Source organism: Methylosinus sp. KRF6 (assembly GCF_018887255.1).
GTDB classification, from domain to species: Bacteria; Pseudomonadota; Alphaproteobacteria; order Rhizobiales; family Beijerinckiaceae; genus Methylosinus; species Methylosinus sporium.
The window spans coordinates 882,741-938,545 of sequence record NZ_JAHLJF010000001.1 but is presented as its reverse complement, the minus strand read 5'-3'; the positions used below and the strand labels follow the sequence as shown (position 1 = coordinate 938,545).

Here is a 55,805-nt window from a genome sequence, read left to right as displayed (position 1 = left end):
TCGGTCCAGGTAGAGGGCATGATCTGCATGAGCCCCATGGCGCCCTTGGGCGAGACGGCGTCTCGTCGGGCGCTGCTTTCGATCTTCATGACGGCGCGAATCCATGCCGCCGGAATGCCGAAGCGCCGCGCCGCCTCTGTGACGTGGCCGGCATAAGGCTCGCCATCGGTCGGACGATCGAACGGCGCTGCCTTCGCGGGCATGACTCCACCCAGTGTGCAGGCTGGGGCGAGGCCGATAAGGAGAAGGAGCGTGAATTGCGCGCGCGTGCAGGCACGGTTTGGGCGGTCCGATATGCTCATGAGCGGGAGTGCGGAGCGCATGTGGTCAGTCCCGCTCGTTGCGCTTCTGAAGTCGGGTCCAGTGCAGAATCCAGCTGGACTTGTCTTCGCTCGACTGGAACAGATTGGCGCGGATCGGCTGCGCCAGGGCCGGATCGTCGAGGAGCAGCGAGACATAGTCGCCGGCCTTTTCGCCGACGCGTTTCCATGCCACCCCGATCTCTGGTCCCTCGTCATCGCCGAGCAGGATGCGATAATCTGGTGCGTTCTCCGCGCCGCCGTGGTCGTAGGGAACGAGAACGATCTGGGCGTCGAGCGACAGCGTGCGGATGGCGCCCGAATACCCCGACTTGGTGCGAGTGAATCGACCGATCTGCGTCATTGGAATGCTCCGTAGCAGGATATGCGGTGGTCAATCGACGGCGGCGCGCCAGACGAAGCGGCCGTCGCCTTCTTCATCAGTCCAGATTGGAACCGCGCGAGCGGCGATCGACGCGGCGGGGAATGGACCGAAGTAACGCCCGTCGAGGCTGTCCTGAATGGTCGGATTCATGAGGAAGACTTCGTCGGGCCGAAGCGTCCGGCAGCCGCTCCAGCGTGGCAGCGAACGACCGAGACGATCGCGATCTCGCGCTTCGCCGACGTCGACACCATCGATCGTGATGACGGCGCCGGCGCGGCACACCGTCTGTCCGGGGAGCGCCAAGACATGCTTCAAGAGCAGCACGCCTTTCGGCAGGAAGCCGCCGTCAGCGAGGAAGCTCACGATGGGTTCCGGCGGGCGAACTGCCACCAGCTGCATAGCCCGGAGTCGGCCCGTGGCCTGAAGCGCATAGAGCCCTGTCGGCGTGCTCGCCGTGGCGTTCCAGACGAGCCATGGCGTGACAGGAACCAGGGACTGGCCGCCGATCAGCAGCACAGATGAGAGCGTCGCTGTGAAATAACCGAGGCGGATCATGGCGCGACGCCCCGGCGCATCAGCCAGGCGTCATGCTGCGCACGCGTGTATCCCCGCGCGAGCGCGACCGCTTCGCCCATCGTGCCGATGGCGCTGGCGATCATGAAATTCGCGGCGAGCTTGACGGCGTTGGCCTGCTCGGGCCGCTCGCCGAAGCGCCACGTCTTTTGGCCGATCAGGTCGAACAGCGGCTGAACGCGATCGAGCGCCTGCGCCTCGCCCGCGGTGATGATGTTGAGCCGTGCGGCCTCCGCGACATTCGGGCGCCCGAGAACCGGCGCGGCGACATAGCCGACGCCTCTCTCGCGATGCGATTTTTCGAAGCGGGCGGCGAGCGTGACGGAGACCGTCGCCATATTGACGTGGATCGCGCCCGGCTTCAGCGCTTCGAGCGCTCCATGGATGGCGCAGGCGAGCGGCGCGGGAGCGCGTCTCGATGCGCCTCTGAAATCGCAGTCCAAGCCAGTGCGCGTGCCGGCCGAAACGCCGGCGGCGCCGAGACGTCGAGCATCAACGACGCATCACGCATGGGCAGACCACCAGCGTTCTCCCTTGGGAGGGAGAACGCGAAGGCGCCAACTACCCCTTCTGTCACCGTCGACACCGTATCGGAGCCGCCGGCGACCAACGTAGTTTCCGTCATTGCGCTTCTAGGGCAAGGGCGATGCCTTGCCCGCCGCCGATGCAGAGCGTGACGACGCCACGCCTGATTCCGTCTCGCCGCATTGAATAGAGAAGTCGCGTGACGAGGATTGCGCCGGTCGCCCCGATCGGATGGCCGTGCGCGATCGCGCCCCCCTCCACGTTTACGAGGTCCAGCGGTATCGCGAGTTCGGCGGCGACAGCGAGAGGCACGGCGGCGAATGCTTCGTTGATCTCGAAACGCTCTACGTCCGCCAGCTTCCAACCCGCACGGTCCAGCGCCTTTCGGACGGCGGGCACAGGACCGATGCCGAACAGGCCTGGCTCGACCGCAGCCACAGCCGAGGCCACCAGCCTGCCCATGGGTGCGATACCGTTCGCCTCGGCGAATCCGCGTTCAGCGACGACCATGGCCGCGGCGCCGCTGTTCAAACCCGGCGCGTTTCCGGCCGTGATGGTCCCACCATCTCTGAACGCTGGCCGAAGCTTCGCGAGTATCTCGATCGTGGTGTCTGGACGTGGGGCTTCGTCGATAGCGAACCGCACGCTTCCCTTCCGACCGGGCGCCTCGACCGGCACGATCTCGTCCTCGAGGAGACCGGCTTCGCGCGTGCGGGAGAACGCCTGCTGCGAGCGGACGGCGAATGCGTCCTGCTGGTCCCGCGTCAGTCCCGCGCGGGCAACGAGGTCTTCGGTGTGCCAACCGGAATGTTTGCCGGAGAATGCATCCTCGAGGCCGTCTGTCACCGCGCTGTCGAAGATCTCGGCCGCCCCCATCCGGTAGCCCCAACGGCCGCTGCCGAGAAGGTACGGCGCGCGGTCCATGCTCTCCAGTCCGCCCGCGATCGCAACGTCGATCTCACCTGCGACGATTTCCGTGGCGGCGGTGGCGATAGCTTGGGCGCCAGACCCACAGACACGATTTACGGTCATTGCGGGAACGCTCACCGGCAGCCCGCCGCCGATCGCGGCCTGCCGGGCCGGGTTCATGCGGTTCCCGGCTTGGATGACATTGCCCATCACGACGCCGCCGACTCGGGTCGGGTCGAGACCCGACCGACGCAGCGTCTCCGCGACGACCGTCGAGCCGAGTGTTGTCGCCGAGACGTCCTTGAGAACACCTCCGAAGGCTCCGATTGCCGTCCGGACAGGGCTACAAATGACGATCTCACGCGTTTTCATAGTGTGTCTCCGTGTCGACGTAGGTGATTCTATGCAACTTCACAGATCTCGCAGTGTGCGAGCATCGCGTGGCGCCATGTCGCGTGAGCGCAGTCGCGCTTTTTCGCGCGTGGTCAGTGGTTGGGGCGCATAGCGGCCTATCGATCGTGATGCTGACGCAGGCGTTCCTGGCGGCGCTTCAGGAAAACAGCGCCCGCAATAGAAAGATCGCCCGGAAGATCGCCGGTGAAACCAAACGTCGCTTCCGTCGCTCGATCGCCTTGATGATCGCAGCTGCGGCCTGATCCGTCGTCAGCGGCCGAATGGCTTTCGAAGCATGTTCTCTGCTTCCGGGGTTATGCTCCCAATAGCTGCTCTCCACGACGCCGAGCACGACGAGGCTGACGAACACGCCTTTCGCTTCGACTTCCGTGCGCAGGGCATCCGAAAAGCCCTTCAATGCTTGGCGTGCGGCAATGTAAGCGGCTGCATTCGGCCACACCATATAAGACGCCGGAGATGTCACATTGACGATATGGCCGCTACGCGCCGCCAACAATCGCGGAAGGAAGAATCTCGTGACGTCGAACGCGGCGAGATACGGCAGCTCGATCATCTGTCGAGCTTCCTGTGGTGTTGTCTCGACAGTCGGGAGCCAGCGGCCGGAGCCGGCGTTATTGATGATGATATCGGGCGTTCCGACCTTTTCGAGCACTTGTTCTCCCATGCGAGATATTTCATCGGAGCTCGAGAGATCACACTCGACGGCGAGCGCGCTGCCTCCCGCCGCTTCGATGTCTTGCGCCAATTGCGCCAATTTGTCGCCTGAACGTGCGACCAGGATGACGCGCGCTCCTTTACCGGCAAGAGCGCGCGCGGTGGCGGCGCCGATTCCACTCGATGCGCCAGTCACGAGCGCAAGCTTTCCAGCGATTTCCATTGTCATGCCTCCTTGTCGATCGGTTGGCTGAGCGGGTTCCTTCCATCGAGCGGCTCATTACGCTGACGCCACTTAGGTGCTACGGTTTCGAACCGACCTCCGAACTCACGTCACGAGATGTATGGCGGCTGGTCGAGAGGCCGAGGCCGTCATGTTCAGTCATTGGACTTGCGCCTGCAGGCGTCACTTTGAACCAGATCGCGTAGAGCGCCGGGAGGAAGAGCAGGATCAGGACAGTGCCGACAGCCGTCCCTCCGATCAGCGTGTAGGCCATGGAGCCCCAGAACACCGAATGGGTCAGCGGAATGAAAGCGAGGACGGCCGCGAGCGCCGTCAAGATCACGGGGCGAGCGCGTTGGACAGTCGCCTCGATGACCGCATGATAAGTGTCCAATCCCTCGGCCTCATTGGTCTGAATCTGGCCGATGAGAATTAACGTGTTGCGCATCAGAATGCCGGAGAGGCCGATCAGTCCGAGGATTGCATTGAAGCCGAAGGGCTGTCCGAACAGCAGCAGAATCGGAACCGTGCCGAGCAATCCGAGAGGCGCCGTCAAAAACACCATTCCCATCGCCGGCAGGGACCGAACCTGAAGGACGATGACGAACAGCGTGAAGAGAATCATGATCGGGAAGATCGGAACCAACGCCGAATTGGCCTTGTTCGATTCCTCGGCGTTGCCGCCCATTTCGATCCGATATTGATCGGGAAGGCGCGCGATGATCGGCGCCAGCGCCGTTTGGATTTCCGCCGAGACCTGCGGCGGCTGGAGCGCCTCGTCGATGTCGCATTGAACCGTGATCGTCGGCGTGCGATCACGCCGCCTCAAAATGGGCTCTTCCGGACGGATCTCGACGTGGCCGATCTGGCTGAGCGGAATCGAATTCCCGCTCTTGCCGGTCAGCGTAAGATCCCCGAGCTTGACCGGATCGAGACGCTCCGGTCCAGCGCTGCGTCCCGCGACGTCGACTATACGAATTTCCTCCCGCACCTGAGTGGCGGTTACGCCGGTGAGCAGAAACTGCAGCTGCTCCGCCACGTCGATGGAGGTGAGACCGATCAGCTGGAGACGATCCTGATCCAGAACAAAGTGAACCGTCGGAGCCCGCTCGCCCCAGTCCTGATTGACTTGGCGTGTATTCGGATTGGCCCGCATCGCCGCCAGCACCTCATCGGCGATTGCGCGCAGCTTGGTCGTGTCCGGCCCCATCACTCGAAACGAGACAGGAAAATGCGTGTAGGGGCCGAACACCAGTTGCGCCACGCGAATGCGGGCCTCGGGCGCGAGCCCTTCGGCGATGCGTTCTCGAAAGCGTATTTTGAGGCGATCGCGGGCCTCCGCATCCGGCGTCAAGACGATGAGCTTGGCGAAGGACGCATCGGGGAGCTCGGGACTATAGGAGAAAAAGAAACGCGGCGCGCCCTGACCAATATAGGTCGTGACGATTTTCGTTTCGGGCTGCTGCTTCAGCCAATTCTCCAGCTTCGCGGCCGCGGCGCTGGTCGTCTCGATGCTCGAGCCTTCCGGCATTTGGACCTCGGCCAGTACTTCCGGTCGATCCGAGGTCGGGAAGAATTGTTGCTTGACGACGCCCATTCCCACGCCCGCGAGGACGAATAGACCAATCACGATCCCCGCGACCTTGAATTTCTGATCCACCGCCGACGTTATGAGGCGTCGAAGCTTCTGATAATTCGGCGTCGCATAGATCGCATGGTGTCCGCCTTCGATCGGCTTGATGTCGGGAAGCAGCTTCACCCCCAAATATGGGGTGAAGACCACTGCAACGATCCAAGACGTAATCAGCGCGAAACCGACGATCCAGAAAATATTGCCGGCATATTCGCCGGCCGTCGAGCGCGCGAATCCGACGGGCGTGAAGCCGATGATGGTCACCAGCGTGCCCGACAGCATCGGCGCGGCGGTGTTGCTCCAGGCATAGGCCGCCGCTTTGACGCGGTCGTAGCCTTCTTCCAACTTCACCACCATGATCTCGATGGCGATGATCGCATCGTCGACGAGGAGGCCGAGCGATATGATCAAGGCGCCGAGCGTGACGCGATCGAACACGCGGTCCGTGACCAGCATGATGACGAGAACAGCCGCGAGAGTGAGCGGAACTGCGGCCGCGACCACGATGCCGACGCGCCAACCGAGACTGACCAGGCTCACGACGAGAACCACACCCAAGGCGACGAAGAATTTGAGCATGAACTCGTCGACCGACTCCGCGATATTGACGGCCTGATCGCTGACCTTGGTGAATGAGAGCCCGGCCGGCAGTTCTTGCGCGATCTTGGCTTCCTCCGCATCCAGCGCTTTCCCGAGCTCGAGGCCGTTCACCCCTTCCTTCATGACGAGGCTGAGCGCCATGGCCGGCTCGCCATTGTGACGGATCAGATAGGTCGCGGGATCCTCATAGCCGCGTGTGACCTCCGCGATGTCGGACAGCTTCAGCACGCGGCCGCCGCTGACCAGAGGCGTGTCGGCAATCTTTTGCAGGCTGTCGAAGGCGCCGTCGATGCGAATGAAGACCTGCGGCCCGTCAGCGTCGATCGATCCGGCGGGAGTGACCGCGTTCTGACGCCGGAGCGCGTCGATGATTTCACGCGGGGCTATCCCGAGCGTCGCGAGCCGCTCATAGGAGAAGTTGACGAAAATTCGCTCCGGGCGCTCGCCGAGAATGTCGACTTTCTTGACGCCGGCCACATGCAGCAAGCGTTGGCGCAACGCTTCCGCCTCACGCGTCAGCTCGCGCGGCTGCATGCCGCGGGCTTTCACGGCGTATACGGCGAAACTCACATCGGAATATTCGTCGTTCACGAAAGGACCGAGCGCGCCGGCGGGCAGCTTATGCGCCTCGTCGCCGAGCTTCTTTCGCGCTTGATAGAACTCCTCCTGAACGACCGACGGCGGAGTCTTGTCCTGCAGCGTCAGGGTCAGGAAGGCCAAGCCCGGACGCGTGAAGGTCTCGACTCGATCGTACCAACGCAATTCTTGCAGCCGTTTCTCGAGTGGCTCCGCGACGAGGTTCTGCATCTCCTCGGCGGTTGCCCCAGGCCAAGCCGCGGTTACGATCAGCGTCTTGATCGTGAAGGCAGGATCTTCCGCGCGGCCGAGCCGGCTGAAGGCGAAGACGCCGGCCGCGGTGACGGCGATCAGAAGAAAGAGCGTGATCGCCCTTTCGCGAACCGCCAGGGCGGAGAGATTGAAGCCGCTCATTTCGCCGCCTTCTCGTTCCGAGCCTGCCCTGCCTCGATGTGCGCGCCACTGGTGCGAACGCGCTCGCCTTCGTGCAGAAGATGAGCGCCGAGCGCCACGACCTGCTCGCCGGCGACGACTCCCTTCTCGAGAATTGCTTTTTCCGCGCCGAGGCGGGCGATCTGGACCGGACGGAATGAAATCGTGTCGCCATTCACAATCCAAACGCCGGGCCCGTCGCCCTTGTCGAAGATCGCTCCGAGCGGAACCGAGGCCGCCGAAGCCGCATCGTCCTTCGCGAGGTAGACAGTGACCGTCGCGCCGAGCGGCGCTTGCTGCGCCGCGCCTTCCAGCACATAGCGGGCTTCGAAGGTCCGGGTCTGCGGATCAGCGGCGTCCGAGAGCTGTCTGAGATGCGCGACCGCGCCGGCCTGGCTCCCGTATACAGTGGCCCGCGCGGTCGATCCGATCGACGGCCGAAGCGTTTCGGGCAGATTGACGGCCGCTTCGCGCGGCCCCGAATGCGCGAGCTTCACGACGATCTGGCCTGCGGAAACGACTTGGCCGGGTTCGGCGAGCGTCTCGACCACGGCGCCGTCGGCGTCCGCGAGAAGAGTGGAATATTCGAGCTCGTCTTTCGCGACCTTCAGCTGCGCTTCGGCTGCGTCCAATTGCGCTCGCGTGGCGTCCGCCGTGGCTTTTGCCTGATCATATGCCGATTTGGACACTGCGCCGGAACCGACGAGCTTGCGATAGCGCGCTTCATCGGCCGCCGCCTGAGCGTAGCGGGCCTTCGCAGCGGTGACATCGCCGGTTCGAACGGTGATCGCATGCTGATAATCGATAGAATCGATACGCATGACAGGCTGGCGAGCTCGCACTTTCTGGCCCGTGTCGACCAGACGCTCGATGACCTTGCCTCCGACTCGGAAGCCGAGATTGCTCTGCACGCGCGCGGCGACAACGCCTGTGAAGGCCCGCTCTGGCGCGCCGGCCCGCTCTACGGTTGCGACCCGGACAAGCTGCTGCTTGGTTCTCGGGTCTTGTTCAGATCTGCCGCAGGCTGCGAGGCTCAACGCGGCGAAAACAGCAGCCGCGGCAACAGTCGATTTTTCCAATCGGGGCATGTTCGGGGTCCCAAGCCAAGCTCGAAACCCAAATTAGAAACTGGTGACGATATTGTCAATCCGTCACTCGTCACCAAACGCAAGCTAGGGGGCAAGGCTCCGCAACACCAGATTCGCCATAGCGGCCGCACGCTCCTCGAGATCATCGAAGTGCCGCTCCAGAAGGTGCGGATTCCAACATAGCTCCATCGTCTGGAGGATGGCGCGACATGTTTCCTCGATGGGCGTCTTGCGTTCGAACTCGCCCTTCTCGCGTCCTTCCGCGACGAGCTCGCGGATGAGTCCCAGCATTGCCTCCTCGTAATCATCGATCGGTCGCCACGCCTCCGAGCACGCCGTGACGACGATTTCGTGAAGTTTGCGCTCGTTGAAGAAAAGCGCGGCGCTTTCGCGCGTGAGGCGCTGATACATAGCGCGAAGCCTTTCCGCGGCCGATTTCTTTTGGCCTACGATCTTCTGAAGCTCGACGATGATTCCACCTAGAGCGGCTGCGCTGACCGCTTCGCCGATCGCCTGCTTCGAGTCGAAAAATTTGTAGATATATGCGGTCGACAAGCCGATCGCTCTGGCGAGGTCCGCCACTGTCGTCTTGTTGTAGCCGTAACGCCGGAAATGCTCGTTCGCCGCGCTCACGATCTGCTCGCGCCGCTCATGTTCGGCCGGCCCGCGACGCCCCGGAGGTGAATCGGAAGAACGGTTCTTGCGGCTCTTTTCTGTCATGGAGCCACCATATGCCAAAATCGTGCGCTCAAATCCAATTCGGCTCGCGCCGGGATGCGAGGCTGGCGATCAGCGTCCATTCGAGCCTCCTGCGTGGCGGGTCCTGCCGATCTTCGACCGAACGGCGCGATCGCGCATCGAGCTCGGCCGCACGACGGTCGACAGGACGCCCGTTTGCGAACTTCCCAAATCTTACGCGCTTAGTTACTAGTTGACAATATCGTCACTAGTAACCTATTTCTCAGCCGCTGAGCTGGAGCGACGGCGGGCGTTGGTCACGCGCGCGACAGCGCAGTGTCGCCCCCACCCGATAGATGAGGCCCAGCCGATGAAATTCGCCTCCGCTCCGAAGCCTGCGCTTGCGCGAGACCACAAGGCGCTCGCTCTGGCGGCGACACTATTCGGGGTGAGCGTTTCGGGATGCGCCGTCGGTCCCGACTATGTAGCCCCGTCGATATCGCTCGCGGATTTTCATAGCATCGTCGCTCGCCCAGTGCGTCGGGGTGATTCTCCGCCGCTGGATCGATGGTGGACAGGGTTCGATGATCCGACGCTGACACGCATCATTCGGCGCGCCCTGGACCAAAATCTCGATCTGGCGGCATCACTCGCACGCGTCGAGCAGGCTCGCGCCGCCGCGCGGGAAGCCGGCGCCAAACTTTTGCCGACTACGGATACGACCGCGCAGGCGGTGAAAATCCGCCAGTCGCTCGAAAGTCCGGTCGGCGCAATCGGAAGAAACCTGCCCGGCTATGATCCGAACCAGGCTTTATTCGACCTCGGAATCAGCTCGAGCTGGGAAATCGACGTCTTCGGCGGCTTACGTCGCGGCGCCGAGGCGGCGAGCGCCGAGGCCGAAGCCGCCGAGGCGGCTCGTCTCGGGACGCGCATTTCGGTGGCGGCCGACGCCGCTGACGCCTATTTTCAGATACGCGGAGATCAAGCGCAAATCGCTGCGACGGAAGGGCAGATCGCTACTGACGCGCATCTGCTCGACCTCGTTCGCCAACGTTCCGCCCTCGGCCTTGCATCGGCGCGGGAAACGGCGCAGGCCGAAGCGCTTCTCTATCAGGCGCGCAGCGCTCTACCGCCGTTGCGCGTCGATCTGGAGGCGCAGCTCAATCGCCTCGACGTCCTCATGGGCGCGCAACCCGGGACCTATGCGGCGGAGCTGAGAGCGCCTGCGAACATACCATCGGTTTCTCGCGTTTTCGGAGGCGACAAGCCGATAGACGTCTTACGCCGCCGGCCGGACGTCATCGCCGCCGAACGGCGACTCGCATCGTCAAACGCGCGGATCGGCGAAGCGATCTCCGGCTACTATCCGAAAATCTCGATTTCCGGCCTGCTCGGCTTCGAAAGCATGAATGTTTCGCATCTCTTCAGATCCGCCACATTCCAGCCCCAGGCAGTCGCGGGCTTGCGTTGGCGGTTGTTCGATTTCGGCAAGATCGACTCCGAGGTGAAGCAGGCCGAAGGCGCGCACGCAGAGGCGCTCGCCAGATATCGGCAGTCGATCTTGCACGCGGCCGAAGACGTCGAAAACGCGTTCACCGGCTTCATGCAGGCCAAGGCGCAAACGAAAGAGCTGGAGGCGGAGATTTCGGCTGTGAAGCGGGCTCTCACTCTCGCGCAAAGCGCCTACCGCGCCGGCGGAATACCGCTCACCGACGCGCTCGACGCCAATCGGCAATTGCTGGTCGCCAGAAGCGCGCTCGCTCGCACTCGTGCAGACACGGCGAGGGCCGCTGTCCGCGTGTTCAGGGCATTGGGCGGAACGCCCGACTCCGCGCCGTGAACGATAGATGGTGGAGTTGACGATAGGCGGGCTCCGCGGTCCTGCGCATCCGGGGTCGACGGCGACAATGGAACCGTGGTTGTCTGCCCGAGTTTCATGCCGGCGAGCGCGATGGACACATCGCCGGCCAACTGATGAAATCGGTTGGCTGACCAGTACAGTCGTGCAGCGTTCAGCTTCGGAGAATGGTCGGCCGCGTTCATGAGCCTCGGCGTTCAGTCGCCGGAATTGCTTCGAGATACATCAAAGCCCTCTATCGCAGCATTGTTTCGAGGACCATGTCCGCCAGCCGCCCGAAAGGCGCGCGTAGAAGGCTGCTGGCGTTCCATTTGCCTTGTTCGAAAATGCCCTTGGCGTGGCTGAGGGCTCGGAAGCCTTCAATTCCATGATAGGCGCCGATGCCGCTCGAGTCTACCCCGCCGAAGGGCAGATCGTCCTGCACATAATGCATGAGCGTGCCGTTGATTGTGACATTGCCGGACGTTGTGCGGCTCAGAACTTTGCGCTGGTCCTCGCCGCCGCTGCCGAAATAATAGAGCGCCAGCGGCCGCGGCCGCGCATTAACGAAGGCGATTGCCTGGCCATCGCGAAGAACTCTTCTCGTAAGGAGGTTGCCGGCTGCAGCTCGGCGGCCGCCAGCGCTTCGCGTAATCGGTGTCAGATTTTTGGGCGCAGCCAGCGCGGAACAATCCAATGCCGCCGGTCTTGAAGTAGCCGGTTATTGGCCGTACATTGTGGCGAGGAGAAAATGGGCTATGACCGACGCAGCATCCAGGTCTGGTGGGAGGCGCGCCCGCGCGGAGCGATTGGAGGCCCGCGTCACCGCCGAGCAAAAGAGTCTGATCGAGCGGGCGGCCGCCCTGCAGGGGCGGAGCCTAACCGATTTCGTGCTGACCAGTGTTCAGGACGCCGCCCGGCGAGCTATCGAGGAACATAATCAACTCTCGCTTTCGGTCCGCGACAGCGAAGCATTCGTAGATGCGCTGCTCAACCCGAAGCCGGTCAATGATCGCCTTCGCGACACGGTGCGCCGCTATCGCGAGCGAACCGGCGCTTGACGCGTGCCTGTCGGAAAAGACGAGAAGCTCTGCGTCGAGCCGCTGGGGTCAGGCCATGATCGATCGGGGTTCGAATGCGGCGCAGAGCCGCTCGACCGATATTTTCGGACGCAGGCCGGTCAGGACGCGCGAAAGAACATGGCCGCGCCCTTCGTTCTGGTGCTGCCCGATGGAACGATCGCGGGCTACTACACGCTTTCGTCGACCTCCGTGCAACTCGCCGAACTGCCGGAATTGACCCTGCGGAAGCTGCCGAAATATCCGCGCGTGCCGGCTACGCTCCTGGGCCGACTCGCAGTCGATCGGCGGCTACAAGGGAAGGGATACGGCCGGTTTCTACTCGCCGACGCGCTTTACCGATCCGCCCGGAGCGAGATCGCGTCCTTCGCGTTGATCGTGGATGCGAAGGACGACAGCGCCCGCCGCTTCTACGAGCGAGAGAGTTTTCTGCCGTTCCCCGAACAGCCCATGAAGCTGTTTCGGACGATGGCGGACATAAAGCAGCTCTTCAAGTGACGGGCGCAGGGGGAGGGGGTGTCGACGGGGGCGCGATCACCTGTGCCGATGGGCGCCTGCGCGCCGATTTCACGCGCGGGAAAGCTTTCTGCCAGTCCCTGAACAGCCATGACGCTGTTTCGGACAATGGCAGACAGCACGGGGCTCTTCAAATGGGCGGAGAGGGGTGAGCCAATTGGTGATGTTGACGGCACTCTCGGGGAAACTCTTGCTTGTCCGTGGGCGCCTCCCGGTCGCGACGCTCCTGCAGGATCACGAAGATGGAGCCTCGAAATCGCGTCGCGGGCCGATTGGAACAACGCCACTCGGATTCAGCCAGGGATGGCTGCCATAATAATGGCCCTTGATGTGACCGAAATCGACGGTCGGGCGGATCGCCGGGTGCTGGTAGAGCGCCCGCGTGTAGCGCCAGAGAGAGGGATAATCGACGAGCGCCCGCAAATTGCACTTGAAGTGGCCGTAATAGACCACATCGAATCGCACCAGCGTCGTAAACAGCCGGATGTCGGCTTCGGTCAACCGTTCGCCGACCAGGAAGCGCCGCGACTCGATACGCTGTTCGAGCCAGTCCAGCGTCTCGAAGACATCGGCGGCGGCGGACTCATAGGCCGCCTGCGTTGCGGCGAAGCCGGCGCGATAGACGCCATTGTTGAGACCGGCGTAGACGCGCTCGTTGACGGCGTCGATCTCGCTGCGCAGCTCGGCCGGATAATAGTCGCCTTCCGCCGCGCCTATGTGATCGAAGGCGCTGTTGAACATCCGCAGAATCTCCGAGGATTCATTGGAAACGATCTTGCGGCTGTCCTTGTCCCAGAGCACCGGAACGGTGACGCGCGAGCTGCAGTCCGGCTCGGACAATGTGTAGAGCTGATGTAGCCATTGTACGCCATTCACCGTGTCTGGGATGACGCCCGGGCCGGGCTGGAATGACCAGCCGTCCTCGCCCATCAGCCAATGCGCGACCGAAAGGCCGACGATCTCTTCCAGGCCCTTCAGCCGGCGCATGATGAGCGTGCGATGCGCCCAGGGGCAGGCGAGCGAGACATAGAGATGATACCGGCCGGCTTCGGCCGGAAAGGCGGGCGCCTTGTCGGCGTCGCTTAGGCCGATCCAATTGCGGAATATGGAGGTTGGGCGCCGCAGCCGGCCGTCCTCGAGGAGCTTCTCGACGCCGCCGCGCCGCCACTGGCCCGCGATCAACTCACCCATGGACCTTCTCCTTCGTCGCATCGCGGATCATCGGGGCGACCTTTGCGCCGAGAAGCTCGATCGAGCGGCTCATCGCATCGGCGTCCAGCATCGCCGAGCTCATTTGAAAGGTGAGCCGCGAAACGCCGCCCAGCGCCTCATTCGCCGCGAGCGCGCGCCGGGCGACAGTCTCCGGGTCGCCGATCAGAAAGGCGCCATGGGGCGAGCACATCGCCTCGAAACCGGCGCGCGTGACGGGCGACCAACCTCGTTCACGGCCGATCTCCTTGAACATGTAAGCCCACCCTGGGAAGAATGCGTCTTTGGCGGCCTGGTCGGTGTCGCCGACGAAGCCCATTGCGTGAACGCCGACCTGGAGCGTCTCGTCCGCATGGCCGGCGCGGCGGCCCGCCTGCCGATAGAGATCGACGAGCGGGCGGAAGCGCCGGAAGTCGCCGCCGATGATCGCGACCATGAGCGGGAGGCCCAGCGTTCCGGCGCGGATGAAGGATTGCGGCGTGCCGCCGACGCCGAGCCAGATCGGCAGGCTGGCCTGATGCGGTCTGGGGAAGACGCCCTGGCCGGTCAGCGGCGGCCGGAAGCGTCCTTTCCATGTGACATGGTTCTCGTCGCGGAGCTTCAGGAGCAGTTCGAGCTTCTCGGCGAAAAGGGCGTCATAGTCCTGCATGGCGAGGCCGAAGAGAGGATAGGCCTCGCCGAAGGATCCGCGCCCGACGACGATCTCGGCGCGTCCTTTCGCGATGAGGTCGAGCGTCGCGAATTCCTGAAAGACGCGGACCGGATCGGCGGCGCTGAGCACGGTGACGGCGCTGGTCAGGCGGATTCGCCGAGTCCGCGCGGCGGCGGCGGCCAGGATCACAGCGGGCGCCGCGTCGAGAAATTCCTCGCGATGATGTTCGCCGACGCCGAACACATCGAGCCCGACGCGGTCGGCGATCTCCACTTCGTCGAGCAGACGCTCCATCCGTTCGGCGGCCGAAATGATTTTCCCCGTCGCAGGATCGGGGATGATCGCCGCGAAGCTGTCGACGCCGATTTCCATGCAGCTTCCTCGAGAAGCAGGCGCTCCGTAGAGCGCGTCACGTGCGCGTGGCGCCCTTCGATAAAAGGCCGTCGACGGCGTCGAGTAGGAGAGAAGCCTTCTCGACACCGAGCGCATGATCAGGCTCGGAGGCGGCGGCCGTCCAGGCTGAATGAGCCGGCGCCGAAGGCGGCGATCTGAAGAAGCCCTCCGACGATCGCGATGTTTTTCAGAAAGTGGATCATCTGGTTTTGATCGGCGAAATTCTTATGGAAGAGCACAGCCAAAATGAGCGTGAAGGCCGCCAGGACCAGGCTGACGAGTCGCGCTCTGTATCCGACGAGCAGAAGGAGGCCGCCGCCGGCCTCGACGATGACCGCGACCACCAGTCCGAGAAGCGGCGCAGGCAATCCGACCGAGGCGATATAGCCTTGCGTGGCCTCGGGGGCCGCGAGCTTGCCGAGACCGCCGAGGATGAAGAGCGCGGCGATCAGCAGGCGGCCGACAAAGGCGAAGGCGTTGGTGGACTTGGAGGCGTTGGTCTGACTCATATCGATGGAGCTCCAGAGGTTCGACATAGGGGAAAGGGCGTCGCCGCAGGGTCAGGCGGCGAGCGAAGCGATTTGGGCTTTCGTCCCGGCGATGGCGGCCGCTCTCGGCTCTTCGCCGAGATTGAGCCCTTCGGCGCGGATGATGGTGACGTCGGTCAGGCCGATGAAACCGAGAACGCCGCGCAGATAGCTCTCGTGATGTTCGAGCGAGGCGGCCGGGCTGTCGCCGGTGTAGACGCGGCCCCTCGTCGAGGCGATGACGACCTTCTTTGCCTTGGGCAACAGCCCTTGCGGACCATCGGCGCCGTATTGGAAGGTGCGGCCCGCCACGCAGACACGGTCGATCCAGCCCTTGAGCTGTGAAGGGACTGAGAAATTATACATGGGCGCGCCGATCACGATGATGTCGGCGGCGAAGAGATCGTCGATATAGGCCCCGCCGAGCGCGAGGTCCTGGCCGAGGGCCGCGCTCGTCACCTCGCCGCCCTGGAAGACCGCAATATGCGCATCCGAGAGGTGGAGCGCGGGCTCGGCGACGAGGTCGCGGCGGATCACCCGCGCGCCCGGATGAAGGGCCAGCTCTTTCGCCACGACCTCCGCGGTGAGCGCGCGGCTGACCGAATATCCGCCGAGTATGCTGGAATCGATGTGCAGGATCGTCGTCATTGGGAACTCCTCCGGGCCGCCTGCGCGAGGCGTCATAGCTTTGCGAGCGACGAGGTTTTTCAGAGCGCGAAACATGAGTGTGTAGGTCGCATGGTTGCGCGAACAGGAGAAGCCGGCATATTCTTATACCTACCATCGGATAATCCGATGGATTGGAGATGCGCTGTGCTGGACGGGGTCTCTCTGGATCAGTTGCGCGCTTTCCTCGCCGCTGTGGACGAGGGCAGCTTTTCCGCCGCGGGGCGGCGGCTGTCGCGCACCCAATCGGCCATCAGCGAAGCGATCGGCAGCTTGGAGACGCATCTGGGTGTCTCTTTGTTCGATCGCAGCGGGCGCTATCCCCGGCTGACGAGCGAAGGCGCTGTCCTCGTCGCCGATGCGCGGCTCGTCCTCTCCGGCGTCGACGGCCTGAAGGCGCGCGCCAAAGGCATGGCCGCCGGGATCGAAGCCGAGCTCTCGATCGCGGTCGACGTCTTCTTTCCGATCGAGGCTCTGGCCGGGGCGGCGACTCGATTCCGTGAGCAGTTTCCCCGCACGCCGCTGCGGCTCTATGTCGAGGCGCTCGGGGCGTCGGTGGAGCCGGTGATCGACGGACGCGCGAGCTTCGGCATCGCGGGACCCTTGCCCATGCTGCCTGGCGGGCTCGTCGCCGAGCGCCTGACCCACGTGCGCTTGTTGATGGTCGCGGCAGCGAACCACCCGTTGGCCACTTGGAAGGGCGTCATTCCGAAGGAGGAACTGGCCCGGCACGTCCAGCTGGTCCTGACCGATCGCTCCGCCTTGACGGCCGGGCGCGAGTTCGGAGTCATGGCGCCGACCACTTGGCGCCTAGCCGATCTCTTCGCCAAGCACGCCTTTCTTTTGAACGGACTGGGCTGGGGCGGAATGCCTCGTCATACCGTCCAATCCGATCTCGACGTTGGTCGGCTGGTCGAGCTCGCGATCGAGGACATACCGTCCGGGGGGCTCGCCTTACCCATGTCCGTCGTCTATCGGGCGTCCGACCCGCCGGGACCGGCGGGCCGCTGGATGATCGAACGTCTCGCGATGTGTCCGAAGCAGATGGGCGATGCGGATGCGATCGCATGATTTCGGAGCACGCCATCAACTGCCCACTTCTCTAGCGGTCTCACGCAGCGAGCTTTGGGACCACGCGCTCGACCAATCGCAAGAATCGGGTGTTGCGGGTCCCCGCAACCAAGCCCCTATATCCAAATCAACCCCCCGCCGTCGCTCCCCATCCCGTTGAGCGCAGCCAGCCCCGCCGATTGTGCGGATTGCGGGGCCTGTGCGGGCGGGAATGAATCTCTCCGCTCATCGCGTTTCCCGGGCACAAACCGAATCGATAATCGACACTGCTGCGTCGATTTCGCTCTCAGCGACTGCAAGCCCAGGAAATAAGCCGAGGAACGATCCCATGGCGCGGGTGAGGAGCCCGCATTCGGCCAGTCGAGCGCGCATCGGCTCGGCTTCTTCGGGGCATTCCAATCCCTGCATCAGGCCGATGCCGCTCAATGCCGTAAACGCGCCGCGGCGCTTATAGAACAATTCGAGCAGCCGATCTTCGAGACGCCAGCTTCGGTTTTGGGCGCGTTCCAAAAAGCCGCGAGACATCAGTGCATCGACCGCGGCGCGCCCGCTGCGCAGTGCGGCCCCCTCGACGAGGAGAGGCCGCTCCGGCGCCCCGCGCGCCATTTTTTGCGTGACGATCACCGTCGCCAGCGACGAGGCGTCTCCTCGCCGATGCAGGGCGACCATCACATCCGGGGTCACGCCCGTCCATTCATGCGCCCAGAACATTCCTGAACGACCGAAGCCACAAGCGCTTTCGTCGTAAACGAGCGCAAGTCCATATTCGTCCGCCGTCTCGCGCAGTCGGGCGAGCAGCCTTCCCGGAACAACCTCGAACCCGGATTTCGTCCTCACGGGAGCGATCAGAATTGCAGCGGTTCTATTGTCGATCTCCGTGGTCAATGCGATCGGATCGTCGGTTTGGAGCAAGACGACTTCGCCATCGCTTTCCAAGCCCGGAGGCAAGCCCCCGGCTTCACCGGACGCTCCTGCGCAGACGACGAGTCGGCGACGCTTCGGACGTCCGACAAGCCGATGATAACGCCGAATCGTCTCGATCGCGTAGCGCCAAGCCTCTTCCTCGGAAGGCAAAAAAAACACACGGTCGCCAAAAGAAATGGACGCGATCTTCGCGGCGAGCGGCTCGCTCGGATCGGCGGCCGTCGGCTCGTCGCCTCGCTCGCACGATAGCGCGACCATGTCCTGCGCCGACGCCGCGAAATGTTTCTCGAGCCCGAGCGAAGAACCCGAAAAGTCGATCGGACCGGCGACCGCGCCGCCGTCGGCGACAGGCGCGGCCTCATCTTTGGGCTCATTGACCGAATCAGACGATGGGTCGGACATGTTAGCTGTTCGAGGGGCTGTGCTCGCCTCGATAGGCAAGGATCGGGCCATAGGGGCAGGTTGCCGATCGCCGACGCCGGGCGTCGAATCGAACGCTGGAAGCGGCGCGTGCTCGCGAAAGATCGGATTCGCTCCGCCTCGGACGATGATGAGGGGGAGTGGGAATGTGAGCAGTTCCAACACTTCGACCCGTGCGAGCCCGATTGGCTCCGGCGAACCGATATGGCGGCGGCGACGCCTCGCCCCGGCTGTCGCGGTCGGAGTTCACCGCGCACCTTTTTGGTGGTTTAATTGGTGCCGCAAGAGGGATTCGAACCCCCGACCCCATCATTACGAAGGTGGAAGGTAGGGGGTTCGAAGCCTTTGTTTTCATGCACTTATCTGAATCGAAAAACCCGATTTTCGCGCCTATTTTTCGTATAACCGGACTATGGGCGGACTATGGAACCGCCGCCGAGCTATATCGAATTAGGAATAGCTGAGTCTGGAGCAAGCCCCAGCGCCGTGCGTCTGGACCCGTCCTCCTAATTTGACTCCCTAACCCGGAATCAAACCGTCGCCTGCCGTGTTTTTGATCGCAGCCGGCGAGCCGCCGACGCTGTTTCAAGTTGAAACGGCGTCGGACCTTCGCAAGGACGGTCGCCCAAATCGCAAGGGACGGGGACAGCCGGACGAACTTCGACCACCTGTCACATAAGGACGGGGACAGCCGACCGAAGTTCAAGGACGGGTCCAGACGCAGAGCGCTGGGGCTTTGCTCCAGAACAAAACAGGAATAATGAGCCGCCTCTCTAAGAATCTGGACTTTTCCACCAACATTCTGTAGAATTCTCAACAGTTGGACAAAAGGTAACAGTTGCCGTCAGAAGAAGTCGAGTGTTCGCCGACCTTGCATTTTGACCGACAGCACTATTACGACAGCCGGTCGGGGATCGGTTAGTTTCGCCTCTATCAGACTCCCGCCGCACGGCATCGGCGGTTGAGAATATAGGCGACAAAGAATCCAGCGCTTTAGCTGAAACGCACAACTAGCTAGTCAGCTAAACTCGGCGCGACGTTGCGACTTCGGTTGGAACGGATGTCCAACGTCGCGCCCCTCGAATTCAGTTTCCGCGCCGTGCCTTGTGTCAATCGCTCTCGGATGACCGCAGGTAAAGGCAGGCGCGGGAACGGCGCGGCGGCAGTGATTCTCCACCCATTCCGGGACTGCCGCCGCGCCATCCTCCAATTCAGTTTTGCGCCTGCCAAACTCGCACGACGGAGCGCGAGCCACGGTCAGACAAGGCGCAAATCGCCGCCCGAACCCTTATTGGCATTCGGGGCCTGCTACTCCACAGGCAACGGGCGGCACAGCGCGAGTCCTATCACCGGAGCGAGAGTTTTCCATTCCTTCTCTCTCGCGACGGGTCCGGTGAAGGACTCGCGCCACCAACGCAAGGCAAGTCGCAATGAGTCTACAGTCAGTCGGCCGCGCGCAATTCGCGAAGATGCGTCGCCTCGCACAGGGCGGCACGAAGCAAGTCACGTTTCGCCTGTTCGATGATATCGCCTACGACCCGGAGACTGGCACAGCGACTGAGCCGATGTCAGACCATACGATCACCGTCTTTGCGACGCGGGGCTCGACGCAAGAGACGAAGGTCGGTTCCATCATCGCCACAGAATTTCAGCTCGTATTCGAGCAGGGCTTACTCCCGCGCGTTCCGCTTACGCAGGATGAAGCAATCATCGATGGCGCTCTCTACAAGGTCGTGTCGAGCGACATCAATGCAATGGGCGTGCATATGACTGTCACCGTGCGCGCCGCTTGATCGCCAAACAACGCAACGTTTTTAGGTAAACAATGGTGAATCCGATCGATCGGCCCTTCTACGTCCTAGGCGCGCAAGACGTTTGCACATTGCTCGGGATTTCATACCCGACTCTTCAGCGACTCCGCCGCGAAGGGCTATTTCCCGAGCCGACGATTCCAGGTCGTCAACCTCGCTGGTCGTCAACCGTCCTGAAGGAATTCGTCGCCGGGAAGTGGCGGCCCAATTCACAGAGCGCGACTCTCTCAGTCACCGGCGGCGCTGGCCATGGCGCGATAACACGCGAGTCCGCAGAGTGAGCGCAGCGACTCCCGGCTTCGGCACTCCCGGCAACCCGGCCTTCAGCGTCCGGCGCGGCGACACGCTCGAACTTCGTGGCGTCGTGACGCTACCCGCCGGCTCTTGGTCCGCCGCGGTGGCGTTTCGCGCCGGCAACACGCGTGTCGTGATTCCATCAACGCTGATCTTGCTCGGGCCGAATGAGTCGAATTCATCAAAGAACGATTGGATTCTGACGCTCGCCGAGACATCGGAGAACACGGCGAGCTGGCCATCGGCGACAAGCTCATACGACTATTTCGTCTGCGCCATCACGTTTTCAGACGAGTCGCTCCCGCCGATCGTTCGCACGACTGACGACTTCAGCATTCTCGTTCAACCGCGTCGCGTCTAACAATGGCGGAAAAGATCAAGATCGTTTTCGAAGACGCGCTGGCGTTACCGCCAATCACTCTCGCGTCTCCCGATGGTAAGCGATCTTTCAGCGTGCGCGCAAATCGCCCGCCTGAGTCAATCGAGCTAGGCGAGTTCTTTCGAGGTCCGCCAGACCCGACTCCTGCGATCATTTCCTTGATTGCGGCGACGACGATTCCAGGACATCGCGCCGTCATGCTCGACGTTGCTGGCATGGCCACGCTTGCCGACCCGACGCAACGCCCGTTCATTCTTGCCGGAGTTTCGGCAACCGCTGCAAACACTGGCGGGCGAGTCAATGTCATCATAAGCGGCCTTATCGAGAATGACTTGTGGTCGTTCACGCCGCTTTCGCCGATCTTCGTCGCACCTGAAGGAAAACTAACACAGGTCCGACCAACGGCGGGCGTTCTCCAAATCATCGGCGCGGCGCGGACTCCTACGTCGCTGCTGCTTTCTCCACAATCACCAACTTTGCTGAACTGAACCACGTATCCCACGGGAACCGCAGGGACCAATGACCGACTCACATTCGATTCAGATTTCCGTTGACGCATCGCGCGGCCTCGCCGGCCTCAACGCGCTTCGTCAAGCAGTCCAGGCTACAGGCCGAGAGCTGCAACAGCTCAGTTCGTCAGGTGGCGGCAACGCGTTTGCATCGCTCTCACGCTCACTAAGCGACACGTCGAGAGGGTTCGAGTCGCTGAAGCGTGCCACGCGCGACAACGGACTCGCCGAGTTCAATCAAAGCATCTCGGCACTGTCGCGCGGTATGCCAGTCGCCGCGCGAGAAATCGTAGCGCTCGCGAGCGCGTTCATCGTGAATCGCAACGCGGTTGCGCTGTTCGCTGGCGCTCTGGGGACGGTTGGCCTAGGAAAGTTGGCGTCCGACTCCATGGCTGCGGGCACGGCTGCATTGAACCTACGAATCGCCGTCGACTCCGTCGCGTCGAGTGGCAGCGAGGCCGGGCGCGCGCTCACATTCATTCGGCAGACAGCACAGGACCTCGGACAGCCGCTCGACGTTGCGACGAAGCAATTCGCTTCCTTCTACACGTCGGCGCGCGCATTGGGTAAGACGCCTCAGACGATCGAAAACGTATGGCGCGGGTTGTCTACCGCAATGAGCGCCCTTCACGTCGGGCGACAGGATCAAGCGCTCTTCTTCAAGGAGCTGCAAGAGACCTACGCCATGAACAAGATCGATGCGACGCGCTTGGTTCGCAGCATGTCGACTCACTTGCCGGGCCTCACGGCGAGCATGAGTCAGGCGCTCGGAATCACTGGTGCTGAAATGCACCATCGCTTCAAGAATGGCGGACTCAGCGTCGACTCGTGGGAAAAGTTGGCGGCGCTCCTAGAGAAGCGCTATGGCGGCGGCGTCAAGGAAGCTCTCGACCACGCGCAAGGTTCCGTTATCGCCCTGTCGAATTCCTTCGAATTGCTGAAGCAAAAGAGCTTCGACTCAGGAATCGACTCGGCAATCGCTGGCGTCGCGAACACCGTCAACAGCATCCTGAAGCCGAACGTCGACAGCATCGCGAGCGCGCTCGGAACAGCCTTTCAGCATGGTTCGGCTGGCGTTCAGTTGCTCATGACGAAGCTCTATGAGCTACGTTCTCCGCTCACGACAATCGGAACGATCCTCGCCGGCTATGCCGCTTATCAGGCAACCTTCGCCATCCTCGCGGCGGGCGTCTCATTCTTGCTGCGTCCAATCGGACTTGCCGTCGCCGCTGGCGCGCTCCTCTATGCGACGTGGGAGTCTTTCGAGCCGACAGCTCAGAAGCTCGCCGCCATTTTCCAGCACCTCGGGCAAGGCGTAGCGAATCTTTCAGCGATCATCGCAGACTCGACAAAGGGATTCATCAATTTTGGGGCTGTCGCCGCATGGGCGGGCGAAAAGGCAAGCTCTGCATGGTCGTTGTTGACCGGTGGCGTCGACAAGCTCGCCAACAACGCAGGCTACAAGGCCGGTAACGATTACCTGTCAGGCATTGCGTCGGCTGCGTCCGGCCTCACGCGCAAGCTCTGGGGCGGTATCGAATCGTCAATGCCTGATTTCCTGAAGCCCACAAAGCTGGTTGACGATTACAAGCGCCTCCTAGACGCAACGCGACCAAAGGAGTTCACGCAGCACGGCGACTACGCATCGAACGCAGATCGCTACAATCACCCGAACAATGATTTGAGCGAAGAGCAGTCGAAGCTTTATGCGAAGCTCTCGACAACCACGGCGGCGTTGAAGACCTATCGCGAAGAGCTGGAAAAGATTGCGGGTATGCGCGGAAAGATCGATCCTCTTTCCGGCTCGCTCATTGGCGACGCAGAGATTAACAAGCTTCGTGAAGCCGCTCGCGAGCAAGCTTTCACTCAAGCCTTTCCCGCTGCAAACCGAATCTCTGAGATGGTCGATAAGCTCCGACTCGAACAGGAAGCCATCGCGAACGCGGGCGGACTCTCGAATAAGGAGGCCATGCAGCAAGAGCGCGAGTTCCTTCAGATCAAGCTCGAAATGAAGAAGCGTCACGTTGACTTGACTCGCGAAGAGACGGCAGCGCTTCGTGACCTGATTCGGGCTGAACATGAATTGACGAAGGGCGGATCGAACGGCTTCAGCCAATGGGCGAACCAACAGAAGACATCCGTCGAGTCGATGAACGACAACATCAAGAGCAGCCTCGACTCGCTCGCCGATGGAATCGCGAAGATTGCAGTCGAAGGTAAGGGCAAGTTCAAGTCGCTCGGCGAGGCCATCCGCAGCGAGTTCGCCGATATCGCGAAGCGCATCGCGAGCGACTTCATCAAGGCCGGCATTCGCGATTTGATGGCGCAAGCCATCAAGGGAATGAGTCTGGACTCGTCCCTCACGTCGACTCTTTCCAAGGCCATCGGCGGCGGGCAAAACATCATCGATAAGGCCAATGGGCAGTTGGATAAGATCGGCGAGGATGCGTTGAATTCGGTCGCGACCGCAAACATGGAAGTTCAGGCTGGTATCGTCAACCTGAACGCGTCCGGCCTGACAGGATTCTCGCCGAGCGGCTTCAACGCCAATGCCGTAGGAGGAGTCGAGCCAAAGAGCGCGAGCGAGTCGTTGTTCGCGGGTAACGCACTCGCGGGGCGGGACCAGAGCATTACGCCTAATTCGGTCCAGGCGTTCGCTCAGATTCTCGCGCCATGGAAGAAGGGCGACGCTCCGAACAACATTACATCGAACAGCGTCGCCGAGTTCGCCAAGATCGCGAACCTTCAGAAGCCTGTCTCTGTCACCGACTCCGCCGGCCTCACGTTGCCGAAGAGCCTTCCTTCATTTGGCAAGCCTTCCGACCTGGAGTCGCTCTTCAAGAACGCGGGCCTTTCATCGACAACGGAGAAGGCGCTCCGCACGGTCGATCCTAATTTGCAGGCCGTCATCCTTCGCGCTCAGGAATTGAGCGGAACCAAGATCGCCATGAACGGACTCATGGGTGCTCGCACGGCCGAACAGCAAAACGCATTGTTCCGACAGAATCGGCCCGGTCATTGGGTGACGAGCAAGGACGGCTACAGCAATCCGAGCAACCACCAATCCGGCAACGCCGCAGACGTGACATTCGCCGATGCGAGCGGCAAGATGCGCTGGGGACAGCCGGACGAATATCGCCGCTTCAATTCCCACGTCCAGCAAGCAGCGCGCGAACGTGGAGTCGGTGTGAACTGGGGTGGCGATTGGAAGACGCATAAGGATTGGGATCACTGGGAGATGGCGCGCGGCAGCAAGCCGACTCCCGTGAGCGAGCGTTCGTTCACGTCCTACGCAGGATCGAACGTTGACGAGTTCAAGCGCGCATCGAGGGCGTTCGAAGAGAACATGCGCCAGTCGACGCAGAAGGTTTCTGCCGACTTCACGTCGAAGCTCGACAGCGCCGTGAAGCAGCCTGCCGACTTGCTGAAGAGCGATCTTTCGCAGAGCTTTTCACATGCGTTCGGCAACGGCGGCGCGAAGGAACTCACGAAGCTCGGCGACTCGATCAAGGACGTTGCCAGCGATTCCAGCTCGGCCATTCCGGCGCTTACCGGCCTTGCGTCGAAGATCGCCGGCCTTGCCAGCGGTGGGGGCGGCGGAGCTGGTGGCCTCATTGGCGGGGCTGTGAGCCTCATTGGTGGCCTATTCGAGGAAGGTGGCCTCAGTGGCAGCGCCGTGACCTCGGCAACAATGCCGGCGAGCTATTGGGTTGGTGCGCCAGCGTATGCCGAGGGAACACCGAACACGTCGGGCGCTATGCCAGCGATCTTGCACGACAATGAGGCGGTGATTCCGTTGTCACGCGGTCGCGAGATTCCGGTTGACCTGCGTGGCGCGGGAGGTGGTGGCGACACTCACGTCACCTACAACATGCATTCCAACGTCCAGGCCCGCGACTTCGACAGCTTCCGGCGCAATTCGAACCAGATGGCGGCGGACTTCCACAAGATGGCGGCGCGGATGCACGTTCGGAACAACTGAGTTGAGCGACGATCGGCGCGAGTGGTTGACTGACGTAGCGATTTTGCTGGTCTTGATCGACGCGATTTGGAGATTGCTTTCGGCGGAATGAGTCGCCGGAACGGCGCGCCGTCGCTCGGTCCCGATGGTTGGCGGGAGGTCACGAGCGGCGGCGCGGCGCTTTCATCGCGTATTAAATGTTATCGGCTATGCGAATAGCGACGCTGTAGTTAGTTCGCCTTGGGGCTTCGCATTATGAAACGATTCGCATTCGCTATTTTCGGCCTAGGCCTTGCCTGCGACGCCAGCGCGTCGACCATCAACCGCACGGCGAAGGTTTGTCCCGATAGCACGACGGGAAGTAATATCTGCATCGTGGTCAAGAAAAACACGCTTGTGATTCCCGTGGCGATGGATCGCTGGAATTTCGAGTTTCGCCTTCAGCCGAATGGCCCGGTTTACAATATCGACCGCGCTTCAGTGAACGATTGACAGGAGTCGACCATGGGCAAGCTCCTCCTCTCCATCGCCTTCGTCGTCGTCGCTTCTCCGGCCTTCGCCGATCGTTCTTCGGATATCGAGGGGCGTGCCGGACAATGCCTAGAGCGCGTCGCCGCGCAATCGATCGCGCGAAACAAGCGTTTCGTCGAAAACGACATAACGCGCCGCTTCGTCGCATCCTGCGACGCGGAAATGTCGACGCTCGTCAAAGATCAAGGATTGAATAGCGCCCTTGCGACGATTGCCGGATATTTGCACTTGATCGCCGCAGACGCCGCAGGTTTTCAATATTGACGGGCGAGGAATAAGAGCGACGGGGAGACGCTTTCAGGACTCAGGCGGCAGAGCTTGCAACCAGAATGTGAAAGTCAAGTCGTCGTCGGTTCCAGACGGATGAATGTCGCGCCTCAGCTCGCGTAGGAGCGCGTTCAATAGGCGGTCGTGCGCTTCCCGCGTCCGATGTTGGTTCGTGAAGGAAACCTCTTCCTGATAGGCCCGCAAGGCTTTCAAGACCGACATTGGAGCTATTAGCGACATGGCGTTTACAGCGTCGGTCCATTGGCGCATGGACTCCGGCGTCGAGCGTCCTTCGACAATGCCGGACAGGGCGAGGATGAATTGCTGATATTGAGCGAGCTTCAGCTTGCGCCAGTCGGCTTCGTGTTCACGACGACGAGTCAGGGTCGCGGTGACGATGACGGCGATCAATCCGGCTATGGCTGTTATCACGGTTGCGAACATGATCGCCTCTCCTACTGAAATTTCCGGCGCTTGAACGCGAGGATATCAGCCGGAGTCAGCTTGAACCATTCGCCATTCATCCGACGATCGGCGAAGCGCCTGTGCCAATAAGCTTCGATTCCCGATGGATCATCGGTCGTGATGGTATGCTCTAACGTCGTCGCCTCTGGCAGAGCGACCTTGATCTCTTTTATTCGGCGCTCGATTTCGTCGCTCTTGCCGATCTTATAATGAGCGCCGGAGCGTAGGAGATAGACGAAGCCATCCCTGGCAGCGCCACGCGTCGGGCGCTCTGTAGGAGCTGGCGAGGGCGCTGGCAGCATCGCCAGCACGTCGTCATAGCCGCCAGCGGTCGAAGCCCATTCACGTAGGCTCGCGATCAATTCCGCCTTGGTCGGAAAGCGCTTGTCCATTATCGAAGCCGGAAAGGCTGCGTCGATATTCCGATACATCTTGAACTCGGCCTGCGTTGGCAGCTTCCCGTAATGACGGAATGCCTCGGCGACCTTGGAAAACAGTTCGTCGTCTGGAATTTTGGGCGTGAGGCTGTTCGGCTCGAAACCGGCTTCCTTTATGGCGTCGCCCCACTTCACCCAAAAGCGACCGCGCCAGTCGATTTCCCTGATTCCCGTTTCATTGAGGAATGTCCTACGTCCGGGCGGATTGCCTCCGTTCTCCGATGCAATCCTTTTGATCTCGGCAATTATGCGGTCGCGCATGAGTTCGATCGTGTTCGATGAATCGTCGGCGCACTCTATCATAGGAGGAGGTCGGGCGTAGCGGAGCGGTTGTCCCCCAGCTCGCCCTCGGCCTCATTCACAATCCGCAGCGCCTCGGCGAGCTGCCGGCGAATGTCCCGCACGATCAATCGGGCTTCCTCGTCTGAGCCGACCGCATCGCCCGCCCTGTCTGCCGCCTCGGCGAGGATAGGAACGATTTCGATAATCGACTCTGAGAAGAGGTCGAGAGGACGGCGCTTGTAAGTCAGCACATTGGACATTGAACGACTCCCTACTCTAGGAGCCGCAAGGTTGTCGCAGCCATAGGCGCGAGTCAATCCATATTTTTCAATCACTTAGACGTTAGAAAACCCAACATCCGGGGCGATCTATGTCAGGATAACTAACAAACACGCGAGGGAATACGCGCGCGGACGTAGTGAGCCGCGACGTATAAATCTTGACATCATTGATGAATACGGATAGCCTCCCACCCTAAGGCTTACGCTTACAGCTCTCCGCACCTGAGTTTATAGCTGGCCTCCTAGAGGGTGTCAACCCTGGTTCCCCAATTTCTGACGCCCCATGCAATAGGGAAAGGTAATGAATGGTTAACAAGGCAGAAAATGCAAATCAGAACAAGGCGGTAGCCGAGTCCGCCACCGGGCCGTTTCCGACCGACAAGGCTACATCAATCAAGGAGTTGCGGACGTTCATCGGCGTATCGCACGGGCACATTTTCAAGATGATGCGCAACGGCGAGCTGCCGCCGAGCATCAAGCTCGGGGCGCGTCGCGTCTTCGATCCGATCGACCTCAACGCATGGTGGGCAGCTCGAAAGAGCGTGGCCTGAAAATAAGGAATCTCAGAAGCATGAATAGTAAGTTTGATGGTGCGATTCACGCGTTGGTGTCCCGCCTCGGCTGGTCCTACTCGTCAAAGACGATCGCCGATCTTCGTGAACGGCTGAAGGCCGAGGAATTTTTCATCGACGAGTCCGGCGCGATTGTTTCGCCGAGCGGCGAGTCCCTCGGATCGGCGGTCGGTCGCCTTTGGGAAGAAGGCCCGCCTCCCGGCGCGAACTCCGGCGCTTCAATCACCTCGACCTCCGAGGACGCGGAGCGCGCGCGCTACGGCGGCTTCCTGAAGGCTGATCTTCCGACTCTCTCCCACGAGACGCGCCTCGCGGTGATGATGGGAGCCGACGCGCCGCGAAAGGTCGATCCGTATATCTCGGCAAGGCCGGCTGCGCCGGTGTCGATCGCAGAAATCACGCAGCGCACGGGCATTTCGGCGAAGGCTTTCAACGCGATGTTGGTCGATCGCAAGCTCGCGATCGAAGACGCAGTGAAGCGCCTGCGGAGCGAAAGTGACCCCGATCGCAAGTTCGCGCTCGAAAACCACGTGAAGCGCTTGGCGGCGGGTGATGAGCTGGACGATGCGTGATTCAATGAACGCCTTCACCATTGTTTCGAGCGCGTCGCACGCCCTCACGGGCACGGCCTATTCTCTCCCGGCGGACCCGACACAGACGCGACTCGTTCGCGTCTATGGCAGCGTGAACTTTCACGTTCGCACGGATGGCGGCGACGCGACGGCTGACGACATGCCCGTCTCGGCGGGGCTGAACGGCATTCTTTTGAACGTCCCGCCGGGCGGATCAATAAGCGTCGTCAAGATGACCGGCGTGAGTGATGGAACTGCGTGGTTCGGCCACGTCAAGCGCACCTGAAAAGGGAACGAAAATGACTGACTCAAATCTAAACTCAACTTCGACTCCGACGCTCAATGAAATGCTGTATTTCACCGCGCTCGCCCCTGAAGTCTGGTTCGCTCTCGATGAAACGCGCAAGCAGATGTGGCTCGCGCATTGGGAGACCATTCGCGGCTTCAGCGGAATGTCGGCCGAAGTTTTCGCGGCGCAGACTCGCGCCGTTCGAGACATGTGGAAGAATCGATACATCGCGAGTGGGGGCGTCACGCCGTGAGTGAGATGGCACAGAATCCGGCGAGCGCGATCACCGCGCCCGCCCCCACGGTGACGGACCTTTTGTTCTTCAGCAATTTGTCGCCGGAGCGCTGGTTTCGCCTGAGCGAAGCCGAACGCGCCGACTGGACGCGCCGCTACATCGAAGCGGGAATCGAGCCGGGCGAGATTTATCGCGTTCAGGGTCGAGGGAGGCGCGCGAAGTGAGCGAGTCACCACTCGAAATTTTCAGGCGGCAGTTTCCGGCGATCGTGGCGCTTGTCGAGCGTTCCGACTCCTATCGGATCGATATCACATTGCCGCACGAACTCATTGGCGTCGGCGCATCGGCGACGGTCATCATCAAGCATCGCAACGGTCGCGGCTTTGGGATGACGTGGCAGATTGATCGCGGGTTGCTGCATGGTTTGCGCTCTCGACGATATGACGCGAATGAGCCGGACGATGCGCCGGCTAATGCGGATTGGCTCGCCGAGCTTGCGCGGCGATTGTCGACTGACGGGGAGTCGCGCGGTTCGGTCGCTGCGCGGCTTGGGATTAGCGGAGAGCATTATTCGCATCGGGCGAGGATGCGCCACGCGCTCGCGAAGAGCGCTTATTGAAGTAGGAGTATCGAGTATGGTTGAGTCGAGTTCCATCGGCGAATTTCAGAACATGTTGTCCACTCACATTTCACGCATTCGGTCGCGTGATTGGTATGGCTACTTCGTGAAGGCGTATCCTGAAGTCGCCAAGCACATCACGCAAATGAATGCCGCTCTTAAGTCGACATACGGCGACTTGGTTTCGTTCAGCGTCATGCACCTTGACGACGTAAAGCCGGGAGAAACGTCGGCGCGATTGCACCTCATGTTCGCGACGCCCAACGGTATCGAAGACGCAGGGTCGTGGGATATTTCCGAAGAACAATTGAGCTGGCACAGTGTGGGAACGGTTCAGGGTCTTGCTCTCCCATACCCACGAGAGGAGAAGACACATCAAGCTCGCGAGCGCCGTGAGCGCTTCCTCGTGGGATTGAATCGACTCGTCATGCACCATGTTGGCGAGGCCGGACTGGTTCCGCTGGCCAAGCGCTGAAAAAAGAAGGCCAGCGAAGAGCGTCAATCTTCGCTGGCCGTGAGACTTCAACCATTGCCCGAGAGGGCTGCATCAAACGAAAGTAGTATAGCTTATGTCTGCGTCTTGTGTAAATGAAAATGTGCTGAACGCCTGCGAAAATCAGGGTCAAACGTATCCTTACCAGTATCACGATGCGACCATCCTCGGCCCGATTCATGAGGACGTTGCGAGCATTCCGCTTCGTCTCGGCGGCGGTAGCAGTTGCAATGACAAGCGTTGGCCTGTGAAGAAGCAGTATGCGACCTATGCCGACCTTATCGAGGAAATGTCCCTTCACGTCGTCGGAACGAAGGATGGCCTTGCATTCATGCAGGGTAACGCGATCGGCAATGAGCGCCGCGTTCCGGCGATCAAGGAACTCTGCGTCATGGGGCTCGACGTGGATTCCGGTGTCGATCCGGCGGCCGTCATCGATAGGATTGCGAAGCGCGGACTGACGGCGATCATTTATACCACGCATAGCCATACGAAGAGCGAGACGTATCTTCTCGCAAGCTCTTTCACCAACTTTTGCAAGAAGCATCGTATCGAGGTCGCGGCGCAGGAATATCCGCTGGCAATCGTCAAGCGCTTCCTGATCGAAGAACGCAAGTGGGAGTCGTGGATCGTCAATACGGTTTCGATCGGCGAGCCCACACAGGAAGCCGAGGGAATGGGCGTATGGTTGCATCACGACCCCATGCCGAAGTTCCGCGCCGTGTTTCCGTTGGCGGAACCATACGTCATCGCCAAGCAGGGGCTGTCACAGCTCGACGCTGTGAAGAAGTGGAAGCGTAAGCTCGTAGGGCTGGCGAGGTCGCTCGACCTGCCGATTGATGAATCCTGCCTCGATCCCTCACGGCTCTTCTATCTGCCACGCCACAAGGACGGCGCGCCGTTCGGAGTGTGGGTTACGGGCGGCGATGCGCTCGATTTCGAGTCGGTTCCAGAAGGCGCGATCAATGGCGATCGGCAGTCCGACACGTTCATGCGGAACGGAGAACAGCTCGCCGGCACGGGTGTTCCTGAGTTTGTCGTCAATGGCAATTTTTCATTGAAGAAGTGGGCCGCTCAGAAGGCCGAGGGCTTCGATATCGCCACCATGTTCGATGCGGTTGCGCCACATAAGATTCGCTGCGACCAATCACGTCCAGGAAAGCGAACGATTGAATGTCCGTTCGACTTGTCACATTCGAATCCCGAAGACCTGGAGGACAAGGGTTGCTTCATCGAGAGCGCTCGACCCGAGGAGGGCAAGAGCTTCGCATTTCAGTGCAGTCACAACGCCTGTAAGGGGCGCGATCGGCTGGAGTTCGTCGCCGAGGCGGTGACACAAGGATGGTTCACGACCGACGACCTGGAGAACGAAGCTTATCGGCCTTTCATCGTCGAAGAGACTGACGAAGAGAAGCTTGCCAAGCTGGAGAAGCATATCGAGGCATTGACTCTCGACACGCGCGCTTCTGATCTCGACCCCCTCTTCGCCTCGCTCGGCTCCCTCGATATTCCGATCGCGCGTCGTGATGGCCTCTTCGACAAGATTTGCGCGAAGATCGGTGTCAAGGGAGGAAACGACAAGCGCTCGCTGAAGAGTCGGTTGACTCCTCACGTCAAGGCTGCGGAGACGAAGTGTAACAAGGCGAGTCAGTCCGATGGAGAGAATGAAGCGATAAAGGCGCTCGCTAAGGAGTCGGGAGACAAGCCTGTCCTCATTCCAAAGGTCAACGGATTCATGCCTTGTGTCGATGCGGCTTTCGAACGACTGCTAGAAATCAACAAGACCAAGCCGACTTATTTCTGTATGGGCGGTCAGAAGATTGTCATGAACGTAGACTCGCGCGGCGACATCGAGAGCTTCTCGCTTGAGCCGGAAATCATGCTGACGGAGCTGGATCACGAGTGCGCATGGTATGCGCCGGATGGCGATGATTTCATCAAGAGTGAGTGTCCGCCTCGCGTGGCGAATGACATCATCAATTACCGCAAGCGCGAGTTCCCGCGCTTGGAGCGTATCTCTCGCGCGCCGCTATTCGCCGCTGGGGGGACGCTTATCAAGACAGAAGGATATCATGAGGAGAGCGGTGTCTATTGCGCGCTTGCGCCGGAGCTGAAGAATCTGTCGGTTCCAGACGACCCGACGCCGGAGGAAGTGGCGGACGCCGTAGGCTTCGTGAATGAACACCTGTTTGCAAATTTCCCGTTCAATGACGGGGACGGAAACGGCGACGCATCGCGCGCAAACGCATGGGCGTTGTTTTTGGAGCGCTATGTTCGCGAGGATATCAATGGATTCGTCCCGCTCTACATGATCGATAAGATTCAGAAGGGCACTGGCGGATCACTGCTATCACAGTGCATTATGATGACTGCGATCGGGAAGGCGCAGCCGGCAATGCCATTCAAGAAGAACGAGGAAGAGCAGCACAAGGTGCTGACGAGCTTCTTCATCAATGGTGGAGAGTTCTTTTATATCGACAATCTGACGAACAAGCTCGCTGGCGCTGCGATGGCGATGGCGCTGACACTCCGCGAATGGCAGGACCGAATTCTCGGCACGAACAAGATGGCGAACCTCCCGGTTCGAAATTCGTGGGTCGTGGCAGGCAATCAGCTTAATCTCGACGATGACATGTCGCGCCGCTGCGTGCCGATCAAGCTGAAGACCAAGGGCGATCCGACCAAGCGCAATCCTGCCGAGTTCAGGCATCCGAACCTTGAAGCTTGGGTATTGGAGAATCGATGCAAGCTCGTAGAGTGCGCGCTCACGATTATTCAAGCGTGGTATGCGGCTAACAAGCCGGTCGCCGTGAATGTGCCACACTTCGCCTCATACGAGGCTTACGCCAAGGTCATGGGAGGGATTCTCCAAAACGCGAAGATCACGGGGTTTCTGGAAAATCTGCATCTGGCGAAGGCTGCGGCCAAGGAAGACCGTTGGATTGAGACTGAGGTTCTTCGCGCTTTGTTCGAGCGTTTCGGCGACGACATCCGGGAGATTGGCGACCCGGATAAGGATGCGACATTGGAAGTTGTCCAGATGAATCCCAAGGCCAAGGACAAGCGAACGTCTTTCATCAATGTGATTCTCGACGCGGAAATCGACATCCCCGATTTGGGCTTGGACGATTTAGACCTCGATGGAAAGAAGAAGGCACAGCGCCTCGGCAGTTGGTTCAAGACCATGAAGCTCGCGGAGGTGGCGATAGAGATTGCACCTGGGCTCGACGTGGCGTTGGAAATCATTCCGACAGAGGACCGCAAGCGCAACCCGCGCGGCAAGAGCAATCTCTACCGCGTCGAATGCGTCGGCTTCTATCCCAATAAGGCAACCGATCGATCGCGCCGCCTCTTCAGCCGTGTCTTCGACTGGAAGCACGCGGCGGATGAGTTCAGGCATTGGATCGAGGAAATGGGCGACGAAGTGGCCGTGTGAAGCGAAGCCCGAGGCGTTCGCCGAGGTTGCGCCTGCCGGACTGCCGGACTTTGGGGGGCTGAAACAGCCCCCTTCTGTTTTTGTGGACACACACACCCTTGCCGGACTGCCGGACTTTTCGGGCGGTTTGCTGCCCTTATGATTTTCTGGACACACACACACCGATATGTATCTGAGGTCTATTTCGGTGTGTGTGTGTCAAATTTTTTCGCTATAGAGATTTAGGGGGGTAAAGTCCGGCAGTCCGGCAGAATGTGCGCTAGCGCACAGTTGAGGCCGTTTCGCAGGTCCGGACGGTCCAGCGCTCCGTCCCTCAGTCCGGCAGGACCCACGTCGGGCGTAGCCCCCCAGTTCGTCCAGGTCCTGCCGGTCGCTCTGCCGAACGCGCAAGCGGTCATGTCCAGACGGTCCAGACGGTCCAGGTCCAGAGGTCTAGGCTTTCGTCTGATCGATCAGCCGAAATGTGTGGCAAAAATACCACAAAAGGTCACTATCCGAGCCTATATACCAATCAATTCGCCAGAATCGCCGACCGCGCGCCAGTGTTCATGTTATGTTCGATTTCGCGGCTGTGGCGGCTTCTATACGAAGGTATGGTTAACGATACGGCAGATCGCACATATAGTAGGCAATAGCTATGCAGGCACTACATCTAGTGTCTGCGCCCGTCCTCCTACCCCTCCCGCCTCCGGCGCGACTACGCGCCAATCCCCCATTTCCAAGCCCTCGCCGGCCTCCCACGGCAGGGGAGGGGAGGGCTCTGGACCTTCTGGACCCGCCCCGCACAGTCTCCTAGCCGGCTCCCGCCACGTCCAGCTTCACGCCGCCCTCGGCTAAGCCGCCCGCACCACGCAACGCATTGACGACACGCCTGAAACTGCGATTCGCATAAGACAGATTATGGAACCTAGAGCCGAAGCGTGGTGAAGCCGAGTGGGTCGGGAGGAGCAGATCGAGTCATGGTCGAGTTCAGATTGTCAACTGCCTGGGGCTTATGCGAGGTGTTTTCCCTAGGAATCTCTTCCAGTAAGGTTAACGGGGACCCAAAGCCCTCCCTACCCCTGGGGTAGGTGAGAGGGCGCATCGAGCGGAACGGCCCTACACCTTACATCGAGCATTAGCTTGACGATCGCCCTCCTATCTCGCTGACTCCATACCGTCAACAAAAGGAGTCACGTCCAGCCATGCCACGCCTAGCCAAAGGACCTTACCTAAAGCAGAGGAAGCAAGCCGGCGCAAAGTCTATCTGGTATGTCATAGACGGAAAAAAGCGCATCTCAACCGGCTTCACCGCCAAAGAGACACCAAAGGCCAAGGAATTCCTAGAGCAACACATTCGCGGGCGCTTCATTCAGAAGCCATCGCCGGACTACTACGTCCAACAGGCGCTTGAACTCTATGAGCGCGACGTTATGCCGAAGCACGCGAAGCCTGACGACACGAAAAGATACCTGCAACGGCTCCTAGAATTCTTCAAAGGCCGGACCTGTGACGAGGTATCTCGCGAAACATGCACGGCTTACGAGCGGTGGAGGGCACACACCGGCAAGCCGTTCCTCGGCGAGCCTCCTAGAGACCGTCGCCCGGTTCAACCGTCGTCAGTTCGCCGGGAACTCGCGACCCTTCAAGCGGCGCTCAACTACGCCTTCGAGTCGCGGAAGCTGAAGCATCCGATAGCTGTGACGCTCCCGCCCAAATCCGCCCCTCGGGATCGATGGCTCACGCCGAGCGAAGCCGCCCGGCTCGTCATGGGCTCGCTCGGCTGCATCATGGCACCTTACAGCGACATCGCCACCAAGGTTGAGCGCTGGACGATTTGGAGGCGAGAGGAAGCGGTCGTGAGCCGGCACCTCGCGCGGTTCATCTTGATCGGCTTGCGAACCGGAACGCGCCATGAGGCCATCAACGGCCTCGGGTGGTATCCCCACGCGGATGGCGGTCATTTCGATATCGAGCGCCGGCTCATGTTCCGATCGGCCTCGGGAGCGGTCCAGACGAAGAAACGCAAGCCGCCGGCTCCTATTCCCGACAAGCTCCTACGGCACCTCCCCCGCTGGAAACACCAGTCGGATAGCCTCTTCGTCGTCTCCTACAACCCGCCGACGAATGACGACGACGACAACGCAAAGCCGGCGAAGGGTAAAAAAGAAGACGCCAAGCTCGGGCGCGTGACGAAGGCTTTCAACCGGGCGGCGGCGCGAGCCGGCCTCGGCCCGGACGTGACGCCCCACATTCTCCGGCACACCTGCGTTACGTGGCTCATGCAGGCGGGGCGGTCGGCTTGGGATGTAGGCGGCTTCGTCGGAATGAGTGCTCAGATGGTCCAGGAAAATTATGGTCACCACGCCCCGGACTATCTACGGGAAACGGCCAACGCTCAGCCCGCCGCGCGTTTTTAGCGGACTATAACCGGACTAGGATTTCCAGAATTTTCGTAACCGTTTGATTTTATTGGTGCCGCAAGAGGGATTCGAACCCCCGACCCCATCATTACGAATGATGTGCTCTACCAGCTGAGCTATTGCGGCATTGTCAGGTTCTGAGCGCGAGCCCGCTCGGCTTTGCCCCGTAAGCGAAGATGCCGGCGGGGTTCGGCGTCGAGGCGTTCCTCTTAGCGGCGCCGAATGGGTTTTTCAAGCGCCACGGCGGCGTTCCTTCAAAGGTCGTTGCGCGAGGAGCGGCCGGGAGCCGGGGAAAGGCTCGCGAGCGCCTGGCCGCGCAATTGGTCCGCCTCGGAGCGGGCTTTTTTGGCGTCGGCGCGCGCGGCCTTCGCTGCGCGGCGGTAGCGGCCATGCGCGACGAAGGACGACAGGCCGCCCGCCATCACGCCCAGCGCGATGGACGCCAGAACCACCAGATAGAGCGGGGCCTCGAAAGAGGGGCCGCTCTCGCCGGCGCCCGGGAACGGGTCCAGAAATATCTTCACGGGCGACCGATTGGCCACCGCGAAATACAGAAACGCCAGCCCGAGCGGAACAAAGACGAGGATGCGCAGAACCGATCTCATGTCACCTTCCTACTTCGTCCGCCCGCAACCGGTCCGGGGTCAGCCGTGGGCCTCGTTCAGCCGCTCGCGCATCTCCTTGCCCGTTTTGAAGAAGGGCACGGATTTCTCGTCCACCGACACTTGCTCGCCGGTGCGCGGATTGCGGCCGGTGCGCGCCTCCCGCCGCTTCACGGAAAAGGCGCCGAAGCCGCGCAGCTCGACCCGGTCCCCGCGCGAGAGCGCCAAAGTGATCTCGTCGAGAATCGTGCTGACGATCGTCTCGACGTCGCGTTGATAGAGATGCCCGTTGCGGGCGGCGATACGTTGAATGAGTTCAGATTTGATCATGCGACGTTCCAGTTCTACCGACGTGACCGCATCGATCGGGAGCCTCAATCGGGCATTGGAGCGTGCCAAATCGCGACCATACCGTCAAGCAGCCCCTGCTGCGCGACCGCGCCTATGCGCTCCAGCGCGGCGGCGAGCGCCGAAAGCCCGAGCCCCCGCGCTGCGGACGCCATCGAATCGACGAGGCCGAATTTCTCCAGCGTGCTCTTTTCTTTCCAGTCGCGCACCGGCAGCTTTTTGGCGACGCCCTTATTGGTCTCCAGCCATTCGATGGCTTCGCGCTCGCCGCCGAGCTTGTCGACGAGCTTCAGCGGCAGGCCCTGGCGGCCGGTGAAGACGCGGCCGTCGACCACTTTGGCGAGCTCCTCGTCGTCGAGCTTGCGGCGGTCTTTCACCAGCTTCTTGAACCAGTCGTAGGAATCGGCGACCAGAGCGGCGATGGCCTCGCGCGCGGCCTCGCTGGTCGGCTCGAGGCCATTGGGCGCGGCCTTCAAGGGCGAGGATTTCACCTCTTCCACCTTCACGCCCAAAGTGTCGAGCAGACGCGAGACATTGGGGAATTGAAACAGCACGCCGATCGAGCCGACGAGCGAATTGCCGGAGGCGAAAATCTCGTCGGAGGCGATGGCGGCGATATAGGCGCCGGAGGCCGCTATGGTTCCGACGACGGCGACCATGGGCTTTTTCTCGGCGAGACGGCGCAGCTCGTCATGGAGCTTCTCGGAGCCGGTCGTGGTGCCGCCGGGGCTGTCGATATTCAGCAGCACGGCGCTCGCATGTGATTCGCCGATCGATTTGACGAGATCGAGCGTCGCCTTGTCGCCGGTGATGATGCCGCTGATCGAGAGGCGGGCGATATGGGGGGAGAGCTTGGCCGCAGGGCCGGGCCCGCCATCGCCGAAGCGCGCGAAGGCGGCGAGGCCGGCGGCGCCCACTGCGAGAACGGCCAAAACGCGCCAATAGCCGAGCTTGCGGCGCAGCCGGCGACGATCGATCAAATATTCGTTTGGAAGCGACATGCCGGGGCTCTGGCTCGACAGAAGGGACGCGACGAGCGCGACACTAGCCTGTTTCGGGCCACGAGGGAATCGGCCGGGCGAGGCTTCTTTGGCGGCGGCTTGGATAGAAATTGCAAAATCGCATAAAAAATTGCAGTTTTGCCGCAGATCGGAAGCCTCGGGGAGAATGGGGAAATTGGTCTCGCCTCGTCTTTGTTCGCGTCTCGTCGCCGCGCTCGTCCTCGCCGTCGCCGCTCTCTCCGCCCCTACGGCGAAGGCGGCCGGCTGGCATTATTATGATCCCGAGTGCCCCGTGGCGCTCGGGGCCGGCAAGGCGATGAAATTCGTCGCCATGCAGCCCAAGAAGAACATAGATCGCGTCTGCGACGTGCTTCCCGACACAGGCGCGACGGTGATCGCGCTGGACGCTCCGGACGCAGAATTGCGCGAGATGAATTGGGATATTCGCGTCGTCCGCGATATCGACGGCGACGGCGAGCCGGCCGAGAGCGACACTGTGCTGCGCCTGCCATTGCAGAAGTTTCGCAATGGCATGGTCAATTTCGACGTCAATATTCAGACGGCGGGCAAATATGCGCTCTACGCCCGGCTTTCGAGCGACGATGGCGCGAAGGAGTTCGTCGGCCGCCACCATTTCACCGTGGGGCTGATCGACAATACGGAACTCTATGCCTACGTCTTTTTCGGCCTGCTGGTCGCGGGCGTCGGCGGACGCTTCGGCTATGTCGCGCTGAAGAAGCGACAGGCCGCCTGACGGCCGCGGGCCTTTCTACCTCCCCCTCGAGGGGGAGGTCGACCCCGAGTCTTTCGCGTGAACCCCACCCCGTCCGGCTTATCGCCGGCCGACCCTCCCCCTGAAGGGGAGGGTGGATGCGCCCCTGTCGCCGGTCAGCCTTCCACCACAGTGAATTCCAGCGGCACGCCATTGGCGAGCGGCGTGGAGCCGCCGGCCTTGGCGTCGGCCAGCCGGTCGAGACGGATCAGCGCCAGACCTTCGCCGCCCACGGCCGAGCCGGTGACGCCGATCTCCACCTCGCCGGCCTTGATCGTCGTGCCCGGCGCCGGGGCCGCGCCCTCGGCGTGGAAAGTCGCGACGCGCTTTCGCACCGGGCCGCGATGCTTCATGCGCGAGACCACCTCCTGGCCGAGGAAGCAGCCTTTCTTGAAATCGACGCCGGCGAGGCGATCCATATTCGCCTCATGCGGGAAGGCGTCGCCATAGACGAAATCGAGGCCGCCCTCGGGCGCGGCGGCGGCGATGCGCTTGGCGTCATAGGCGTCGCGCGGCGCGGTGGCGAGCGTTCCGGCGATCTCGCGCGTCACGAGGCCGCGCCAGCCGAGGCTTTCCGCGCGGGGGTCGGGGCTGAGCGCTATGGCGTCGATCGCCGGCTTGGCGGTCGCCTCCGGGAAGGCGACGCTGGCGTAATCGGCGCTGCGGTCGGTGATCGTCACGGCGGCGCGCAGCTTGTAGAATTTCAAACGGTCGAGCAGCGTCTCCGCCATATTGGACGCGCAATCGAGCAGCAGCACGAGCCCTTCCTCGCCGGCGCGGGCGAAGATGAAGAAGTCGACGATGATCTTGCCTTGCGGTGTGAGCAGCGCCGCAAAGCGCAGTTCGCCCGCCTCTATGGTCTTCACATTCTGCGTCAGAATGCCGTGCAGATATTTGGCGGCGTCGGGGCCCGCGACCTCGACGACGCCCCGATCCGAGAGAAGTGTGGCGCTGGTCATTGTCCGATGTGCTCCAAATGAGGTCGGCGAACCGACAGGCTGTTTTCGCCGCCAGGCTCTGCTCCCAGCGCGGAGCGGGTTCCGGCCCGCGCCAATCTGCGCTAGATCGTCTCGAGAGGGCGACGCCCCGTTCGCGTCGAAACTCCACAGTCCGGGCGACACCTGCAAGCGAGGCGCCAGCCATGCCCAAGACCTTCGACATGATTCTCGCCGGCGGGACGCTCGTCAATCAGGATGGCGTCGCGCCGCGCGACGTCGGGCTGCGCGACCGCAAGATCGCCGAGATCGGCGATCTTGCGCAAGCCTCGGCCGGCGAACGGATCGATTGCGCGGGCCTTCACATATTGCCGGGCGTCATCGACACGCAGGTGCATTTTCGCGAGCCCGGCCCCACCCATAAGGAAGATTTGGAGACCGGAACCCGCGCCGCCGTTCTCGGCGGCGTCGTGGCGGTTTTCGAAATGCCCAACACCAAGCCGCTGACCACCGGCGCCGCCGAGCTCGCGGACAAGGTGGCGCGCGCCTCGGGCCGCGCCCATTGCGATTTCGCCTTCTGGGTCGGCGGCACGCATGAGAACGCCAAGGATATCCCCGAGCTCGAGCGCCTGCCCGGCGCGGCGGGGATAAAGGTTTTCATGGGCTCGTCCACCGGCTCGCTGCTGGTCGCCGATGACGCTGGCGTCGGCGAGATTCTCTCCAAGACGCGCCGTCGCGCCGCCTTCCACAGCGAGGACGAATATCGCCTGGAGGAGCGTAAGCCGCTGCGCGTTCCGGGCGATCCGACCTCGCATCCGGTCTGGCGCGACGAGATCACTGCGCTGCGTTCTACCGAGCGGCTGCTGCGCATCGCCCGCGAGAAGGGCGCGCTGGTGCATGTGCTGCATATATCGACGGCCGAGGAGATCGAGTTTCTCGCACGTCACAAGGATATCGCCAGCGTCGAGGCGACGCCGCATCATCTCACGCTCGATGCGCGAGACTATCTGCGGCTCGGAACGCTCGTGCAGATGAATCCGCCGGTGCGCGACGCGCGTCATCGTGAGGGGATTTGGCGGGGCGTGACGCAGGGAATCGTGGATGTGCTCGGCTCCGACCATGCGCCGCATACGCTCGAGGAGAAGGCCAATCCCTATCCCGAGAGCCCTTCGGGCATGACCGGTGTGCAGACTCTGGTTCCGACGATGCTGGATCATGTGAACGCCGGCCGGCTGACGCTGCAGCGCTTCGTGGACCTCACCAGCGCCGGGCCGGCGCGACTGTTCGGCCTCGCCGGCAAAGGCCGCGTCGCCGTGGGCTATGACGCCGATCTGACCATCGTCGACCTGAAGCGCCGCGAGACCATCCGCAATGACTGGATCGCCTCGCGCTGCGGCTGGACGCCCTATGATGGGGTGGAGGTCACGGGCTGGCCGGTTGGCGCGATCATTCGCGGCGTGCGGGTGATGTGGGAGGGCGAGCTGGTCTCGCCCTCGCGCGGCGCGCCGATACGGTTTCAGCAGGCGTTGTGACTGGCGGCAGTTCTTGTCGAGAACGTGAAATGTATCTGCCAGACCTATTCCACGAGCAGGATGTCGAGACGATCGCCGCCCTGATCGAGGCGCATCCGCTCGGCGCGCTCACGCGGATCGTGAATGGCGCGATCGTCGCCGATCACATTCCCTTTCTCTTCGACGCGAAGGCCAATGTGCTGCGCGCCCATGTCGCGCGCGCCAATCCACTGTGGCGGGATTTCGATTTCGCCAGCGAGGCGCTGGCGATCTTCACCGGCCTCGATCATTATGTGACCCCCTCCTGGTATGCGACGAAGCGCGAGACCGGAAAGGTCGTGCCCACTTGGAATTACGAGGCGGTCCATGTCTATGGCCGCCTGCGCGCGATCGAGGATGCGAATTGGATTCGCGCTTTGCTGCGCGATCTGACAGCGCGCCACGAATCCCCGCGGCCCGCGCCCTGGGCGCTCGAGGATGCGCCGGATGATTTTATCGACGCTATGTCGAAAGCGATCGTCGGCATAGAGCTGTCGATCACGCGCATAGAGGCGAAGCGCAAGCTCAGCCAGAATCGCAACGCCGCCGATCGCGCGGGAGTGATCGCCGGGCTCGAGGCGGAGGGCGGCGAGACCGCCGAGCGAATGGCGAAGGCGATGGCGGCGCTCGACACGAAGGCCTGAGGCTTCAGCGCACCCGCAGCGCGTCCAGCGTCTTTTTGCCGGCTCTGCCGTCGGCCTTCAGCCCGGCGCGGCCCTGAAAATCGGCCAAGGCCTCTTTGGTCTTGGTTCCGATCACGCCGTCGGGGTCGCCCACGGCATAGCCCTGGCGATTGAGCAGCGCCTGCATCTCGCGGCGTTCGGAGCGGGAGAGGCCGGGATCGTCGGTCGGCCAGGGCGCTTGAATTCCGGGACGCCCGCGCAGCCGATCCGACAGCACGGCGATCGCCAGCGCGTAAGATTCGGCGGCGTTATAGGAATAAATGGCGTCGAAGTTATGCGTCACCAGAAAGGCCGGGCCGTTGCGGCCGGCGGGCAGCAGCAGCGCCGCCTGGCCTTCGCCCAATCCGCCGCCGTCGAGCCGCGTGATCCCGCGCGACGCCCAGGCCGACATGGGCTGCCGGCTCGTGCGGCCCGAGGGGCCGCTATAGCCGGAAGGCACGCTCACCTCGAAGCCCCAGCGCAGGCCCGGCCTCCAGCCGGCCTTGCGCAGAAAATTCGCCGTGCTGCCGAGCGAATCGGCCGCCGAGCTGGCGATATTGCGTCGCCCGTCGCCGTCGAGATCGACCGCGGTGGAGAGGAAGGTGGAGGGCATGAATTGCGTATGGCCGAAGGCGCCGGCCCAGGAGCCCATGAACTCCTCCGGCGCAATGTCGCCGCTCTGCAAAATCTTCAGCGCGGCGATGAACTCGCCTTTGAAGTAATCATTGCGGCGCGGCGCCTCGCAGACGAGCGTCGCCAGCGATTGCACCACGCTGCGCTTGCCGAAATTCTTGCCGAAGTCCGATTCGACGCCCCATACCGCGACGACTGTCGCTGGATCTACGCCGTAACGCTGCTCCGCCGCATGCAGGGCGGAGGCGTGCCGCTGCATCATGGCGCGGCCTTCCTCGACGCGCTCCTCATCGACGAGGCCGGCGATATAGTCCCAGATCGGCGTCTTGAACTCGGGCTGCTTGTCCATGAAGCTCGGCGCGTCATTGGGCTCGAGCCCATTGGTGGCGCCGTCGATGACGCGCTGCGAGACGCCCGCGCCGGCCGCGGCATGGCGCAGGCCGGCGAGGCAGGAGGCGAAATCGGCCCGCGCCGGCGCGGCGCAGAGGAGAAGGGCGAGGACCGCCGGAAGCTTATGCGAGTTCTTCATGAGCGGATGCTAGGAACCGATGGTTACTGCTTCGTTGCCGCGATCGTCCGTTTCGGTTCATTTCGGCGCGAAGATCGGTTATTTTGAGGCCCAAGCCCGCGCGGAGACGGGCGGCGCCCCCGCTCGAATGGCGCGACACCAGACAAAAGAGGAACCCCATGCTCCCGAGACTGCTCGCGCTGACGCTCGCCGTCGCGCCCCTCACCATCGACCGCGCCGCCGCCTTCTGCTGGTTCGGCTGTCCCGATCCGACCGAAGCTCATGCGCGGCAGATTTTCGACAATTTGCTGAAGCAGCGCTTCGACAAGCCCGCCAAAGTGCTCTCCTTCAAGCAGACCATGACCGAGCGGCTGGAGATGCACGCCACCGGCGAGAAGGGCTTCGAGCTGTTCTTCAACGCTTCCGTGCAATTTCCCGAGGGCGCCAATCTCGAATGCAAGCCCGACGACGCCGGCAAGTTTCCCGAGGGCTGCTCGCCGAGCAAGCATTATGTGACCGCGCCGCGCGGCAGCGATCCCAAGGGCAAGCAATATGTCGCCCCCGGCGAAACGGTGCTGTTCGACGAGGAATATCGCTTCTACGCCGACGGCGACGGCTGGAAGGGCCCCGACGGCGTCACCTACAAGCAGTAGAAAGGGGCGGAACTCTCCTTCTCCCGTTTTCGGGAGAAGGTGGCCCCGCGCAGCGGGGTCGGATGAGGGCGCGTCGGGAGGGACACGCGACTCGTCGTCTTTACGGAAGTCATCGAGATTTCGAGCGTCCTGAAGGACCCTCGTCCGACCCTTGCTTCGCAAGGGCCATCTTCGCCCACGAGTGGGAGAAGGAAATCTCGCCGTCAGGCGATCAGCGCGCGGGCGGCGCCGCGCTCGTCGCCGAGCGCCTCCAGAACCTTGGCCACGATGGCGCGGGCGTCGAGGCCGGCGCGGGCGAGCATAACGTCCGGCTTGTCATGGTCGAGATAGAGGTCGGGCAGGATCATCGAGCGGAATTTGAACGCCCCGCGCGCGCCGTCCAGCGCGCCATGCTCCGATAGAATCTGGAAGGCCTGCGAGCCGAAGCCGCCGATCGAGCCTTCCTCGATCGTGATGAGGACCTCGTGATTGGCGGCGAGGCGCAGCAGCAGATCGCGGTCGATCGGCTTGGCGAAACGGGCGTCCGCCACCGTCGTCGAAATGCCGCGGCCGGTCAGCTCCTTGGCCGCCGTCAGCGCATCGGCGAGCCGCGTGCCGAGCGAGAGGATCGCCACTTTCGAGCCTTCGCGGATCACGCGGCCGCGGCCGATCTCCAGAACCTCGCCGCGCTGGGGCAGCTCGACGCCGACGCCCTCGCCACGCGGAAAACGGAAGGCGATCGGGCCTTCGTCGAAGGCGACGGAGGTCGCCACCATATGCACGAGCTCGGCTTCGTCCGCAGGCGACATGAGCACCATGCCGGGCAGGCAGGCGAGATAGGCGATGTCGAAAGCGCCGGCGTGCGTGGGGCCGTCGGCGCCGACGAGGCCGGCGCGGTCGATGGCGAAGCGCACCGGCAGATGCTGGATCGCGACGTCATGCACCAGCTGGTCGTAGCCGCGCTGCAGGAAGGTGGAATAGAGCGCGCAAAAGGGCTTATAGCCTTCGCAGGCGAGGCCGGCAGCGAAGGTCACGGCGTGCTGCTCGGCGATCGCCACGTCGAACATGCGGTCCGGGAAGGTCTTCTCGAACAGATCGAGGCCGGTGCCGGCCGGCATGGCCGCCGTGATGGCGACGATCTTGTCGTCGCGCTCGGCCTCGGCCACCAGCGTCTTGGCGAAAACGCTGGTGTAGGAGGGGGCGTTGGCCTTGGGCTTGTCCTGGGCGCCGGTCAGCACGTCGAAACGATTGACGCCGTGATAGCGATCCGCCGCGGCCTCGGCCGGGCCATAGCCCTTGCCCTTTTGCGTCACCACATGGACCAGCACCGGGCCGTCGTCCTTGTCGCGCACATTGGTCAGCACGGGCAGCAGATGCTCGAGATTGTGCCCGTCGATCGGCCCGACATAATAGAAGCCGAGCTCCTCGAACATCGTCCCGCCGCCGGTGATGAAGCTGCGGGAGAATTCCTCCGCCTTGCGCGCTTTCTCATAGAGGAAATGCGGCAGATGGCGGGCGAGCTGCTTGGCCGTCTCGCGCAGCGTGCGGAAGGCTCCGCCGGAGACGAGCCGGGCGAGATAGGCCGACATGGCGCCGGTCGGCGGCGCGATCGACATGTCATTGTCGTTGAGAATGACGATGAGGCGCGAATCGAGCGCGCCGGCGTTGTTCATCGCCTCATAGGCCATGCCCGCCGAAATGGCGCTGTCGCCGATCACCGCGACGACGTGATTGGAGCCGCCCGAGAGGTCGCGCGCCACCGCCATGCCGAGCCCGGCCGAGATGGAGGTGGAGGAATGGCCGGCGCCGAAGGCGTCATATTCGCTCTCGGCGCGCTTGGTGAAGCCTGAGAGTCCCTTGCCCTGGCGCAGCGTGCGGATGCGGTCGCGGCGGCCGGTCAGAATCTTGTGCGGATAGGTCTGATGGCCGACGTCCCAGACGATTTTGTCATTCGGCGTGTCGAAGACGTAATGCAGCGCCACGGTCAGCTCGACGACGCCGAGCCCGGCGCCCAAATGCCCGCCGGTGACGGAAACCGCGTCGATCGTCTCGCGGCGCAATTCGTCGGCGAGCTGGCGGAGCTGGCCGGGCTGCAGCTTGCGCAGATCCTGCGGTGTTTCAATCCGGTCGAGAAGGGGGGTCTTCGAAATCGTCAAAGCGCCTACTCTGGTCTGGACGGGCCGAAGGACTCGACCGCAGGTGAACTCATATAGCGGGTCCGCCACATCCGGCAAATGCCGGACCTCGGCAGTGTCACTCTGGCACGGGAGCGCGCGCGCGCGCAACCGCGCAGCAGCGCGGTCTCTCTCCCGATCCCCTTGATCCCCAAATATTTATCTATTCTGTGACAAATTTCCCACAGCCGGCCGCGGGGGAAGAGCGGCGGCATCGCTGGCCTCGCTCTTGAAAGGCTCGCCGCAGGTCGATGCGATTCGTCTCGCAATGGCGTCGGACCTGGGCGAAACTGACGAGCGACGAGGGGCGAATCATGGCCGCCGCGCCAATTTGGATCAATAGGACGCCGTTTCTGCGTAGCCTTCCGGGCCCTGCGAGAGCGTCCCAACAGAGCGCGGCTCGCCGCGAAGGCCTCATGACGAACGGGTCGCTGGAGACGGAGGCGCTCGATGTCGAGCGAATGAGCGAATTCGTTCGCGACTGGGCGGATCTCGTGTCGCGCGCCATCGAGCCCAACGGATTTCTGGAGCCCGGTTTCGCGCTTCCGGCGGCGCGGCATTTTCCGGCGAAATCGCGCCCGCTCTTCGTCGCCGTCTGGAAGGGCGGAGCGCAGGGCGCGCGCCGGCTGGTCGCGCTATTTCCCATCGCGGCGCCCGGCTTCTCGCTCGGCGCGGCGACGGCGCGCGGCTGGCTGCACAAGCAGGCCGCGCTGGCGACGCCGCTGCTCGATCGCGAATGCGCGGAGGAGGCGGCCGCCGCCCTTCTCGACTGGTTCGCGGGCGATCATTCGGGCGCGAGCGCCGTGCTCATTCCCATGACGCCGATGAGCGGGCCGGTCTTCGCCGCCTTCACCCGCGCGGCGCGCGCCACCGGGCGCGACTGGCGCGTGCTCGACCGGCATGAGCGCGCTGCGCTGCTCTGCGGCGGCGATCCCGAGGAAATCTGGACGCGCATGAGCTCGCGCAAGGCGCTGAGCGAGATGCGCCGTCGTCGGCGTCGCCTGGAGGAGGCCGGCGAATTGAAGCGCGTCGTCTATTCGACGCCGGCCGACATTCCGCGCGCGACCGAGGATTTTCTCACCCTCGAGGCCAGCGGCTGGAAGGCCGAGCGCGGCGCGCTGCTCGGCCATCCCTCGCTCGCCACTTTCGTGCGCAGCGCGACGCGTCTGCTGGCGCGCGAGGGCAAGATCCGCATCCACAGCCTCGAGCTCGCCGGCAAGCCGATCGCCATGGGCGTCGTCATCGAGAGCGGCGACCATTCCTATTTCTGGAAGATCGCTTATGACGAGAGCCTGCGCGCCCAGGCGCCCGGCGTGCAGCTCGTCTACGCCATCACCGAGACGCAGACGGAGCGCCAGGAAATTTCGCTCACCGATTCCTGCGCCATTCCCGGCCACTATATGATCGAGCGCTGCTGGCCCGATCGTCTCGTCGTCTGCGATCTGATGGTGCAGGCGAAGTCGGACGGCGGCGCGCAATTCGCCGAGGCGCACGCCAAGGAAGTCTGGCGGCGGCGTCTGCGCGAGGCGGCGAAGACGCTCTATCACCGCGTGCTGAGCCGCAAGCGGTGAGCGGGCGCCTCCGCTCGTCCGCGCGCGGGCTGGAGGCCGGGACATGATCCGCATCGGCATAGGGGGATGGAGCTTCGCGCCCTGGCGCGGGCTCTTCTATCCGCAAGATCTGCCCGCCGGCGAGGAGCTCGCTTTCGCCAGCCGCCAAGTGACGGCGATCGAGATCAACGCCACATTCTATCGCACGCAATCGCGCGCGAGCTTCGTGAAATGGCGCGAGGCGACGCCCGATGATTTCGTCTTCGCGGTCAAGGCGCATCGCGCCGCCGTCAACGCCCGCGCCCGGTCGGAGACAGGCGAGAAGATCGAGCATTTTCTCGCGAGCGGCGTGACGGAGCTGTCCGCCAAGCTCGGCCCCATCCTCTGGCAGCTGCCGCCCTATCGGCGCTTTCACGCCGAGGAGATCGCAGTCTTTTTGAAGCTCTTGCCGAAAAAGCGCGGCGCGCTTCGCCTGCGCCATGCGCTCGAGGTTCGCCACCCGTCTTTTCTCGACGAGAAATTCATCGCTCTGCTGCGCGCGGAAAATATCGCCGCCGTCTTCGTCGATTCCGCCGACGATCCTGCGATCGCCGACGCCACCGCCGATTTCGTCTATGCGCGGCTGAAGCACACGCGCGACGATCGCGTGATCGGCTATGCGGCGAAAGACATGGATTTATGGGCGCGGCGCGCGCGCGAATGGGAGAAGGGCGGAACGCCCGCCGATCTCCCGCATCTCGCCGCGCCGGCGAAGACGAGCGCGCGCGATGTTTTCGTCTTCATGATCGACGGCGCCAAGCGGCGCGCGCCGGCCGCGGCGCAGGCGCTCATCGCGCGGCTTCTGGCTTGACGTCGACCTTCTCGCAGATCGCCTTCAGCGCCGCCCAATTCTCGGCGTCCAGCAGCGGCGGCCCGCTCTCGCCTTTGTCGGCGGCGGCGAGCGCCGCGAGCCGATCGGCCGTCAGCGGATGATCGTGCAGAAGGCCGAAGGCGCCGTTCTCCTTGCCGGCGATGCGCGTCAGCAGATCGCCGAGCGGTTTCGCCGGACGGCCGAGCCGCGCCATCAGCTCGGCGGCGAAGGAGTCGGCCTGCGCCTCCGCCTCGCGCGAATAGGCGGCGCCGATCAACGTCTTGCTGGCGAAGACCAGCGCGCCGGCGCCGGTCACATCGCCGAACAGCAGGCCGATGAGATAGGACGTCCCGCCCGTGGCGATGAGCTTGCGCATGGCGTCGCGATGCCGCAGATGGCCGATCTCATGGGCCACGACGCCGGCGACCTCGTCCGGCGTCTCCGCGCGGCTCAGCAGTTCCGAGAACACATAGATCTTGCCGCCGGGCAGAGCGAGCGCATTGGGAACCGAAGATCGCAGAATCTCTATGCGCGCCGGCTGCTCGAGCGCGGCGCGCGATTGCAGCCGCTCCGACAATTGCGCCAGCGCGCCGGCGCCATTCTCGGCGTGGCAAGGCTCGGCGGAGAAGATCGCGCGCAATTGCGCCTCGGCCGCCTCGCCGAGCCGCCGCTCGAAGGCGGGCGGAACCAGCGGCGCGATGCGGTCGGCGGCGAAGGGAATGCCGAACCAGACGAGGCCGACGACGCTCGCCGTCGCGGCCAGCGACCAATAGAGGAGCGCGCGATTTGCGCCGGGCCGCGTCTTGCCGCCGAGAAAGCGGCAACGGGCGATGATCTCATTGTGGAGGCGCGGATCGTGCAATTCGAGCCGCGCCAGCTCGCCCGCCGCCGCCGTCTCGCGCCGCAGCGCGAAGCCCGGCGCCTCGATGCGGCGAATATCGTCATAGGGCCAGGATGCGAGCGTCGCGCCATTCTGGACGATCTCCAGCATGGCGCCGAAGCGCAGCTCGACACGTCGCTTGCGGCTGCTCCAGCCGTCGAAAAATATCACGCCGTCGTCGTTTAGGGCGCCCGGCTGCGGCTCCGCGCTCATGTCAGAAGCCGACGACGTCGAGACTATCGGCGAAACCCTCGCCGATGGCGCTCGGCGCGACGCTCGCCCGCGTCGCGACATCTTCCGCTTCCGCGAGTCCGTGGACGACGACCGAGCTCGCGACGAGCTTCCAGACGCGCTGCGTGAGGAAGATGCGCGAGGCCACGCCGGTCGCGAGAAATGTCGCGACATAGATGCCGATCCACGCGGTCATTGTCCCCATGGGAATATGCGGCGTCGCTCCCGGGGCGCCGCCGCCCTGGAAGCCGGTGACGCCGCCCGCCACGACCGCGAGAATGATTGCGACGAGCGTCAGACCGACGACGCTGGCGAACAGCGCGTAGTAATTGGTCAGCAGCCTGGTCGTCTCGAGCTTGCTCTCGAGGCGAATTCCGCCGAGGCGCAGCCCGCCGAGCCACCAGCGCCATTGCGCGCCTTTGAAGGCGGCGTAGAGCGAAGGATACAGCAGAAAAGCGACGATGACGCCGAGGGTGACGAGCAGCCCCGTCGCATTGGCGTCGTTCACCATTGTGCGGCCGCTCCCATCGCCGGCTGGCGCGCCGGCGTGCTGGGACGAGCGGGCGAGGAGGTAGAGGAGAATCGGATAGGCTAGCGAGAGCGCCCATATCCACCATCCGCGCTTGAAGAAATCGCCGCCGCGGCCGACGAAGTCGCCCTCCAGCGCGCCATAATAAGTGTTGCGCATCTTGTAGCGCTCGAGCGCCGCCTCGGCCCAGGGCAGAGCGAGGCCGAGCGTCACGGCGATCAGCGCGCCCCAGCCCAGGGCGCGCAGCATATAGCCGAGGCCGGAGCCGCTCATGCCGAAACGCAGCCCGCGCCAGCTCGAGCGGTTGAGCCGATAGCGCCGCGCGCGATAAATGGCGAATTGGCCGAAGGCGGCGAAGAACAGGCCGAGCGGCAGAGAGGCGAAGGCTTTGGCTCGCTCGGCCTCGAGGCCGACGACGAGATAGGCGATATAGGCGGGCGCGAGAATGACCAGCGCGAAGAAGAAGCCGAACAAAAGCTCGCGCGCCGTGCCGACATATTCGAGCGCGTCGCCGCCGATGACCGTGCTCGACCAGAGATAGCGGCGCATATGGGTGGCGAGCCAGAAGCGATAGAAGCCGGCCGTCACCAGCTCCAGCAGCGCGCCGCGCGTGACCAGACGGCGGAATTCGCCATTGTCGCCGGTGAAGAGAATGGGGGTCGACGGCGCGACTGAGGAAGACGGCGGCGCGATATTGTCGTCCACCAAGGAAACATCACTCATACGGTCCGCCTTTCGCAATCAACTCGTAATGTAACCCACTTCCATGGTATGCGAGGGCTCCGGTTCGGGCAAGCGATATCGCCGCGTTTTCAAAAGGCGAAAACCGTTGCGGCGATGTCGATCTCGACCGGTCCGCGCGTCACGCGCAGGATTTTCTGCTCGCCTGGCGCGCCGCGCAGAGCCGTCAGCACGCGCTCGCGCGCCGCGCCACGCGTCGGTTGTCCGTCAATGGCGACGAGCCGGTCGCCGATTTCCAGTCCTGGCGCGCCCGCTCTCGCGATGACGCCGCCGATAAAATATTCGCCATGCTCATAGACGAGCGTCACGCCGACGCGATCATAGTCATGTGCGTCCGGCTCCGCGCCTTTGCGCCAATAGGACATCGCATTGGGGTAATCGATCGTCAGCCGGTAGTGTTTCAGCACATTGGCGCCGAGCCAGCCGGCGACCGTCTCGCCGGCCTGCTCCTGCCAGACATTCCAGAAGGCTTCGCCGATGAGCTTGTCCGCGGCGCCGAGCGAGGGGCCGGCGCCCATCAAGCCGACATCCTTCATCTCGAGCGGCCCGAGCGCGATCCGCGGAATGCGCAGCACGTCGCCTTCCTTCTCGAAGGGCAGATCGAGCATATTGTAATTGGCTGCGCCGAAAGCGCCATGGGCGCGCAGCCAGTCTGGATGGCGGCTCAGCCATTGTGCGGCGAGCGCGCCGCGCATCTAGCTGTATGGGCTGCCGGCGTCGATGACGAAGGCGTGGGAGGCGCCGTCGATTGTCGCGTCGACGACGGCGAGGCCGGTTCTGCGGTCGATCCGCAAGGGGACGGCGACGCCTTCGCGCGAGGCGGCGCCCGGTTCCGTGAACGCGAGCCGGTGCCCCGGATAATCGATGATCAACTCGCCTTTCGCCAGCGCGCCCGACTGCAGGACCATATCGACGCGGCGAGAGGGGAAGAAGGAGCCGAACTGCCTTTCGCCGCTCGTTCGCTCCGGCTCGCTTCGCACCCAGCCGGCGGCCATCGCCATGCTCCGTCCACCGATGCGCAGTCGCAGCGGCCGTCCCGCGCCTATGGCGAGCTCGTCATAGAGGCTTTGCTTCAGCACGGGCGGCGACTGGCCCATATTGAGCAATGCGAGGCCGCTCCGCCAGCTCCCATTCGGCTTCTGCGCTTCGAATTCGAAGAGGATTTGATCGCCGTCGAGGATCATGGGGACATTGGCGGAGCCCTCCGCGGCGACGCGTCCGTCCATATCGACGACGCCCGCGATCATGGCGCAGGCGGCGAGCGAGACAGTGAGGCAGGCGGCGGCGAGGCGAAGCGATTTTTCGATCATCCCGCCTTCTCCATCGCTTCGGCGGCGTCGTCGGGCTCATATTCCATGAGGTCTCCCGGCTGGCAGTCCAGTTCGCGGCAAATGGCGGCGAGCGTCGAGAAGCGCACGCCATTCACTTTTCCGGATTTCAGCAGCGAGAGATTGGCCTCGGTGACGCCTATGGCGCGCGAGAGAGCTTTGGAGCGCATACGGCGTTTGGCCAGCATGACGTCGAGGCGCATGACGATGGGCATTATACGAATCCATCCCGCTCGGCTTCGATCTCATGCGCGCATCGCATCACATCGGCGATGACGAAGACGAGCGCGCCGAGAATCGCGGCCTGAATCTCATAGAGGTGAAACCAGCTCGGATCATTGCCGACGGCGGCGAGAATCGCGATGCGATTGGCGCAGAAGGGCGCGAAGGCATAGGCGATAAGGCCGAGCCCGGTCTGCTTCAGACATTGCGCATTGCGGGGCGAGAAGACGACGCCGCACGAATAGAGGCGAAACAATTTGCGCAGGCAAAGGAGAATATAGGCGGCGGGAGCGATCAGCAGCGTCAGCGCAAAGGCGCCGGCGAGCCTCTGTGGCGCGCTGAAGGCGGAGAGCGCGACGCGCCCGGCCCCGGCGTCCGGGGGAAGACCGAACCAGAGGCCGCCGGGACCGAAGGAGATGTAATCGCCTTCATAGAAGAGCGCGATCACGACGAGCGCGACGCCGAACGCGATCGTGGCGGCGAGCAGAGCCGAAAGCAGCGCGACGAGGATTTCGCTGTTGCGCCGCAGCCGTCGGCGTAGCGGCGGTTCGAAAGGCGGGGGCTCGGGAGCATCGAAAAAGAGAATGTCGGCCATGGGCGAATCCGGAACAGATATTATTGTAATGTGATAATTAATTTTAAAATACGATAAAGTTGTGGCGCGTCCTCATCCATTTCGGCGTCATCGCACCTGACGTCGGGGGCGAGCGCGTTATATTGGGCTCGATCCGAAGAGGAGCGGCCGATGGCGGAGCATTGGTTCATTTCCGGGGCCAATAGGGGCATTGGCCATGGGCTCGCGACCTTGCTCGCCGCTCGTGGCGACGATGTCGGCGCCTCCGTGCGCAGCGAGGAGGCGCGGGAGCGGCTGCAGCATGATGTGGCGCGCCATCGCGCGCGCTTCTCCATCTTTGTCTTCGATCAGCGCGACGAGGCGGGGATTCGCGCCGCAGCGCGCGAGCTGACGGGGCCGCTCGATGTGCTCGTCTGCAACGCCGGCGCCTATGGGCCGCAGACGCAATCGACATTGGACATGGATTTTCCCGGCGCGCTCGATCTCTTCGACATCAACACGCTGGGGCCCTTGCGGCTGGTCCAGGCCTTTCTGCCGCTGATGCTGCGCGCGGACAATCCGCGCATCGCGCTGATGTCGAGCGGCCTCGGCTCCATGGCGACGGAGGGCTCGACCAATATCGCCTATCGCGCCGCCAAAGCGGCGCTGAACAAGATCGCCCAGGGTCTCGCCCATGATCTGAAGCGCGAGAAGGTCACGGTCGTCGCGCTCAATCCCGGCTGGGTGCGCACCGATATGGGCGGCGAGAACGCCGATCTCTCGGTGGAGGAGAGCGCCGTCGGCCTCATAGAGACGATCGACGCGCTGACTCTGGCGGATTCCGGCCGTTTCCTCGATTATCGCGGCCGCGACGTTCCTTGGTGAGCGGCCTTCGATGAAGGCTCAGCGCAACGGCTGCGCGACGACATCGGCGCCGGCGGCCGCGGTGTCGCTCATATGCTCGCCGAGGCGCTGCAGCTGATCGCCGAGATTTTCGCGCGTGCGCGGATCGACGATGGCGAAAGGCGTCGAGACGGCGACGCTCGCCGCCGTCCCCATTGTCGAGGCCGCGCCGGTCGCCACCTGGCCCAGGCGCTCGCCCACTCCGGCGCGATTATCGGCCAGCGCCTGCCCTTCTGCGAGACGCGCGCCGATCGAGCGCACGATCTCCGGCGATTGCGCGAAAGTGCCATGGCCGAGCGGATCGGAGGATTTCACCGTGGTGAGATCGACGACCTTGAAACGACGCTGCTCCAGAGTGTCCTTGAACGGCTCGCGTTGCGGATCGATCGCGCCGAGCCGGACCTTGTCGCCCCACACCCGGCGGGAGGCGGCGAGCGCCTCGTCCTCGCGCGAGACGAAGAGGGTGAAGATGGCGCGACGCTCGTCGATCTCGGCGATCTGCCGCGAGAAGACGTCGTAATCGACATCGGGCGCGGCCAGCATCACATTCTTGATCTTGGAGGGGAGGCCGCGGTCGCGGATCGCCATTTGGCGCAAGGCTTCCAGCGTCACCCAATTGCCCATGGAATGCGCGAGGATCGAGATTTCGCCGACGGACGGGTCTTTGGCGAGCATATGCAGCACATGCTCCAGCGCGTCGCGGGAATAGCTCGCGCTCTCATGGTCGTAGCCGTAATCGAGCAGCTTGCCGCGCGAGGGCCAGGTGAACAGCACCGGCAGCGCGCTCGTCCCCGAATCATGGACGATCTGCGCGAAGCGAAACACCGCTTCGGCGAAGAGCGTGTTGAAGCCGTGGACGAAGACCAGCGCCTGACGCTTCGGCGCCTTCGCGATGCGCGCGTCGAAACGGCGCGCCGCCTCCTGCTGGTTGACCGCGTCGGCGCGCAGCGTGACGAATTCGCGGCTCGGATCGCCGGGCAGAGTTTCGGGCCATTGCACCTCGCCGATCTGGCGCGCGCCGTCCGGCGGAATGGAGACGGCGATATCGGCGAAGGCGAGGCCCTTTCCGCGCTCGCCGGTGAAGAGATCGCCGGGCTCGGCGCCGCGATCGCTGCGCGTCGTGGCGACCAGCAATTCGACGCGATCGGTTCCGGCCGTCTGCGGCTGTGGGGTCAGCACGCCATGTGGACGTCCGCCGCAGCCGCTCGCCGCCAAGGCGAGGCAGAGAATGAGAGACGGACGAGAAAATCGTTTCGACGATCGGCGCATTCGGCAAAGCTCCCGATCCTCCGAATAAACCGTGGGGCGAGGGGAGTCACGCGCTTACCGTTTGCTCCTAGGTGGCTGCGCTGAAAATCCCGGCGCCGATTGCCGATAATCGAGGCGGAGACGACGCGCCGTCGAAAGGGGTTGGTAACCGTTGTGTAGCGAAAATACGCAACTTTTCAAACCAATAGCGAAGTGTGTGATCCATGGCGGACAATTTGGCCGGGAAATTTCCGTGCGCGTTTCTCCTCGCGGCGACCTTCGCCGCGAGCTGCGCGCCGCTCGTCCTCGGCTGGGCGAGCGGCGATCCGCGTCTCGCCTTCGTCGCGGCGGGGCTCGCCGCGCTCGCGGCGGCGGTGGCGATCGAGCGACGCTTCGCCGCGCAGATAGCGGTGCTGGAAAAAATCGCCGCGGGCGATCGTTACGCCTGCCTTCCGCGCAAGAATGGCGCTCTGTCGGGGCGGCTCTGGCGCATCGGCGAAGAGATTCGGCGTATGCTGGCCGCCGTCGACGCTTTCGCCGTCGCCGAGCGCAGCCGCGAGGCGGAGCAGTCGATCCGCGAAGCCGGCCGCGCCGTCTTCATGGCGCGGCTGCGCGAATCCGCGGCGGAGACGGAGAGCATTCTCGACGCCGCCGGCGCGAAGACGCGGGCGGCGGTCGACGATTGCGCCTTCTGCACCGACGATATGCTCCGCCGGCTCTCCGAGGCGACGGGCGCCGCCGCCACGGCCGCGCAGAATGTCGACGGCCTGGCGCTGGCGGCGCGCGACGCCATCGTCGAGCTGGTCGGCCGCTCCTCCGGCCAGGTGGCGGCGGC

59 protein-coding genes and 1 tRNA gene (2 of these 60 cut by a window edge) are annotated in these 55,805 nt (G+C 63.0%); 28 read left to right on the top strand and 32 right to left on the bottom strand.

All coding sequences use genetic code 11. The annotated features are described in order from the left end of the window. From KP010_RS04530 to KP010_RS04490, 9 genes are all read right to left on the bottom strand, one after another. Window positions 1-203: the 5' end (the start) of a lytic transglycosylase domain-containing protein gene (locus KP010_RS04530; RefSeq protein ID WP_246659910.1), read on the bottom strand. The gene continues 454 nt to the left of window position 1, outside the view; only the first 203 of its 657 coding nucleotides appear in the window; its start codon is at window positions 201-203; its stop codon lies off the left edge, out of view. A gap of 124 nt (window positions 204-327) precedes the next feature. Continuing rightward, window positions 328-663, bottom strand: a complete 336-nt coding sequence (locus KP010_RS04525; protein WP_142863586.1) for a DUF736 domain-containing protein — start codon at window positions 661-663, stop codon at window positions 328-330. Window positions 664-693: 30 nt separating this feature from the next. Then, window positions 694-1,239: a S26 family signal peptidase gene (locus tag KP010_RS04520; protein ID WP_142863585.1), complete on the bottom strand. Its 546-nt coding sequence runs from the start codon at window positions 1,237-1,239 to the stop codon at window positions 694-696. Continuing rightward, window positions 1,236-1,700: an NAD(P)-binding domain-containing protein gene (locus KP010_RS04515; RefSeq protein ID WP_142863584.1), complete on the bottom strand. Its 465-nt coding sequence runs from the start codon at window positions 1,698-1,700 to the stop codon at window positions 1,236-1,238. The genes KP010_RS04520 and KP010_RS04515 overlap by 4 nt, the downstream gene beginning before the upstream one ends. 178 nt (window positions 1,701-1,878) lie before the next feature. After that, window positions 1,879-3,063, bottom strand: coding sequence for a thiolase family protein (locus KP010_RS04510; RefSeq protein WP_142863583.1), 1,185 nt, complete (start codon window positions 3,061-3,063; stop codon window positions 1,879-1,881). Window positions 3,064-3,241: 178 nt separating this feature from the next. Beyond that, on the bottom strand, window positions 3,242-3,982 hold the full coding sequence (locus KP010_RS04505) for an SDR family oxidoreductase (protein ID WP_185966532.1): 741 nt from the start codon (window positions 3,980-3,982) through the stop codon (window positions 3,242-3,244). 79 nt (window positions 3,983-4,061) lie between these two features. Continuing rightward, window positions 4,062-7,205, bottom strand: a complete 3,144-nt coding sequence (locus KP010_RS04500; RefSeq protein ID WP_216280476.1) for an efflux RND transporter permease subunit — start codon at window positions 7,203-7,205, stop codon at window positions 4,062-4,064. After that, on the bottom strand, window positions 7,202-8,311 hold the full coding sequence (locus tag KP010_RS04495; protein WP_246659909.1) for an efflux RND transporter periplasmic adaptor subunit: 1,110 nt from the start codon (window positions 8,309-8,311) through the stop codon (window positions 7,202-7,204). Before KP010_RS04495 ends, KP010_RS04500 begins: the two co-directional genes overlap by 4 nt. Before the next feature lie 84 nt (window positions 8,312-8,395). Then, the gene (locus tag KP010_RS04490; RefSeq protein ID WP_142863580.1) at window positions 8,396-9,031 is read right to left on the bottom strand and encodes a TetR/AcrR family transcriptional regulator; all 636 of its coding nucleotides are present in this window, start codon (window positions 9,029-9,031) and stop codon (window positions 8,396-8,398) included. Between the two features lie 328 nt (window positions 9,032-9,359). Here KP010_RS04490 and KP010_RS04485 point away from each other — a divergent pair, with 328 nt between their 5' ends. Then, window positions 9,360-10,829, top strand: coding sequence for an efflux transporter outer membrane subunit (locus KP010_RS04485; protein WP_142863579.1), 1,470 nt, complete (start codon window positions 9,360-9,362; stop codon window positions 10,827-10,829). 253 nt (window positions 10,830-11,082) lie between these two features. Here KP010_RS04485 and KP010_RS04480 read toward each other — a convergent pair whose 3' ends face one another. Next, complete coding sequence (locus KP010_RS04480) at window positions 11,083-11,523, bottom strand: aldehyde dehydrogenase family protein (protein ID WP_142863578.1); 441 nt, start codon at window positions 11,521-11,523, stop codon at window positions 11,083-11,085. Between the two features lie 61 nt (window positions 11,524-11,584). On the opposite strand from KP010_RS04480, the gene KP010_RS04475 reads away from it, so the two are divergent. Continuing rightward, entirely contained in the window at window positions 11,585-11,887 is a 303-nt protein-coding gene (locus KP010_RS04475) for a DUF1778 domain-containing protein (protein WP_142863577.1), read from the top strand. A gap of 3 nt (window positions 11,888-11,890) precedes the next feature. After that, window positions 11,891-12,403 carry a GNAT family N-acetyltransferase gene (locus KP010_RS04470; protein ID WP_142863576.1) on the top strand — a complete coding sequence of 171 codons (513 nt, stop codon included), beginning with the start codon at window positions 11,891-11,893 and terminating at the stop codon, window positions 12,401-12,403. 252 nt (window positions 12,404-12,655) lie between these two features. Here the strand turns inward: KP010_RS04470 and KP010_RS04465 are convergent, their stop codons facing one another. The 4 genes from KP010_RS04465 to KP010_RS04450 form a co-directional block, all read right to left on the bottom strand. Then, on the bottom strand, window positions 12,656-13,612 hold the full coding sequence (locus tag KP010_RS04465) for a glutathione S-transferase family protein (RefSeq protein WP_142863575.1): 957 nt from the start codon (window positions 13,610-13,612) through the stop codon (window positions 12,656-12,658). Beyond that, entirely contained in the window at window positions 13,605-14,654 is a 1,050-nt protein-coding gene (locus tag KP010_RS04460; protein ID WP_142863574.1) for an Atu2307/SP_0267 family LLM class monooxygenase, read from the bottom strand. Before KP010_RS04460 ends, KP010_RS04465 begins: the two co-directional genes overlap by 8 nt. A gap of 119 nt (window positions 14,655-14,773) precedes the next feature. Next, window positions 14,774-15,184 (bottom strand): DoxX family protein, encoded by a 411-nt coding sequence (locus KP010_RS04455; protein ID WP_142863573.1) that lies wholly within the window; start codon window positions 15,182-15,184, stop codon window positions 14,774-14,776. Window positions 15,185-15,235: 51 nt separating this feature from the next. Then, the gene (locus KP010_RS04450; protein WP_210244302.1) at window positions 15,236-15,850 is read right to left on the bottom strand and encodes an FMN-dependent NADH-azoreductase; all 615 of its coding nucleotides are present in this window, start codon (window positions 15,848-15,850) and stop codon (window positions 15,236-15,238) included. 165 nt (window positions 15,851-16,015) lie between these two features. On the opposite strand from KP010_RS04450, the gene KP010_RS04445 reads away from it, so the two are divergent. Then, complete coding sequence (locus tag KP010_RS04445) at window positions 16,016-16,939, top strand: LysR family transcriptional regulator (protein WP_142863625.1); 924 nt, start codon at window positions 16,016-16,018, stop codon at window positions 16,937-16,939. Between the two features lie 225 nt (window positions 16,940-17,164). Here the strand turns inward: KP010_RS04445 and KP010_RS22610 are convergent, their stop codons facing one another. Continuing rightward, window positions 17,165-17,824 (bottom strand): aminotransferase class III-fold pyridoxal phosphate-dependent enzyme, encoded by a 660-nt coding sequence (locus KP010_RS22610; protein ID WP_253203535.1) that lies wholly within the window; start codon window positions 17,822-17,824, stop codon window positions 17,165-17,167. 1,928 nt (window positions 17,825-19,752) lie between these two features. Here KP010_RS22610 and KP010_RS04435 point away from each other — a divergent pair. The 7 genes from KP010_RS04435 to KP010_RS04410 all read left to right on the top strand — a co-directional run bounded on the left by KP010_RS04435 (window position 19,753) and on the right by KP010_RS04410 (window position 26,032). Beyond that, the gene (locus KP010_RS04435) at window positions 19,753-20,076 is read left to right on the top strand and encodes a hypothetical protein (protein WP_216280475.1); all 324 of its coding nucleotides are present in this window, start codon (window positions 19,753-19,755) and stop codon (window positions 20,074-20,076) included. Window positions 20,077-20,108: 32 nt separating this feature from the next. Further along, window positions 20,109-20,375, top strand: coding sequence for a helix-turn-helix transcriptional regulator (locus KP010_RS23195; RefSeq protein ID WP_371824188.1), 267 nt, complete (start codon window positions 20,109-20,111; stop codon window positions 20,373-20,375). Further along, window positions 20,372-20,749 carry a hypothetical protein gene (locus KP010_RS04430; RefSeq protein ID WP_216280474.1) on the top strand — a complete coding sequence of 126 codons (378 nt, stop codon included), beginning with the start codon at window positions 20,372-20,374 and terminating at the stop codon, window positions 20,747-20,749. The genes KP010_RS23195 and KP010_RS04430 overlap by 4 nt, the downstream gene beginning before the upstream one ends. Window positions 20,750-20,751: 2 nt before the next feature. Beyond that, window positions 20,752-21,255: a hypothetical protein gene (locus tag KP010_RS04425; RefSeq protein ID WP_216280473.1), complete on the top strand. Its 504-nt coding sequence runs from the start codon at window positions 20,752-20,754 to the stop codon at window positions 21,253-21,255. A 31-nt stretch (window positions 21,256-21,286) separates the two neighbouring features. Then, window positions 21,287-25,258: a tape measure protein gene (locus KP010_RS04420; protein ID WP_216280472.1), complete on the top strand. Its 3,972-nt coding sequence runs from the start codon at window positions 21,287-21,289 to the stop codon at window positions 25,256-25,258. A gap of 234 nt (window positions 25,259-25,492) precedes the next feature. Beyond that, complete coding sequence (locus tag KP010_RS04415) at window positions 25,493-25,729, top strand: hypothetical protein (RefSeq protein WP_216280471.1); 237 nt, start codon at window positions 25,493-25,495, stop codon at window positions 25,727-25,729. Window positions 25,730-25,741: 12 nt separating this feature from the next. Next, window positions 25,742-26,032, top strand: coding sequence for a hypothetical protein (locus KP010_RS04410; protein ID WP_216280470.1), 291 nt, complete (start codon window positions 25,742-25,744; stop codon window positions 26,030-26,032). Window positions 26,033-26,065: 33 nt separating this feature from the next. Here KP010_RS04410 and KP010_RS04405 read toward each other — a convergent pair whose 3' ends face one another. From KP010_RS04405 to KP010_RS04395, 3 genes are read right to left on the bottom strand one after another with little or no spacing between them, the layout of a single operon-like run. Then, window positions 26,066-26,479 carry a hypothetical protein gene (locus KP010_RS04405; protein WP_216280469.1) on the bottom strand — a complete coding sequence of 138 codons (414 nt, stop codon included), beginning with the start codon at window positions 26,477-26,479 and terminating at the stop codon, window positions 26,066-26,068. An 11-nt stretch (window positions 26,480-26,490) separates the two neighbouring features. Then, a complete protein-coding gene (locus KP010_RS04400; protein ID WP_216280468.1) occupies window positions 26,491-27,198 on the bottom strand; it encodes a GIY-YIG nuclease family protein in 708 nt (235 codons plus the stop codon). Window positions 27,199-27,236: 38 nt separating this feature from the next. After that, window positions 27,237-27,479: a hypothetical protein gene (locus KP010_RS04395; protein ID WP_216280467.1), complete on the bottom strand. Its 243-nt coding sequence runs from the start codon at window positions 27,477-27,479 to the stop codon at window positions 27,237-27,239. 326 nt (window positions 27,480-27,805) lie between these two features. On the opposite strand from KP010_RS04395, the gene KP010_RS04390 reads away from it, so the two are divergent. The 9 genes from KP010_RS04390 (at window position 27,806) to KP010_RS04350 (ending at window position 36,115) form a co-directional block, all read left to right on the top strand. Next, a complete protein-coding gene (locus tag KP010_RS04390) occupies window positions 27,806-28,051 on the top strand; it encodes an AlpA family transcriptional regulator (protein ID WP_216280466.1) in 246 nt (81 codons plus the stop codon). Continuing rightward, entirely contained in the window at window positions 28,021-28,644 is a 624-nt protein-coding gene (locus tag KP010_RS04385; RefSeq protein ID WP_216280465.1) for a hypothetical protein, read from the top strand. Before KP010_RS04390 ends, KP010_RS04385 begins: the two co-directional genes overlap by 31 nt. Window positions 28,645-28,648: 4 nt before the next feature. Beyond that, window positions 28,649-28,930 carry a hypothetical protein gene (locus tag KP010_RS04380; protein WP_216280464.1) on the top strand — a complete coding sequence of 94 codons (282 nt, stop codon included), beginning with the start codon at window positions 28,649-28,651 and terminating at the stop codon, window positions 28,928-28,930. Further along, window positions 28,890-29,186: a hypothetical protein gene (locus tag KP010_RS04375; protein ID WP_216280463.1), complete on the top strand. Its 297-nt coding sequence runs from the start codon at window positions 28,890-28,892 to the stop codon at window positions 29,184-29,186. The genes KP010_RS04380 and KP010_RS04375 overlap by 41 nt, the downstream gene beginning before the upstream one ends. After that, the gene (locus KP010_RS04370; RefSeq protein ID WP_216280462.1) at window positions 29,183-29,392 is read left to right on the top strand and encodes a hypothetical protein; all 210 of its coding nucleotides are present in this window, start codon (window positions 29,183-29,185) and stop codon (window positions 29,390-29,392) included. The genes KP010_RS04375 and KP010_RS04370 overlap by 4 nt, the downstream gene beginning before the upstream one ends. Next, complete coding sequence (locus KP010_RS04365) at window positions 29,389-29,787, top strand: hypothetical protein (RefSeq protein WP_216280461.1); 399 nt, start codon at window positions 29,389-29,391, stop codon at window positions 29,785-29,787. The genes KP010_RS04370 and KP010_RS04365 overlap by 4 nt, the downstream gene beginning before the upstream one ends. 16 nt (window positions 29,788-29,803) lie before the next feature. Beyond that, window positions 29,804-30,262: a hypothetical protein gene (locus KP010_RS04360; RefSeq protein WP_216280460.1), complete on the top strand. Its 459-nt coding sequence runs from the start codon at window positions 29,804-29,806 to the stop codon at window positions 30,260-30,262. A 121-nt stretch (window positions 30,263-30,383) separates the two neighbouring features. Continuing rightward, window positions 30,384-33,716 (top strand): hypothetical protein, encoded by a 3,333-nt coding sequence (locus KP010_RS04355; protein WP_216280459.1) that lies wholly within the window; start codon window positions 30,384-30,386, stop codon window positions 33,714-33,716. Window positions 33,717-34,900: 1,184 nt separating this feature from the next. After that, window positions 34,901-36,115: a tyrosine-type recombinase/integrase gene (locus tag KP010_RS04350; RefSeq protein WP_216280458.1), complete on the top strand. Its 1,215-nt coding sequence runs from the start codon at window positions 34,901-34,903 to the stop codon at window positions 36,113-36,115. 53 nt (window positions 36,116-36,168) lie between these two features. Here the strand turns inward: KP010_RS04350 and KP010_RS04345 are convergent. The 4 genes from KP010_RS04345 to sppA form a co-directional block, all read right to left on the bottom strand. Beyond that, window positions 36,169-36,244, bottom strand: a tRNA-Thr gene (locus KP010_RS04345). Window positions 36,245-36,372: 128 nt separating this feature from the next. Further along, the gene (locus tag KP010_RS04340) at window positions 36,373-36,723 is read right to left on the bottom strand and encodes a lipopolysaccharide assembly protein LapA domain-containing protein (protein ID WP_142863571.1); all 351 of its coding nucleotides are present in this window, start codon (window positions 36,721-36,723) and stop codon (window positions 36,373-36,375) included. 39 nt (window positions 36,724-36,762) lie between these two features. Then, window positions 36,763-37,050 carry an integration host factor subunit beta gene (gene ihfB / locus KP010_RS04335; protein ID WP_142863570.1) on the bottom strand — a complete coding sequence of 96 codons (288 nt, stop codon included), beginning with the start codon at window positions 37,048-37,050 and terminating at the stop codon, window positions 36,763-36,765. A gap of 44 nt (window positions 37,051-37,094) precedes the next feature. Next, a complete protein-coding gene (sppA, locus tag KP010_RS04330; RefSeq protein ID WP_142863569.1) occupies window positions 37,095-38,069 on the bottom strand; it encodes a signal peptide peptidase SppA in 975 nt (324 codons plus the stop codon). Window positions 38,070-38,235: 166 nt separating this feature from the next. Here sppA and KP010_RS04325 point away from each other — a divergent pair, with 166 nt between their 5' ends. Further along, window positions 38,236-38,823 (top strand): hypothetical protein, encoded by a 588-nt coding sequence (locus KP010_RS04325; protein WP_142863568.1) that lies wholly within the window; start codon window positions 38,236-38,238, stop codon window positions 38,821-38,823. A 134-nt stretch (window positions 38,824-38,957) separates the two neighbouring features. Here the strand turns inward: KP010_RS04325 and KP010_RS04320 are convergent, their stop codons facing one another. Then, the gene (locus tag KP010_RS04320; RefSeq protein ID WP_142863567.1) at window positions 38,958-39,800 is read right to left on the bottom strand and encodes a folate-binding protein YgfZ; all 843 of its coding nucleotides are present in this window, start codon (window positions 39,798-39,800) and stop codon (window positions 38,958-38,960) included. Between the two features lie 182 nt (window positions 39,801-39,982). Here KP010_RS04320 and KP010_RS04315 point away from each other — a divergent pair, with 182 nt between their 5' ends. Further along, a complete protein-coding gene (locus tag KP010_RS04315) occupies window positions 39,983-41,308 on the top strand; it encodes a dihydroorotase (protein WP_142863566.1) in 1,326 nt (441 codons plus the stop codon). A 29-nt stretch (window positions 41,309-41,337) separates the two neighbouring features. Next, window positions 41,338-41,970, top strand: a complete 633-nt coding sequence (locus KP010_RS04310; protein WP_216280457.1) for an FMN-binding negative transcriptional regulator — start codon at window positions 41,338-41,340, stop codon at window positions 41,968-41,970. 4 nt (window positions 41,971-41,974) lie between these two features. Here KP010_RS04310 and KP010_RS04305 read toward each other — a convergent pair whose 3' ends face one another. Further along, entirely contained in the window at window positions 41,975-43,150 is a 1,176-nt protein-coding gene (locus KP010_RS04305; protein WP_142863564.1) for a lytic murein transglycosylase, read from the bottom strand. Between the two features lie 158 nt (window positions 43,151-43,308). Here KP010_RS04305 and KP010_RS04300 point away from each other — a divergent pair, with 158 nt between their 5' ends. Further along, window positions 43,309-43,782, top strand: a complete 474-nt coding sequence (locus KP010_RS04300) for a hypothetical protein (RefSeq protein WP_108916200.1) — start codon at window positions 43,309-43,311, stop codon at window positions 43,780-43,782. A 203-nt stretch (window positions 43,783-43,985) separates the two neighbouring features. Here KP010_RS04300 and dxs read toward each other — a convergent pair whose 3' ends face one another. Beyond that, window positions 43,986-45,917 carry a 1-deoxy-D-xylulose-5-phosphate synthase gene (dxs, locus tag KP010_RS04295; RefSeq protein ID WP_142863563.1) on the bottom strand — a complete coding sequence of 644 codons (1,932 nt, stop codon included), beginning with the start codon at window positions 45,915-45,917 and terminating at the stop codon, window positions 43,986-43,988. A 434-nt stretch (window positions 45,918-46,351) separates the two neighbouring features. On the opposite strand from dxs, the gene KP010_RS04290 reads away from it, so the two are divergent. Then, the gene (locus KP010_RS04290) at window positions 46,352-47,506 is read left to right on the top strand and encodes a GNAT family N-acetyltransferase (RefSeq protein ID WP_246659906.1); all 1,155 of its coding nucleotides are present in this window, start codon (window positions 46,352-46,354) and stop codon (window positions 47,504-47,506) included. Window positions 47,507-47,549: 43 nt separating this feature from the next. Beyond that, window positions 47,550-48,335: a DUF72 domain-containing protein gene (locus KP010_RS04285; RefSeq protein ID WP_142863561.1), complete on the top strand. Its 786-nt coding sequence runs from the start codon at window positions 47,550-47,552 to the stop codon at window positions 48,333-48,335. Here KP010_RS04285 and KP010_RS04280 read toward each other — a convergent pair. From KP010_RS04280 to KP010_RS04255, 6 genes are all read right to left on the bottom strand, one after another. Next, on the bottom strand, window positions 48,313-49,428 hold the full coding sequence (locus tag KP010_RS04280) for a M48 family metallopeptidase (protein ID WP_142863560.1): 1,116 nt from the start codon (window positions 49,426-49,428) through the stop codon (window positions 48,313-48,315). The genes KP010_RS04285 and KP010_RS04280 overlap by 23 nt on opposite strands. Before the next feature lies 1 nt (window position 49,429). After that, a complete protein-coding gene (locus tag KP010_RS04275; protein ID WP_142863559.1) occupies window positions 49,430-50,698 on the bottom strand; it encodes a YjgN family protein in 1,269 nt (422 codons plus the stop codon). An 89-nt stretch (window positions 50,699-50,787) separates the two neighbouring features. After that, complete coding sequence (locus KP010_RS04270) at window positions 50,788-51,411, bottom strand: PDZ domain-containing protein (protein ID WP_142863558.1); 624 nt, start codon at window positions 51,409-51,411, stop codon at window positions 50,788-50,790. Continuing rightward, on the bottom strand, window positions 51,412-52,026 hold the full coding sequence (locus tag KP010_RS04265) for a hypothetical protein (RefSeq protein WP_142863557.1): 615 nt from the start codon (window positions 52,024-52,026) through the stop codon (window positions 51,412-51,414). Next, window positions 52,023-52,259: a helix-turn-helix transcriptional regulator gene (locus KP010_RS04260; RefSeq protein WP_142863556.1), complete on the bottom strand. Its 237-nt coding sequence runs from the start codon at window positions 52,257-52,259 to the stop codon at window positions 52,023-52,025. Before KP010_RS04260 ends, KP010_RS04265 begins: the two co-directional genes overlap by 4 nt. Next, on the bottom strand, window positions 52,259-52,861 hold the full coding sequence (locus KP010_RS04255; RefSeq protein ID WP_142863555.1) for a DUF2975 domain-containing protein: 603 nt from the start codon (window positions 52,859-52,861) through the stop codon (window positions 52,259-52,261). Before KP010_RS04255 ends, KP010_RS04260 begins: the two co-directional genes overlap by 1 nt. Window positions 52,862-53,011: 150 nt before the next feature. Here KP010_RS04255 and KP010_RS04250 point away from each other — a divergent pair, with 150 nt between their 5' ends. Next, window positions 53,012-53,704, top strand: coding sequence for an SDR family oxidoreductase (locus tag KP010_RS04250; protein ID WP_142863554.1), 693 nt, complete (start codon window positions 53,012-53,014; stop codon window positions 53,702-53,704). An 18-nt stretch (window positions 53,705-53,722) separates the two neighbouring features. Here the strand turns inward: KP010_RS04250 and KP010_RS04245 are convergent, their stop codons facing one another. Further along, window positions 53,723-54,991 (bottom strand): alpha/beta hydrolase, encoded by a 1,269-nt coding sequence (locus KP010_RS04245; RefSeq protein ID WP_142863553.1) that lies wholly within the window; start codon window positions 54,989-54,991, stop codon window positions 53,723-53,725. A gap of 203 nt (window positions 54,992-55,194) precedes the next feature. Here KP010_RS04245 and KP010_RS04240 point away from each other — a divergent pair, with 203 nt between their 5' ends. Further along, window positions 55,195-55,805, top strand: the start of a protein-coding gene (locus KP010_RS04240) for a transporter substrate-binding protein (protein WP_142863552.1). Its footprint extends 1,705 nt past the window's final position; the window shows 611 of its 2,316 coding nt (coding positions 1-611); its start codon is at window positions 55,195-55,197; its stop codon lies beyond the right edge, outside the window.

Coding starts and splice junctions, on each gene's coding strand:
- KP010_RS04380 (WP_216280464.1), top strand. CDS start 28,649: ATGAACGCCTTCACCATTGTTTCGAGCGCGTCGCACGCCCTCACGGGC.
- KP010_RS04360 (WP_216280460.1), top strand. CDS start 29,804: ATGGTTGAGTCGAGTTCCATCGGCGAATTTCAGAACATGTTGTCCACT.
- KP010_RS04510 (WP_142863583.1), bottom strand. CDS start 3,063: ATGAAAACGCGTGAGATCGTCATTTGTAGCCCTGTCCGGACGGCAATC.
- KP010_RS04255 (WP_142863555.1), bottom strand. CDS start 52,861: ATGGCCGACATTCTCTTTTTCGATGCTCCCGAGCCCCCGCCTTTCGAA.
- KP010_RS04465 (WP_142863575.1), bottom strand. CDS start 13,612: ATGGGTGAGTTGATCGCGGGCCAGTGGCGGCGCGGCGGCGTCGAGAAG.
- KP010_RS04320 (WP_142863567.1), bottom strand. CDS start 39,800: ATGACCAGCGCCACACTTCTCTCGGATCGGGGCGTCGTCGAGGTCGCG.
- ihfB (WP_142863570.1), bottom strand. CDS start 37,050: ATGATCAAATCTGAACTCATTCAACGTATCGCCGCCCGCAACGGGCAT.
- KP010_RS04495 (WP_246659909.1), bottom strand. CDS start 8,311: ATGCCCCGATTGGAAAAATCGACTGTTGCCGCGGCTGCTGTTTTCGCC.
- KP010_RS04400 (WP_216280468.1), bottom strand. CDS start 27,198: ATGCGCGACCGCATAATTGCCGAGATCAAAAGGATTGCATCGGAGAAC.
- KP010_RS04350 (WP_216280458.1), top strand. CDS start 34,901: ATGCCACGCCTAGCCAAAGGACCTTACCTAAAGCAGAGGAAGCAAGCC.
- sppA (WP_142863569.1), bottom strand. CDS start 38,069: ATGTCGCTTCCAAACGAATATTTGATCGATCGTCGCCGGCTGCGCCGC.
- KP010_RS04340 (WP_142863571.1), bottom strand. CDS start 36,723: ATGAGATCGGTTCTGCGCATCCTCGTCTTTGTTCCGCTCGGGCTGGCG.
- KP010_RS04505 (WP_185966532.1), bottom strand. CDS start 3,982: ATGGAAATCGCTGGAAAGCTTGCGCTCGTGACTGGCGCATCGAGTGGA.
- KP010_RS04485 (WP_142863579.1), top strand. CDS start 9,360: ATGAAATTCGCCTCCGCTCCGAAGCCTGCGCTTGCGCGAGACCACAAG.
- KP010_RS04490 (WP_142863580.1), bottom strand. CDS start 9,031: ATGACAGAAAAGAGCCGCAAGAACCGTTCTTCCGATTCACCTCCGGGG.
- KP010_RS04435 (WP_216280475.1), top strand. CDS start 19,753: ATGCGTCGCCTCGCACAGGGCGGCACGAAGCAAGTCACGTTTCGCCTG.
- KP010_RS04315 (WP_142863566.1), top strand. CDS start 39,983: ATGCCCAAGACCTTCGACATGATTCTCGCCGGCGGGACGCTCGTCAAT.
- KP010_RS04265 (WP_142863557.1), bottom strand. CDS start 52,026: ATGATCGAAAAATCGCTTCGCCTCGCCGCCGCCTGCCTCACTGTCTCG.
- KP010_RS04455 (WP_142863573.1), bottom strand. CDS start 15,184: ATGAGTCAGACCAACGCCTCCAAGTCCACCAACGCCTTCGCCTTTGTC.
- KP010_RS04450 (WP_210244302.1), bottom strand. CDS start 15,850: ATGACGACGATCCTGCACATCGATTCCAGCATACTCGGCGGATATTCG.
- KP010_RS04525 (WP_142863586.1), bottom strand. CDS start 663: ATGACGCAGATCGGTCGATTCACTCGCACCAAGTCGGGGTATTCGGGC.
- KP010_RS04395 (WP_216280467.1), bottom strand. CDS start 27,479: ATGTCCAATGTGCTGACTTACAAGCGCCGTCCTCTCGACCTCTTCTCA.
- KP010_RS04420 (WP_216280472.1), top strand. CDS start 21,287: ATGACCGACTCACATTCGATTCAGATTTCCGTTGACGCATCGCGCGGC.
- KP010_RS04310 (WP_216280457.1), top strand. CDS start 41,338: ATGTATCTGCCAGACCTATTCCACGAGCAGGATGTCGAGACGATCGCC.
- KP010_RS04425 (WP_216280473.1), top strand. CDS start 20,752: ATGGCGGAAAAGATCAAGATCGTTTTCGAAGACGCGCTGGCGTTACCG.
- KP010_RS04300 (WP_108916200.1), top strand. CDS start 43,309: ATGCTCCCGAGACTGCTCGCGCTGACGCTCGCCGTCGCGCCCCTCACC.
- KP010_RS04325 (WP_142863568.1), top strand. CDS start 38,236: ATGGGGAAATTGGTCTCGCCTCGTCTTTGTTCGCGTCTCGTCGCCGCG.
- KP010_RS04390 (WP_216280466.1), top strand. CDS start 27,806: ATGGTTAACAAGGCAGAAAATGCAAATCAGAACAAGGCGGTAGCCGAG.
- KP010_RS04405 (WP_216280469.1), bottom strand. CDS start 26,479: ATGTTCGCAACCGTGATAACAGCCATAGCCGGATTGATCGCCGTCATC.
- KP010_RS04270 (WP_142863558.1), bottom strand. CDS start 51,411: ATGCGCGGCGCGCTCGCCGCACAATGGCTGAGCCGCCATCCAGACTGG.
- KP010_RS04275 (WP_142863559.1), bottom strand. CDS start 50,698: ATGAGTGATGTTTCCTTGGTGGACGACAATATCGCGCCGCCGTCTTCC.
- KP010_RS04500 (WP_216280476.1), bottom strand. CDS start 7,205: ATGAGCGGCTTCAATCTCTCCGCCCTGGCGGTTCGCGAAAGGGCGATC.
- KP010_RS04415 (WP_216280471.1), top strand. CDS start 25,493: ATGAAACGATTCGCATTCGCTATTTTCGGCCTAGGCCTTGCCTGCGAC.
- KP010_RS04290 (WP_246659906.1), top strand. CDS start 46,352: ATGACGAACGGGTCGCTGGAGACGGAGGCGCTCGATGTCGAGCGAATG.
- KP010_RS04305 (WP_142863564.1), bottom strand. CDS start 43,150: ATGAAGAACTCGCATAAGCTTCCGGCGGTCCTCGCCCTTCTCCTCTGC.
- KP010_RS04460 (WP_142863574.1), bottom strand. CDS start 14,654: ATGGAAATCGGCGTCGACAGCTTCGCGGCGATCATCCCCGATCCTGCG.
- KP010_RS04385 (WP_216280465.1), top strand. CDS start 28,021: ATGGTGGGCAGCTCGAAAGAGCGTGGCCTGAAAATAAGGAATCTCAGA.
- KP010_RS04250 (WP_142863554.1), top strand. CDS start 53,012: ATGGCGGAGCATTGGTTCATTTCCGGGGCCAATAGGGGCATTGGCCAT.
- KP010_RS23195 (WP_371824188.1), top strand. CDS start 20,109: ATGGTGAATCCGATCGATCGGCCCTTCTACGTCCTAGGCGCGCAAGAC.
- KP010_RS04475 (WP_142863577.1), top strand. CDS start 11,585: ATGACCGACGCAGCATCCAGGTCTGGTGGGAGGCGCGCCCGCGCGGAG.
- KP010_RS04280 (WP_142863560.1), bottom strand. CDS start 49,428: ATGAGCGCGGAGCCGCAGCCGGGCGCCCTAAACGACGACGGCGTGATA.
- KP010_RS04410 (WP_216280470.1), top strand. CDS start 25,742: ATGGGCAAGCTCCTCCTCTCCATCGCCTTCGTCGTCGTCGCTTCTCCG.
- KP010_RS04260 (WP_142863556.1), bottom strand. CDS start 52,259: ATGCCCATCGTCATGCGCCTCGACGTCATGCTGGCCAAACGCCGTATG.
- KP010_RS04520 (WP_142863585.1), bottom strand. CDS start 1,239: ATGATCCGCCTCGGTTATTTCACAGCGACGCTCTCATCTGTGCTGCTG.
- KP010_RS04285 (WP_142863561.1), top strand. CDS start 47,550: ATGATCCGCATCGGCATAGGGGGATGGAGCTTCGCGCCCTGGCGCGGG.
- KP010_RS04245 (WP_142863553.1), bottom strand. CDS start 54,991: ATGCGCCGATCGTCGAAACGATTTTCTCGTCCGTCTCTCATTCTCTGC.